The organism is Candidatus Portiera aleyrodidarum (assembly GCF_902713745.1).
GTDB classification, from domain to species: Bacteria; Pseudomonadota; Gammaproteobacteria; order Johnevansiales; family Johnevansiaceae; genus Portiera; species Portiera aleyrodidarum_D.
This window is the reverse complement of sequence record NZ_CACTJB010000002.1, coordinates 1-57,671: the sequence shown is the minus strand read 5'-3', so window position 1 is coordinate 57,671 and position 57,671 is coordinate 1. Positions and strand designations below refer to the sequence as shown.

Annotated in this window: 38 protein-coding genes, 5 tRNA genes and 1 pseudogene; 19 read left to right on the top strand and 25 right to left on the bottom strand. The window is 25.3% G+C overall.

Annotated features, from left to right (window positions below; translation table 11 throughout):
• The first annotated feature begins 1,461 nt into the window (after positions 1 to 1,461).
• The 3 genes from H7S46_RS00880 to H7S46_RS00870 all read left to right on the top strand — a co-directional run bounded on the left by H7S46_RS00880 (position 1,462) and on the right by H7S46_RS00870 (position 6,182).
• The gene (locus H7S46_RS00880; RefSeq protein WP_183042962.1) at positions 1,462 to 1,890 is read left to right on the top strand and encodes a peptidoglycan-binding protein; all 429 of its coding nucleotides are present in this window, start codon (positions 1,462 to 1,464) and stop codon (positions 1,888 to 1,890) included.
• A 7-nt stretch (positions 1,891 to 1,897) separates the two neighbouring features.
• Positions 1,898 to 1,985, top strand: a tRNA-Ser gene (locus H7S46_RS00875).
• A 4,108-nt stretch (positions 1,986 to 6,093) separates the two neighbouring features.
• Positions 6,094 to 6,182: transfer RNA gene (locus tag H7S46_RS00870), tRNA-Ser, on the top strand.
• A 3,532-nt stretch (positions 6,183 to 9,714) separates the two neighbouring features.
• Here the strand turns inward: H7S46_RS00870 and aspS are convergent.
• Positions 9,715 to 11,445, bottom strand: a complete 1,731-nt coding sequence (gene aspS, locus H7S46_RS00865) for an aspartate--tRNA ligase (RefSeq protein ID WP_259645838.1) — start codon at positions 11,443 to 11,445, stop codon at positions 9,715 to 9,717.
• 65 nt (positions 11,446 to 11,510) lie between these two features.
• Between aspS and mgtE the strand changes: the two genes are divergently transcribed.
• Positions 11,511 to 12,857 (top strand): magnesium transporter, encoded by a 1,347-nt coding sequence (mgtE, locus tag H7S46_RS00860; protein WP_183043026.1) that lies wholly within the window; start codon positions 11,511 to 11,513, stop codon positions 12,855 to 12,857.
• A gap of 27 nt (positions 12,858 to 12,884) precedes the next feature.
• Here the strand turns inward: mgtE and cls are convergent, their stop codons facing one another.
• The 9 genes from cls to aroE all read right to left on the bottom strand — a co-directional run bounded on the left by cls (position 12,885) and on the right by aroE (position 20,275).
• Entirely contained in the window at positions 12,885 to 14,279 is a 1,395-nt protein-coding gene (gene cls, locus H7S46_RS00855; protein ID WP_183042961.1) for a cardiolipin synthase, read from the bottom strand.
• 21 nt (positions 14,280 to 14,300) lie between these two features.
• Entirely contained in the window at positions 14,301 to 15,512 is a 1,212-nt protein-coding gene (gene clpX / locus H7S46_RS00850; protein WP_183042960.1) for an ATP-dependent Clp protease ATP-binding subunit ClpX, read from the bottom strand.
• A gap of 30 nt (positions 15,513 to 15,542) precedes the next feature.
• Complete coding sequence (gene clpP / locus H7S46_RS00845; RefSeq protein WP_183042959.1) at positions 15,543 to 16,172, bottom strand: ATP-dependent Clp endopeptidase proteolytic subunit ClpP; 630 nt, start codon at positions 16,170 to 16,172, stop codon at positions 15,543 to 15,545.
• Between the two features lie 10 nt (positions 16,173 to 16,182).
• Positions 16,183 to 16,254 (bottom strand) — tRNA-His (locus tag H7S46_RS00840).
• A gap of 14 nt (positions 16,255 to 16,268) precedes the next feature.
• Positions 16,269 to 16,342: transfer RNA gene (locus tag H7S46_RS00835), tRNA-Arg, on the bottom strand.
• 3 nt (positions 16,343 to 16,345) lie between these two features.
• Positions 16,346 to 16,419: transfer RNA gene (locus tag H7S46_RS00830), tRNA-Pro, on the bottom strand.
• Between the two features lie 10 nt (positions 16,420 to 16,429).
• Positions 16,430 to 17,824 carry a cysteine--tRNA ligase gene (gene cysS, locus H7S46_RS00825; protein ID WP_183042958.1) on the bottom strand — a complete coding sequence of 465 codons (1,395 nt, stop codon included), beginning with the start codon at positions 17,822 to 17,824 and terminating at the stop codon, positions 16,430 to 16,432.
• Between the two features lie 14 nt (positions 17,825 to 17,838).
• The gene (gene glnS, locus H7S46_RS00820) at positions 17,839 to 19,452 is read right to left on the bottom strand and encodes a glutamine--tRNA ligase (RefSeq protein ID WP_183042957.1); all 1,614 of its coding nucleotides are present in this window, start codon (positions 19,450 to 19,452) and stop codon (positions 17,839 to 17,841) included.
• Positions 19,430 to 20,275, bottom strand: coding sequence for a shikimate dehydrogenase (gene aroE, locus H7S46_RS00815; RefSeq protein ID WP_183042956.1), 846 nt, complete (start codon positions 20,273 to 20,275; stop codon positions 19,430 to 19,432). Before aroE ends, glnS begins: the two co-directional genes overlap by 23 nt.
• 24 nt (positions 20,276 to 20,299) lie before the next feature.
• Between aroE and def the strand changes: the two genes are divergently transcribed.
• Positions 20,300 to 20,752: a peptide deformylase gene (gene def / locus H7S46_RS00810; protein WP_183042955.1), complete on the top strand. Its 453-nt coding sequence runs from the start codon at positions 20,300 to 20,302 to the stop codon at positions 20,750 to 20,752.
• A gap of 22 nt (positions 20,753 to 20,774) precedes the next feature.
• Positions 20,775 to 21,773 carry a glucokinase gene (glk, locus tag H7S46_RS00805; protein ID WP_183042954.1) on the top strand — a complete coding sequence of 333 codons (999 nt, stop codon included), beginning with the start codon at positions 20,775 to 20,777 and terminating at the stop codon, positions 21,771 to 21,773.
• Here glk and H7S46_RS00800 read toward each other — a convergent pair.
• Entirely contained in the window at positions 21,733 to 23,121 is a 1,389-nt protein-coding gene (locus H7S46_RS00800) for a glucose-6-phosphate dehydrogenase (RefSeq protein ID WP_183042953.1), read from the bottom strand. The genes glk and H7S46_RS00800 overlap by 41 nt on opposite strands.
• Before the next feature lie 77 nt (positions 23,122 to 23,198).
• On the opposite strand from H7S46_RS00800, the gene H7S46_RS00795 reads away from it, so the two are divergent.
• Positions 23,199 to 24,731 carry a sugar porter family MFS transporter gene (locus tag H7S46_RS00795; protein WP_259645836.1) on the top strand — a complete coding sequence of 511 codons (1,533 nt, stop codon included), beginning with the start codon at positions 23,199 to 23,201 and terminating at the stop codon, positions 24,729 to 24,731.
• A 1-nt stretch (position 24,732) separates the two neighbouring features.
• On the opposite strand, the gene H7S46_RS00790 is transcribed toward H7S46_RS00795, so the two are convergent.
• Positions 24,733 to 25,578, bottom strand: a complete 846-nt coding sequence (locus H7S46_RS00790) for a methylenetetrahydrofolate reductase (protein ID WP_183042952.1) — start codon at positions 25,576 to 25,578, stop codon at positions 24,733 to 24,735.
• Between the two features lie 372 nt (positions 25,579 to 25,950).
• Between H7S46_RS00790 and H7S46_RS00785 the strand changes: the two genes are divergently transcribed.
• From H7S46_RS00785 to mutS, 3 genes are all read left to right on the top strand, one after another.
• The gene (locus H7S46_RS00785; RefSeq protein ID WP_183042951.1) at positions 25,951 to 27,261 is read left to right on the top strand and encodes a cation:dicarboxylate symporter family transporter; all 1,311 of its coding nucleotides are present in this window, start codon (positions 25,951 to 25,953) and stop codon (positions 27,259 to 27,261) included.
• Positions 27,261 to 27,683, top strand: coding sequence for a type II 3-dehydroquinate dehydratase (locus H7S46_RS00780; protein WP_183042950.1), 423 nt, complete (start codon positions 27,261 to 27,263; stop codon positions 27,681 to 27,683). The genes H7S46_RS00785 and H7S46_RS00780 overlap by 1 nt, the downstream gene beginning before the upstream one ends.
• Positions 27,684 to 30,815: 3,132 nt before the next feature.
• The gene (mutS, locus tag H7S46_RS00775) at positions 30,816 to 33,362 is read left to right on the top strand and encodes a DNA mismatch repair protein MutS (protein ID WP_183042949.1); all 2,547 of its coding nucleotides are present in this window, start codon (positions 30,816 to 30,818) and stop codon (positions 33,360 to 33,362) included.
• Here the strand turns inward: mutS and lipA are convergent, their stop codons facing one another.
• From lipA to infC, 6 genes are all read right to left on the bottom strand, one after another.
• Positions 33,363 to 34,226 (bottom strand): lipoyl synthase, encoded by an 864-nt coding sequence (lipA, locus tag H7S46_RS00770; protein WP_259645835.1) that lies wholly within the window; start codon positions 34,224 to 34,226, stop codon positions 33,363 to 33,365.
• A gap of 171 nt (positions 34,227 to 34,397) precedes the next feature.
• Entirely contained in the window at positions 34,398 to 36,860 is a 2,463-nt protein-coding gene (gene pheT, locus H7S46_RS00765) for a phenylalanine--tRNA ligase subunit beta (protein WP_183042948.1), read from the bottom strand.
• Positions 36,861 to 36,877: 17 nt separating this feature from the next.
• Positions 36,878 to 37,864, bottom strand: coding sequence for a phenylalanine--tRNA ligase subunit alpha (gene pheS / locus H7S46_RS00760; RefSeq protein WP_183042947.1), 987 nt, complete (start codon positions 37,862 to 37,864; stop codon positions 36,878 to 36,880).
• 2 nt (positions 37,865 to 37,866) lie between these two features.
• Complete coding sequence (rplT, locus tag H7S46_RS00755; protein WP_183042946.1) at positions 37,867 to 38,220, bottom strand: 50S ribosomal protein L20; 354 nt, start codon at positions 38,218 to 38,220, stop codon at positions 37,867 to 37,869.
• Between the two features lie 28 nt (positions 38,221 to 38,248).
• Positions 38,249 to 38,440, bottom strand: a complete 192-nt coding sequence (rpmI, locus tag H7S46_RS00750; protein WP_183043023.1) for a 50S ribosomal protein L35 — start codon at positions 38,438 to 38,440, stop codon at positions 38,249 to 38,251.
• 18 nt (positions 38,441 to 38,458) lie between these two features.
• Positions 38,459 to 38,983 (bottom strand): translation initiation factor IF-3, encoded by a 525-nt coding sequence (gene infC, locus H7S46_RS00745; protein WP_183043022.1) that lies wholly within the window; start codon positions 38,981 to 38,983, stop codon positions 38,459 to 38,461.
• Between the two features lie 213 nt (positions 38,984 to 39,196).
• On the opposite strand from infC, the gene H7S46_RS01535 reads away from it, so the two are divergent.
• The 4 genes from H7S46_RS01535 (at position 39,197) to H7S46_RS00735 (ending at position 42,316) form a co-directional block, all read left to right on the top strand.
• On the top strand, positions 39,197 to 39,331 hold the full coding sequence (locus tag H7S46_RS01535) for a hypothetical protein (protein WP_259645834.1): 135 nt from the start codon (positions 39,197 to 39,199) through the stop codon (positions 39,329 to 39,331).
• Positions 39,332 to 39,987: 656 nt separating this feature from the next.
• The gene (locus tag H7S46_RS01530; RefSeq protein WP_259645833.1) at positions 39,988 to 40,347 is read left to right on the top strand and encodes a hypothetical protein; all 360 of its coding nucleotides are present in this window, start codon (positions 39,988 to 39,990) and stop codon (positions 40,345 to 40,347) included.
• The gene (locus H7S46_RS01525) at positions 40,338 to 40,490 is read left to right on the top strand and encodes a hypothetical protein (RefSeq protein ID WP_259645832.1); all 153 of its coding nucleotides are present in this window, start codon (positions 40,338 to 40,340) and stop codon (positions 40,488 to 40,490) included. The genes H7S46_RS01530 and H7S46_RS01525 overlap by 10 nt, the downstream gene beginning before the upstream one ends.
• A 155-nt stretch (positions 40,491 to 40,645) precedes the next feature.
• On the top strand, positions 40,646 to 42,316 hold the full coding sequence (locus H7S46_RS00735; RefSeq protein WP_183042945.1) for a proline--tRNA ligase: 1,671 nt from the start codon (positions 40,646 to 40,648) through the stop codon (positions 42,314 to 42,316).
• On the opposite strand, the gene era is transcribed toward H7S46_RS00735, so the two are convergent.
• The 5 genes and pseudogenes from era to H7S46_RS00715 all read right to left on the bottom strand — a co-directional run bounded on the left by era (position 42,313) and on the right by H7S46_RS00715 (position 46,946).
• A complete protein-coding gene (gene era, locus H7S46_RS00730) occupies positions 42,313 to 43,131 on the bottom strand; it encodes a GTPase Era (RefSeq protein WP_183042944.1) in 819 nt (272 codons plus the stop codon). The two genes, H7S46_RS00735 and era, sit on opposite strands and share 4 nt — an antisense overlap.
• 341 nt (positions 43,132 to 43,472) lie before the next feature.
• Positions 43,473 to 43,574 (bottom strand): annotated as a pseudogene (locus tag H7S46_RS01555) (S26 family signal peptidase); the annotation flags it as partial.
• Positions 43,575 to 43,596: 22 nt separating this feature from the next.
• Positions 43,597 to 43,794, bottom strand: coding sequence for a S26 family signal peptidase (locus H7S46_RS01495; RefSeq protein ID WP_259645845.1), 198 nt, complete (start codon positions 43,792 to 43,794; stop codon positions 43,597 to 43,599).
• A gap of 141 nt (positions 43,795 to 43,935) precedes the next feature.
• Positions 43,936 to 45,729: a translation elongation factor 4 gene (lepA, locus tag H7S46_RS00720; protein WP_183042943.1), complete on the bottom strand. Its 1,794-nt coding sequence runs from the start codon at positions 45,727 to 45,729 to the stop codon at positions 43,936 to 43,938.
• Between the two features lie 2 nt (positions 45,730 to 45,731).
• On the bottom strand, positions 45,732 to 46,946 hold the full coding sequence (locus H7S46_RS00715) for an acetylornithine/succinyldiaminopimelate transaminase (protein WP_183042942.1): 1,215 nt from the start codon (positions 46,944 to 46,946) through the stop codon (positions 45,732 to 45,734).
• A gap of 173 nt (positions 46,947 to 47,119) precedes the next feature.
• Between H7S46_RS00715 and H7S46_RS00710 the strand changes: the two genes are divergently transcribed.
• The 3 genes from H7S46_RS00710 to H7S46_RS00700 all read left to right on the top strand — a co-directional run bounded on the left by H7S46_RS00710 (position 47,120) and on the right by H7S46_RS00700 (position 51,995).
• On the top strand, positions 47,120 to 49,852 hold the full coding sequence (locus tag H7S46_RS00710; RefSeq protein ID WP_183042941.1) for a valine--tRNA ligase: 2,733 nt from the start codon (positions 47,120 to 47,122) through the stop codon (positions 49,850 to 49,852).
• 1,811 nt (positions 49,853 to 51,663) lie between these two features.
• Complete coding sequence (locus tag H7S46_RS01520) at positions 51,664 to 51,798, top strand: hypothetical protein (protein ID WP_259645831.1); 135 nt, start codon at positions 51,664 to 51,666, stop codon at positions 51,796 to 51,798.
• Positions 51,799 to 51,800: 2 nt separating this feature from the next.
• Complete coding sequence (locus tag H7S46_RS00700) at positions 51,801 to 51,995, top strand: 4Fe-4S binding protein (protein ID WP_183042940.1); 195 nt, start codon at positions 51,801 to 51,803, stop codon at positions 51,993 to 51,995.
• Here the strand turns inward: H7S46_RS00700 and trpA are convergent.
• The gene (gene trpA / locus H7S46_RS00695; RefSeq protein WP_183042939.1) at positions 51,980 to 52,795 is read right to left on the bottom strand and encodes a tryptophan synthase subunit alpha; all 816 of its coding nucleotides are present in this window, start codon (positions 52,793 to 52,795) and stop codon (positions 51,980 to 51,982) included. The two genes, H7S46_RS00700 and trpA, sit on opposite strands and share 16 nt — an antisense overlap.
• The gene (gene trpB / locus H7S46_RS00690; protein ID WP_183042938.1) at positions 52,796 to 53,977 is read right to left on the bottom strand and encodes a tryptophan synthase subunit beta; all 1,182 of its coding nucleotides are present in this window, start codon (positions 53,975 to 53,977) and stop codon (positions 52,796 to 52,798) included.
• Between the two features lie 70 nt (positions 53,978 to 54,047).
• Here trpB and ybeY point away from each other — a divergent pair, with 70 nt between their 5' ends.
• Both ybeY and leuS read left to right on the top strand, forming a co-directional pair.
• Positions 54,048 to 54,533 (top strand): rRNA maturation RNase YbeY, encoded by a 486-nt coding sequence (gene ybeY, locus H7S46_RS00685; RefSeq protein WP_183042937.1) that lies wholly within the window; start codon positions 54,048 to 54,050, stop codon positions 54,531 to 54,533.
• Positions 54,530 to 57,121 carry a leucine--tRNA ligase gene (gene leuS, locus H7S46_RS00680; protein WP_183042936.1) on the top strand — a complete coding sequence of 864 codons (2,592 nt, stop codon included), beginning with the start codon at positions 54,530 to 54,532 and terminating at the stop codon, positions 57,119 to 57,121. Before ybeY ends, leuS begins: the two co-directional genes overlap by 4 nt.
• Positions 57,122 to 57,671: the final 550 nt, after the last annotated feature.

The window sequence follows — 57,671 nt, the reverse complement described above, 5'->3', positions numbered from 1 at the left end:
CAAAACAAAACAAAACAAAACAAAAAAAAACATTAAATTAATTTAAGTTAGTGTTATGTTTTGTAAGTTTGAGTTTAGTTTGTTTAGTTTTTAATATAAGTTGTGTTAAGTTTAGTTTTTTGTTTAGTTAATGTAAGTTGTTATGTAATGGTTTACAAAGTTGTGTTTTTTTAAGTTGAGTTGTTTTAAGTTAATGTATTTTGTTATGTATTAAGTTAATGGTTTGAAGTGTTTTGTGGTTTGGTGTAATGTTGTGTAATGTAATGTAATGTTGTTATGTAATGTTATGTGTTGTGTAATGTAATGGTGTGTAAGTTATTTTATTTTGTGTTTTATTTTTTTAAGTTGTTTTGTTGTTGAGATAAGTTGTTGTTGTTTTGAAGTGAGGTGATTTGTTCTGTTTTGGATTAGTGTAATTTGTTTTAAGTTAGTAGGTTAATGTAATTTAAGTTGTGTATTTGTGTTATGTGTAGTGTAGTTTGTGTAATGCTTTGTAATGTAATGTAATGTAATGTTTTGTGGTTTATGTTGTTTAAGTTGATTTGTAATGGTTTTAAGTTAAGTTAAGTTAATGTTGATATGAATTGTAATGATTTTATTTTATTTGTTTTAAGTTGTTTTTTATTTGATGTTGAGATGAATTGTAGTTGATGTTGAGATGAATTTCTTTGATATGATTTGAAACGTTCAGTGCTGTGCTGTGCTGTTCTGTTCTGAAGTGTTTTGAAGTGTTGAGATGAGATGAAGTGTTATGTGTTGTGTTCTGTTGTGTTCTTTTATTTGATTTAAATTGTTTTTATTTAATTTGATATGTTTTGAAGTGTTTTGTTCTTTTATTTTATTTGTTCTGTTCTGTTCTGTTCTGTTCTGAAGTGTGTTTTTGAAGTGTTGCTTTAAGTTAAGTTAAGGTTAGGTTAGTGTAGTGTAGTTTGGGTTTGAATTTGTTGTTGAATTGATTGGTTTGTTTTTAATGTTAGTTGTTGTAAAATAATTTATTTTGTTGTTAAGTTGTAATGCTTTGCTTTGTGTTGTTTAAGTTGTGTTGTTATATGTTGTGTTGACTTGACTTGTGTTGTTTAAGTTGTGTTGAAGTGAGATGAAGTGAAGTGTATTAGTGTTGTTATGTTATTTGTTGTAATGTGTTGTGATGTAATGTTTTTGTGTTATTAGTTGTTTGGTTTTTGGATCTTATCTTTTTTGATTGTTTTTTTTTGTACTGTTGTGTATTAAATTGTATTGTACTGGTATGGTTATTACTGTACGTATATTTAACTTAACTTAAACAAAAATTACATAACTAAACCTCAAAAAATAAAACACAAAACATTATGGTCAAAAAAAATAAAGTCATTTCATTTATGTCCGTTTTTTATAGTAAGTTATATTAAAAATTATATGTTTTTAACACATTATAAAGAAATATAACCATCAACGAAAATAATATAAGATGAAAATACACAAATGTTAAAAACAATAATATTATTAGTTTCTTTAATAATTTTAATACAAAAAAATAATAATTTTTTGAATAATACTAAACTTAACAATTTAGTTTTTAATAATAAAATACCTTTTCTTAATAAGGTTTATTTTAATTATGATCTTTATTTTCTAAATAACAAATTTAATAATATGTTAAATCAATACATTATATATATTCGAAATAATCCAAATAAAAAAATACTATTAAAAATTGATACAATAGGTTTAGGAAATATAAAATATAATTTATTTTTAAATAAATATAGACTGAATTTTATTATTACTAATTTCGTATTAAAAGGAATAAATAAAAAGTATATAAAATATATTAGTTGTGTAAAAAAAAATAACTTTTATAATGCACTTAATGATTTAAATAAGAATAAAATTCTTATAACTATAATATAATAATATTGGAGGGGTGGCAGAGTGGTTGATTGCATCGGTTTTGAAAGCCGACAAAAGTTATTTGCTTTTCAAGGGTTCAAATCCCTTTTCCTCCGAACCAACACAAAATCAAACCAAATTAATCTAATACTCTACACTACTTAACGTATCGTTCACCTCAAAGCATCTACCTCGAAACTCAATTTCACAACATCTCATCTCAAAGTAATAAAAAGAAAACAAAAGCACATTACAACAGCACATCGAATCTCATTACTTAATCCAAAACAACTTAAAAAAAAAACACCACACATAACCTCACCTCAATACAAATCAAGTTAGTGTGAGTTGTGTAATTCAAGTTGTGTATTTGTGTAATGTTATGTAATTTAAAACATTACAACTAAACACAAACCAAAAATAAAAAACAAACTCAACAACAAAGTAACTCAAAACATAACATAACATATCAACTTAAAACAAAACAAATAAAAACACTTCAAAACAACAACAACTTAATGTAAACCAAACCATTACAAATTAGTGTAAATTAAAGCAACACATTACACCAAACCACAAAACATAACAACTTAAACCAAACCACATTACAAAAGACTTTAAACCACATTAACACAACACAAAGCAACTTAATACAACATTAAACCAACACATTACAAAACCTTAAAATAACACAAAATAAATTAATTACACTACACATAACTAAAACAACACAACTTAATACAAACCATTACAACATAACTTATATTACATTACATTACACTAACTTAAGTTAATGTTATTTAAGTTGGATTGATTTGAAGTGTTTTACATTACAACATAAACACCTAAAACCCAACACTTAACCCCTCACCTCAAGTAAGAATTAACGTAAATAAAAACTTAACACAACTTATATTAAAATAGAAAACACTTAAAAACAAAACAAATAACAACTTAATGTAAAAACAAAATAACATAACTTACAAAGCAACATAACACAACAACTTACACTACAACACAACACAACACAACAAATAACAACATTAACTAAACCTAACTTAATATTAATACACCTCTAACAACATAACCTTACAACACACTAATAACAACTTGTTTTGAATTGTTTTACACTTAACAACCCTACTTAAACAACACAAAGCAAAGCATTACAACTAAATTTAATACAAAATAACTTACATTAACTAAACACACTTAAAATAATTACACTAACTTAATGTAATGTAATGTAATGTAATTTAATACAATACAAACCAATTTAATTTTTTGTTTTGTTTTGTTTTGTAAACCACACCATTACACTAATAAAATACACTAACTTAAGTTAATACAAAATAGTGTAAATTAAAATAACACATAAAATAAAATAACAAACCATAACATAACATAACATAACACTTCATCTCATCTCACACTCAAAGAAAACTCAAAGCCAAAGCAACACAATACAACAAATAACAACTCAAATACAACTTAAATTAAACAACACTAATACACTTCACTCAAAGCATATCATATCAACACATAACATAACATAACAACACAACATTACACCTACAACTTAATGTAAAACAAAACCATTACATTACAACACTAACTTAAAAAAAATTACACCACATTAAATTACATTACATTAACTTGTTTTAAATTAATTTAAACCACAAAACATTAATCCAACTACAACAACACAACACTAATACACTTCATCTCATCTCATCTCAACACAACAAATAACAACACATAACATAACAACTTATATTAAACAACAACAACTAAATTTATATTAAAACATTACAAAGCATGTAAAAAATAAGTACAATAAAAACAAAACTTAATTTAATACAACTAACTTACACTTAATGTAAACAACTTAACTTAAAAACAGCACAGCACATCAACTCAAGAAGATCCATTACAAAACTTAAAACAACTCAATAAAACACAACAACTTAATTTCAACACACCATAAAAAACAATTCAAAACCATTACAACTAAACTTAATACAACTTACAAAGCATTAAAGCAAAAAACATTACATTAACTTAACACACTTCAACTTACACATAACTAATCCTAAACATATACAACTTAAAAAAACTATAATTAACACAACGTAAAAACATAACACCTCGACTTACACAAACTTAAAGTCAACACATATCAACACAATCAATTCAAAGCTAATCAAATCACCTCACTTCAACACAAAATAACACAACTTAAACAACACATAACATAACATAACAACTTATATTTTATTAATCCAATACAAAACATTACACAAAAAAACAACACCTCAATCAAAAACATACCATTACAAAACAAAAACATAACAACTAAACCAAAACAAAAGAAAAAGACTTCAACACACTTCAACACAACACAACACAAACAAACTCCATTACAAACCAAACCAAACCAAACCAAACCATTACAAACCAACACATAAAATAACAACAACTTACAACACATAACATAACACTTCATCTCATCTCACTTCAACACAACTTAAACAACACAAAGTAAAATCCAAAGCATTACAACTCAACAACAAAATAAAACACCTCACCAACCAAAAAAAAGCACCTCTAACAACTTAAAGCAAAGCATAATACCTCATAACTTAATCCAAAAAATATAAAAAACATTACAACACACTAACACATATACATAACAACTTATATTAAAATCAACTTAAAAAAAAAACATAACACATCAAATAAAAACAAATCAAATCAACAACAAATCAACTACAACATCACATCAATTCAAAACACAAATCAAATCAAATCATATCATCTCATCTCAACACCACCTCAATACAAATAGTACAAAACAAGTCAATACTTATTCCATTACAAAACAACTTACAACACTAAGTTAGTTATGTGTAATGTAATATTGTTTATTTTAATGTTGTGTAATGTTATTTGTTGTGTTGTAGTGTAAGTTGTTATATGTTGTGTTGCTGTGAGTGTGAGATGAGATGAAGTGTATTAGTGTTAATTTAAAACTTACAATTCAAAAACAAAACAAACATTACAACTAAACAACATTTAAAACAACCTTACACAACTTATATTACACTACACAACAACTTAATTAATCCTAAACATAACACATTACATTAACTAAACTTACATTAACCTAAACTAAACTAAAACACATTAAAACAATTTAATTTAATTTAAAACAACCTTACACATAACACATAACAACACAACAAATAACAACACAAAATAACACACTTACAAAGCATAGCAACACAACAACTTACACTACAACACACTTCACTTCAACACAACCCCTAACCTTACAAAGCATAGCAACTTAAACAACATATAACACATTACATAACAACTTATATTATATTAAAGCAACCTTTACATTAATGTAAACAACATTAACTTAACCTTACAACACTTAATTTAATTTTTTGTTTTGTTTTTATTTGTGGTGTAAACCAATTTAAAACATAACATAAACCATTACAAAACAATACATTAAAACAAAACATAACACATTACATTAACTAATTACAAACCATAACACATTAACTTAAAACAAAATACATTACACTACACAAATTAAACAAACTTAAAACAAAACAAAAAAAACTTAACACATAACATACCATAACAACTTACAAAACACTACACAACATTACATTAACTTAACCTAACCTTACCTTACACTAATCCATTACAAAATAACACAACTTAAATTATATTAAACAACAACCACAAACCACATTTAAAAACTTAAAGCACTCAAAGCAAAATAAAATAACTTAAAATAACAACACATAAAAACAATTCAAACTTACACAACAAATAACAACACAACACCTCATTACATTACACAACACTAATAACAACTCAACTTATTAATGTAAACCACACCAATACAATTTAAACCAAAGCAAAACCATATCAAAGCAACAACTTATATTAACTTAAAACAACCACACAACATTACATATCACTGCACTGTATTACATATTATAACAAGACAATAAAATACCCATCAAAATAACTTTAAAACAAATCACAGCAAGACCACACCTTCACATTACTACAAAGCATTTCAGCTCAACTAAACAGTTTATTACAAAGCACAGACTGCACAGGATAAAAAACAAAACTTAAGCAAAATACTCACTCTCAAGTCAACACAGCTTAAGTCAACTCAAAAATAAGAGTTTTGGAAGGCTGGCAGAGTGGTTGATTGCACTTGTCTCGAAAATAAGTAATTTGATTAATAAAATTCGTGGGTTCAAATCCCACGCCTTCCAATAGTTTTTGTGGTTTTTGGTTGTACGTTCGTTTGTTTGCTTGTTTGTTTTGGAATGTTTTTTTTTGATGTGCTGGTTTGTGTTATTTTGTAATGTAATTTAAGGATGGTGCAGGGCTGTGATTTGTTGTTGTCTTGTTGTAGCATAGCAGTACTGTTTGTGCGGTACTAATGTGCTGTGTTGTTATGTGTTGTGGTGCTTTTATTGTTTTTGTTGAGGGGTTATGTGTTGTGGTGCTATGCTTTGTATTGAGGTGTTATGTGGTGTGTTAACTTAAGTTGAAGTCATTTGTGGTGTAATTTAATGTAATGTTTTGTAATGGTTTATTAAGTTGTGTTGTTTTAGTTTAGTGTGTTGTAAGTTGTGGAAGTGTTGAAGTGAAGTGTATTAGTGTTGTAAGTTGTTGTGTTGCTATGCTTTGTAAGTTATGTTATTTTAATATAAGTTAATGTGGTATGTAATGTTTGGTGTAATGAGATGAGATGTAATGTTGTTATATGTTTTGGTTTGTAATGTAATGTAATGAGGTGTTGTGTTGTTATTTGTTGTGTAAGTTTGAGTTTGTTTTTTAAGTTATTTCATTTCAAGTTTTTAAAGTTTGGTATTTTATTTTGTGTAGTGTAAGTTAGGTTAATGTAATCAAAAACATTAAAATCCAATCAATCAATTCATTACAAAAACAATCAAAACAGACCAGACCAGACCAGACCAGACCTAAAAAAAACACATTAAAATAAAATACATTACAAACAAATTACACTACACTAAACTAAAACAACTTAACTTACATTACAAAAAAAAAACAATTTAAAACACTTCAAAACATATCAATTTAATTTAAAACAAACTATTACATTAACTACACTAATCCAAAGCAACACACTTCAACACAACACAACACAACACAAACCAAACCATTACAACTTATTAATACAATAGAACCAACCCATTACAAAACATAACACACTAACTTATTACACTACAACACATAAACATAAACCTAAACTAAAACAAATACACAAACTTAAGTTAATGTAAATTAATACAATACAACATTAACTTACAATACACAACTAAACACTTCCACACCACACACCACAACTAAATTCAACTTATATTAAACAAAATACACTAAATCAAAACATAACAACTTAAAAGACCTCAAAAACACACAACACCAACTTACACTAATGTAATGTAATGTAATTTAATACAATACAATACAAACCAAACCAAACCAATACAATACAATACAATGTAATTTAATTTAATTTAATTTAAACCAATACAATTTAAAACCACATAACATAACAAGTTAAGTTAAGTTAATCCAAAACACTTCAAAACAATTTAATTTAATTTAAAACACTTCATATCAATTTAATCCAAAACAATCAAATCAATTCAAAAACTTACACTTCATTTCAAACCACACAACACCATTACATTACATTACAAATTAATAAAATAAACCAAAACCACATTACATAACATAACACAACACAACAACTAACATTAACTTAATACAACTTACACTACACTACACTACATTATAACTTACAACCATTACACCACAAAGCATTACAAACCACAACTCATTAACCTAAACCTAACTTACACAACAACACTAAACTACACTAACTTGACTTGTTTTTGATTACATTAACTTACAACACACTTACACTTACACAACACAACCCCTTACAAAAAAATTACATTACATTACATTACAAAGCATTACATTAACTTACACCAAACATATCATTACATACCACAACTTTAAACAATCAATTCAAATCAACACAAAAATCGTTTCAAATCAAGTCAAGTCAAAACAAGTCAAGTCAAGTCAAGTCAAATCAAATCAAGAAAAATCAAATAAAATAAAATCAAGTCAAAAAAAGTCAAGTCAAGTCAAATCAAATCAAATCAACACAAATCAAATCAAATCAAATCAAATCAAGTCAAGTCAAGTCAAAAAAAGTCAAAAACATTACAAAAACAATCATTACAAAACACTTCAAATAAAATCAATTCAAACATACCACAAAAAAAACAATTCATAACAAACATTAAACAACTTAATCAAAACCACATAACATAACATAAACCATAACACCACATTAAAATACACCACAAATGACTTCAAAGCATTACATTAACTTACAAAACATAACAACTTATTACAAAAACACTTCAAAAACATTACAAAAACAATTCAAAACAACTTAAAACAAAACAAAACAAAACAAAACAAAACAATTCAAAACAACATAACATAACATAACATAACTTAAAACAATTCAAAACAACTTAAATTAAAACAAAACAACTTAAAACAAAACAAAACACTTCAAAACAACATAAAACAATTTAAAACAATCAATTCAATTCAATTCAACAACAATTCAAACTTAATACAAACTTACACAAATGTAATGTAAAAACCACATAAAAGAACATAACATAACATAACATAACACCACAAGTTAAAACATTACACAACTAAACATACCACAACTAAACTCATCTCATCTCAAAAGAAAAGAACAACACCTTAAAGTAACTCACACTAACTTAAAGCAAAAAACATTAAGTTAATACAATCAAACACCTCCAAACAAACTCCATTACAAACAAAACCAACACAACTTAATCAAAACCACACAACATACCACATAAAATAACATAACATAACATATCATATCATATCATAACATAACACTTCATCTCATCACACTTCAACACATAATAACACAACACAAACCATTACATTACACAACATACCACATAACATAACACAACAACTTGAAATGAAATGAAATAACTTAAAATAACTTAAACCAAACCAACTTAAACCAAACCATTACAAACCATTTAAAACATAACTAAACCATTACAAACAAAACAACTTACAACACAACTAATAACACTTCACTTCATCTCATCTCACTTCAACACATACCATAACATCTCATCTCATCTCATCTCAACACAAACCATTACAAACCAAACAAAACAAAACAAAACAAAACAAAACCAAACCAAACCATTACAAACCATTACACCAAACCACAAACCAACTTAACTTAAACCAACACACTTCATCTCATCTCATCTCAACACAACTTAAGAAAACTTAACCCAACTTAAAAAAACTTAACTTAACTTACATTAACCCAACTTAAAAAACAAACACAACAAAACACTTCAAAACAAAACATATCAAAACACTTCAACACAACAAATAACAACACAACCCAAACAAACTCCATTACAAACCAAACCAAACCAACACCAACACCAACACCCACAACTTACAACACATAACAAACCATTACATTACACAACCCCACAAACAAAACAAAACAAAACAAACTACAACACATATCATAACAACATTACATCTCATCTCATTACACCACAACTCATTAACTTGTTTTAAATTAATTTACACTAAACTAACTCAACAACTAAACCTCAATCCAATAACAAAGCAACTCATCTCAGGAGCAGAAATGATAATATAAATTTATGACGGTTCTCCAGTTAAAGGACAAAACAATTTGTTATTTTTAGGAAACGCAATAACATCTCTTATATTATTAGATTTTGTTAATAACATTACTATACGATCTAAACCTAAAGCTAACCCACCATGATAGGGCACACCATATTTAAACGCTTTTAAAAAAAAACCAAAATTTTTATTAATTTTTGTATAAGTTAATCCTAAAAGTTTTAAAATTATTTTTTGAAGTTTGTCATTTTTAATACGAATTGACCCACCCCCTAATTCAATACCATTAATTATTAAATCAAAAGAATTAGCAAAAGCTTGTGCTGGATTATATATTAAGTCGTCTAATTTAGATTTAGGTGCAGGTGAAGTAAATGGATGATGGTATGATGTTAAAATTCCTAAATCATCACATTTAAACAAAGGAAAATTTATCACCCAAATAGGAGCCCATTGTTTGATATAAAGTTTAAAATCTTTTGCTAATTTTGCTATTAAAACAGAAAAGGAATGGTTTACCGTATTTGTTTTATCTCCACAACAAAAAATTATATCTCCATTTTTTAAATGCAATTTTTTTATAAGGTATTTACAATATTCCTCTGTTATATGTTTAAAAATAGGAGATTTTAAACCATTTACCCCTAAATTTATATTGTAAAATTTTATCCAAATCAACCTTTTTGCACCATATTCTTGAACCAAAGTAATATATCTTTTAATTTGTTTTGCAGATAAAAACACACCACCTTTTAGTTTTATAGCAGCTATTCTATTATTTTTGTTGTTACTTTTGCTCTGTAACCCCGTCAAATGAATTAGATTTTTAGGAAACGCAATATCTTTTATTTTTATAGGTATTCTTAAATCTGGTTTATCTGTTCCATATTTTTTTATAGCCTCTGTATATTCTATTTTTTTAAATTCGGTTGAGAAATTTAAATTAAAAAAATCTTTAAATAATGACTTTATCATATTTTCAATTAGATTTATTATTACTTGTTGATTCATAAAGGAAGTTTCTATATCTATTTGTGTAAATTCTGGTTGTCTATCAGACCGTAAATCTTCATCTCTAAAACATTTAGCAATTTGATAATATCTATCTAAACCTGAAAACATTAAAATTTGTTTATATATTTGAGGGGATTGAGGTAAAGCAAAAAAATTCTTTAGGGTTTTAGTTTTATGACTTTGTATAATAAAAGTACGGGCTCCTTCAATTGTGAGATTACTTAATATAGGTGTTTCAACCTCAATGAATTTATTTAAATGTAAAAAACTTCTAATGTTATGATTAATTTTAGATCGAAGAAGTAACTTATTTATGTATTTTTTACGACGTAAATCAATATAACGGTATTGAAATCTTAATTCTTCTTTAATTTTTTTATTTTCATTTAATTTGAACGGTAAATTTATTGATTTACTTAAAATATTTAAGTCAATTGCAAATATATCAATCATATTTGTTATATAATTTTTTATAGGTCTTAATTTTATTAATCCTATTATTTTTATAATATATTCAGATTTGAGTTTTTTTGCTAACACAAATTTTGTAAAATCAAGTTTTTTGGAATCAATCACTATTTGTATTCTGCCATACATATCTCGTAAATCTATAAATAAGATCCCTCCATGATCACGAATTTTATAAACCCATCCATATAAAATTACATAACAATTTATAAATTTTTGATTGACTTTACCACAATAATTAATACGCATTTTTATTTCCATAACGCTATGTTTTTATTATAATGAGGATATTGACATATATTATACAATTTAAACAAGAGATATTAATGAAAATAAATAATATTTTTCCTAAATTATTTAAAGCTTTATCAAACAAAAATTATAAAAAAATAAAAAGCTTATTAAAATATTGTCGTTCAGCTGACATAGCTGAAATGATCTCACGGAAATCAAATAAAGTCATAATACAAATCTTAAATAGTCAAAGCTCCAAAAGAAAAGCTGATATTTTTTCTTATTTACCAAAAGATAAACAATTTGAAATTACTAAAGAACTTAATAATGAAGAAATAATAAAAATTTTTGTAAAAATGAATTCTGATGATAGTGCTGATGTATTTAATATGTTTGAACCAATACGTAGAGAAAATATTTTACGTAGTATGGCAAATAAAGTTAGAGAAAATATTATTAAACTTTCTAGTTATGAAGATGGAACTGCTGGTGCTATTATGACATCTAATTATGTTGTTATTCCTGAAAATATAAATGCAATGCAAGCATTGAACAAAATTAAACAAACAGCACCTGATGCAGAAACAATATATCAAATTTATGTGTTGGATAAAAATCAAAAATTAACTGGAACATTATCATTACGACAAATTATTTTAGCTAATCCTATTGCTTTAATACAAGATTTAATGATAAAAGATGTAATATATGTTCATACCAATTCAAAACAAGAATATGTAACAAAAATGATTTCACATTATGATTTTTTGGCTATCCCTGTAATTAATTCGGAACATAAATTAGTGGGCATTATAACTTATGATGATGCTATGGATGTTGTAGAAAGAGAAACAACAGATGATTTTCATAAATCAGGAAGTGTAGGTACTTTAGAATATAATATCATTCGTACTAATTTATGGACGTTATATAGTAAACGTATATTTTGGTTAGTTTTATTAATTTTTGGTAATTTGTTTTCTGGAGCTGGCATATCAAAATATGAAGATACTATTTCTTCTAAAATATCTTTAGTTTTTTTCTTGCCTTTATTAATTGGTAGTGGTGGTAATGCTGGATCACAAGCAGCTACTCTTATGATTAGAGGTTTAGGCACAGGAGAAATTAATATTAAAGATTGGGCTAAATTAATGAGTAAAGAATTATTAGTTTCAGGGATTTTAGGTAGTACCATGGCCATTGTGATTTATCCAATTGGGTATATTCGAGGAGGAATCGAAGTAGCATATTCTGTAGCGATTAGTATGATAATCATTGTAATAATAGGCAGTTTACTTGGAATGTCCTTACCTTTTTTTTTAAATCGATTGGGATTTGATCCTGCAGCTGCTAGTGCGCCTTTAGTTTCAACGTTATGTGATTCACTAGGAGTTTTAATTTTTTTTTCCATAGCAACAATAATACTTAACGTCAAATAATTATTTATTTATTTTTATTTTAGTTTATTATTGTAGAGGGGACGCTAAAAAAGCTGTTTTGGAAAGTAATTTATTTATTAAAGAACGACATTTTATTTCATTCAATTTCATTTTTTTACAATATAATAAATCTTGTTTTAACATATAATCAACATCTTTAGCAAAATCATAATCAATTATATATGCTGTTATTTCAAAATTTAATCTAAAAGATCTATTATCTAAGTTTATAGTTCCTACTGATGCTGTATGATTATCTATTAACATAACTTTTTGATGTAAAAAACCTTTAATATATTTATAAATTTTTACTCCAAATTTTATTAATTCAGATAAATAACTAAATGTAGATAAATAAACCAATAAATGATCTGTACGTTCCGGTATAATTATTTTAACATCTACACCTCTTAATGCTGCTAATTTTAATGAATCCATTACACTTTGATCTGGAATAAAATAAGGACTAGTTATCCAAAATTTTTGTTTTGCTATATTTATTGAATTTTGAATTAATAGGCTTGCATTATTTAAATTATAAACAGGACCACTTGGTACAATAATTATATGTTGATTTTTTTTGTTTGATATTATGGGCTTGGGTTTCCAATTTAAATTTTTTATTTTTGTTTCTGTTGTCCAATACCAGTCTTCTAAAAAAATTTCTTGTAAAAATAAAACACTAGGTCCTATTATATGTAAATGTGTATCTCTCCAATATCCTATTTTTTTATTTCTACCTAAATATTCAAGTCCTATATTTAATCCTCCTATCCATGCTTCTTTACCATCTACTATTATTAATTTTCTATGATTACAATAATTTAAAAATAAAATATTTTTCCATCCTTTACAAAAACCAAAATAATAAAATTTTATTCCTGCTTTTTTTAATTCTTTTATAAAAATGCTTGATAAAGTGCGGCTTCCTATCTTATCATAAATAAAAAAAATTTGAACTCCTTTCTTTGCACTATATATTAAAAGTTTTTTAAATTTCTGACCTAGGTTATCATTTTTTATGATAAAAAATTGAAGTAATATATATTTTTTTGCTCTTTTAATACCATCAAACATACTTTTAAATGTAATATACCCATTAATTAATAATTTGACACCATTTGATTTTGTCAAAGGCAGAATTGCTAACTTTTCTACTACTTTTACATTACAATAACAAGTTATATTTAAATAGTGTTTTAATTTTTTTATATGTAAACTATTTGTTTTTCTTATGTATCCACAAAAATTAGGACAAGATAATATCCAAAATATAGGAATTGATAAATAAGGAAACGTTATTAACGATATTAACCAAGCAATAGCACCTTGAGGTGTTCTACTAATCATAAGAGCCGTTAATATAGAAAATAATAATGTTAAAAATAATATTATATTCAAAATGGTTTTAATATAATTCATAAAAAAGATTTCTTTTTATTGTTAAGTTGTTTTATAAAGTAATAAAGGTTGTTGTTTTCCTAAAAGTACCTTTTCATTTATAATAATCTTTATTACATTTTTTGTTGAAGGTAATTTAAACATAGTGTCTAATAATACCTTTTCTATTATAGAACGTAAGCCTCTAGCACCATTTTTTAATATTATAGCTTTCGTAACAATAGCTTTAAGTGCTTTTTTGTCAAAACACAACTCCACACCATCAAGCTTAAATAAGCATGAATATTGTTGTAATAATGAATTTTGGGGATACTTTAAGATTCTTAATAAATCAAATTTATTTAATTCATTTAAAGTAACTACATTTGGAAAGCGACCAATAAATTCGGGGATCAAACCAAACTTTATTAAATCTTCATTATTTACATTTTTTAGAACATCACCTGAGTTCTTTTTTTTTTGTAATTTTGAAGTAAAACCAATACTATTTTTCTCTTTATTATTGATTATTTTTTCTAAACCTAAAAAAGCTCCACCAACAATAAATAAAATATTTTTTGTATTTACTTTTAAAAATTTTTGTTGAGGATGTTTTCTTAAACCTTTAGGTGGTATTAAAGCTATTGTTCCTTCAATTAATTTTAACAATGATTGCTGCACCCCTTCGCCTGAAACATCTCTTGTTATTGAAATATTTTCTGATTTTTTAGATATTTTATCAATTTCATCTATATATACTATGCCCTTTTGGGCTTGATCTATATTATAATTACATTTTTGCAATAAACTTTGAATTATTATTTCTACATCCTCTCCAACATAACCTGCTTCTGTTAAAGATGTTGCATCAGCAATTGTAAAAGGAACCTTAAGCAATAAAGCTAACGTTTCTGCAAATAAGGTTTTTCCGACACCTGTTGGTCCAATTAATAAAATATTGCTTTTTTCAATTTTTATATTATTAATTTTCTTATATTTTAACCGTTTATAATGATTAAAAACAGCTACTGCCAAAACTATTTTGGCTCTTTTTTGACCTATAATATATTTATTTAAAAAATTAAAAATTTTTTTAGGTTTTGGTAAATAAAAATTATAGCCTACATTTATTATTTCTTCCTTTAAAATTTCATTACATAAATATATACATTCATTACAAATATATACTGAATTCCCTGATATTAATTTATTTAATTCTTTTTCATGTTTACAACAAAAAGAACAATATAAAAATTTTACATTATTAAAATTCATAATACATTACCTTAAAACTATTTGAACATTTCAACGATTTGTTATAATATAATCAATTATCCCATAATCTAAAGCTTGTTTAGCGTCCATAAATTTATCCCTATCTGTGTCTATCTTTATTTGTTCTATATTTTGACCTGTTTGTTGAGATAAAATTTTATTAAGTTTTGTTTTTAACGATAAGATTTCTTTTGTATGTATTTCTATATCACTAGCTTGACCTTGAAACTTACCTATTGGTTGATGAATCATAATTCTAGCATTTGGTAAACAAAAACGTTTTCCTTTTTTGCCTCCTGTTAAAATTATTGCTGCCATACTTGCTGCTTGTCCCATGCAAATAGTTGCAACATCAGGTTTTACATATTGCATAGTATCATAAATCGACATACCTGCTGTTACTATACCTCCTGGAGAATTTATATACAAATTAATATCTTTCTTTGGATTCTCATATTCTAAATATAATAATTGCGCTACAATTAAATTAGCTTTGTTATCTTCAATATTACCTACTATAAAAATTATACGTTCTTTTAAAAGACGTGAATAAATATCGTATGACACATCCCCTCTAAACTTATTATCTATTACAATTGGAACTAAATTATCTTTTATAAATTTATAATAGTTCATCATAATTCTGCAATACTCCCTCATCTTTACTTTAGGTGGATGATGGGATTCGAACCCACGACCACTGGATCCACATTCCGGTGCTCTACCTCTGAGCTACACCCACCTTATTACTTCTTATACGTCCAGCAGGAGTTGAACCTGCAACCTACGACTTAGAAGGCCGTTGCTCTTTCCTATTGAGCTATGGACGCATATCGGAGTAGAGGGATTTGAACCCACGACAACCTACACCCAAAGCAGGTGCGCTACCAGACTGCGCTATACTCCGCATTTGAACATCATAATGACGAATACCAAAGATTCCTTTTATAAAAATCCGGAAGAAAAACATCAAAAGTAAATAAAGAAGTTCTTAATTTATCGGATTGTAAAAAAAAATTTTCCTTTTTTGAAATATTACGTATTAAAAATAAAGTTTCAAGTTGTTTTTGTTTTATATTGAAACATATATTTGTTTTTAAAAATTTGGTTGGTACATAATTTAAAAGTCCTAGTAATTTTCCTAAACGTATTAATTCAAAACATAAATCTTGAGCTGGTTTGATTTTACCTAAATCAAAAATATTTTTGATTTTATACATTATTTCAAATAAAATGGAAATTGCTTTTACTGTATTAAAATCATTTTCTAATGCTAAAATAAGTTTATTATAAAACAAATTATTATTTTTTTCTTTTCTTTTTATTGGTGTAATAAAATTGATTGTTTTATAAAAAATTTTTAAGGAATTAAAAGCTATATCTAATTGATTTTTAGTAAAATTGATTGATTTTCTATAATGCGTTAAAAGAAAAAAATATTTAATTACTTCATTATGATATTGATTTAATATACTACGCAATATTATAATATTATTTAAAGATTTAGACATTTTTTTATCATTTATATTTAAATGTCCTGAATGCATCCATATATTAACATGGGGTTTACAAAAAATTAATTCACTTTGAGCTTTTTCATTTTCATGGTGTGGGAAAATTAAGTCTAATCCTCCTCCATGTATATCAAATTTATTACCTAAATATATTTTTGATAACACAGAACATTCAATATGCCATCCTGGTAAACCAACACTCCACGGAGAATCCCAACTATATTTAAACTGTGTTGGTGTTGTTAATTTTTTCCATAAACTAAAATCTAATTTATTTTTTTTATATTTATTATCCTTTTTACTTAAAAATAAATCTAAAAACTTTATGGTTTGATTACTTAACATACCATATATCTTATGTTTATTTATGTTAAAATAAACATTCCCATTAATAATATAGGCAAAATCTTTTTTTATTAATTTCTTTATATAATATATAATACTATTTTTATAGTTACTCACTTTAGGCTCATAATCAGGAGACAATAAACCTAATTGTTTTTCATCTTTACATATTGAATTAATTATTCTTTTTGTTAATTTCTTCATAGATTCTTTATTTTTTATAGATTTTTTTATAATTTTTTTATCTATATCGGTTATATTTCTTACATATTTTATTTTATAGCCTCTACTTTTAAAATATTTATTTATTAAATAAAAAATAAACATATTTCTTCCATGACCCAAATGGCAATAATCATATACAGTAATTCCACAAACATATGTTTTTAATGTATTAAATTTTATAGGAATTAATAAATCTTTAGAATTATTTAAGGTATTAAAAATAAACAATTAATCAAATCACCTTAACTTTTTAAACTTATTATTTTGTTAAATACCAAATTATTTTTATTAAAGTCATATCTATCAGCGCAAAAATAACCAACTCTTTCGAATTGTATTTTGGTTTCAGGTTTTATCTTAGATAATATAGGCTCCCCAATAGATTTATTAAGTTTTAAAGAATTTTTAATTAAAATATTTTTTCTATTGTTTTTTAATAAATTTTTATAATGACGTATTTCAATCTTAACACCGTGTTTCACACTTACCCAATGAATTACTCCTTTTATTTTTTTTCCTTCAATATTTTTATTTTTAGTGTTTAAATAAACAATACCTTGTATTTCTTTTATCTTTTTATTATTTAAATAAATAATTTTATTACATTTTATTATATACGAATGACGTAAACGTACTTTTGCTCCTAACGATAATCTAAAAAATTTTTTGTTTTGACTACTATTAAAATCATTTAAATCTATCCAAATTTCTCTATTAAAAAATAAGCTCCTCGTCCCCATTTCTATAAACGGATGATTTTTAACGTGAATTACTTCTTCATAATCTACAATTAAATTTGTTAATACCAACTTTATTGGATTACTTACACACATTACTCTAATAACTTTATTTTCTAAATCAGAACGTATAACATAATATTGCATATTTATGTCGATAAGATTATTTGATCTTGTTATCCCTGTTAGTTTACATAATTTATTTAAAGACGTAGAGGTATAACCTCTGCGTCTCATTCCAGAAACCGTTGATAATCTAGGATCATCCCATCCAAAAATAATTTTGTTATCTATTAATCCTTTTATTTTTCTTTTAGAAGTTAACGAATATTTTATATTCATTCGAGAAAATTCTATTTGTTTTGGATAATGTGATTTTGTATTAAAGATATTTTTAATAAACCAATAATATAAATGTCGATTATTTTCAAATTCTAATGTACACATTGAATGTGTTATTCTTTCTAATATATCAGATTGACCGTGAGTAAAATCATAAGACGGATATATTTTCCATTTATTTCCAGTTCTGTAATGATAAATATTTATAATACGATACATTATAGGATCTCTTAAAATTATATTCTTAGATTTCATATCAATTTTTGCCCGTAACACTTTATTACCTTCTTTAACAAAACCCTTATACATTTTTTTAAATAAAAAAATGTTATCTTTTATACTACGCATTCTATAAGGACTATTATATCCAAATGATTTAAAATCACCTCTATATTTTTTTATCTCTGTTAAAGATAAATCGTCAACATAAGCCTTACCTTGTTTTATTAAAAATAAAGCCCATTCATATAATTTAGTAAAATAATTAGAAGCATAATAAATAGTTTTAAATTCATAACCTAACCAATGTATATCTTCTAATATAGAAGTAATATATATCTTATTTTCTTTGATAGGATTCGTATCATCTAATCGAAGATAACATTTTCCATGTAAAAATTTTGCTATATTATAATTTACCCAAATTGCTTTTGCATGCCCAATATGTAAACAACCGTTTGGTTCTGGCGAAAACCTAGTTCTAATTTTTTTTTTGTTAAAAGCACTTCGATTTATTATTTCTTTGCTAATATAATCAATAATATTTTTTTTTATCATTATTATTTAACAAATTTCTTAAGGTTTTATGTAAATTTTTTGTTTTAGGGTGTATATTATTTAATAAAAAATATGTTTCAGCAGCTTGTTCAATTAACATACCTAAACCATCATATATTTTAGCTTTATTAAGCTTTGAAAAAAGTAAAAAATTAGTCATTAAATTTGAATACATTAAATCATAAGCTATTGTCTTTTTAAAAATATTTTTGTATAAAGAGATTTTATCTTTTTTTATACTTAAACTTGTACCATTAATTATAACATCAAAAGACTTTTTGTTTTTTAAGGCCTCATACGAACAAAATTTAATTATATTTTTTAAATTAAATCTATTTATTATTTCTTTACATTTTAATAACGTCCTGTTAACTAAATAAATTTTTTTAGGACCTAAATCTAATAATTGTTGAATTATGCTATTTATTGCACCTCCTGCTCCTAATAAAAGAATACGTTTATTTAATAATTTTATTTTTAATCGTTTTAAATCTCTTATTAATCCTACTCCATCTGTTGTATCGCCATATAAATTTGTTTTATTTATTATTAAAGTGTTTACTGCTCCTGCAATTTTTGCTCTATAACACACTTTATTTGCTAGTTTAATTGCATAATGTTTATAGGGAACTGTAACATTTAATCCTATACCCCCACATTTAACCAAGTTTATCCATTCTTTTTTTAACATTTTTTTATTTTTAATGTTTAAAGCTTTATAATATAAAGAAATATTATTTTTTTTATAAAAATAATTGTGTATTATAGGTGACAAAGAATGGTTGATTGGTTTACCAAAAACACAAATAATTTTTTTTTTCATTATTTAAATAACCTATCAAAGTATATGAAAATTTTAAAATACCCAGATAAACGTCTTAATATTATAGCAAAACCAATTAAAAATATAAATAATAAAATAAAAGCTTTAATTTTTAAGATGATTAATACCATGTATTCACATCAAGGTATAGGCTTATCAGCTACACAAATCAATAAACATATCAGGATTTTTGTTATGGACATTAGCAAAACTTATAATCAACCATTAATTATAATTAATCCAAAATATAGCTATGTAAGTACAAAATATAAAAAAGTTAAAGAGGGCTGTTTGTCGATTCCTAATTACTTTGAATTTATTTATAGATCTATTAATTGCATAATAAATGCAATAGATTTAAATGGTAATAAGTTTATTATTAATGCGTATGGATTAATTGCACAATGTATACAGCATGAAATTGATCATTTAAATGGTAAATTATTAACAGATAACTTAACAAAAAAACATAAATAAAGGAAATGAAAGGATAACAAATATGAATCAACAATTTGCATTAGTTGGTGATATTGGCGGAACTAATGTTCGCTTGGCTTTAGCTTTAGTATCATCAAATCAATTTAAGCTATATAAAATAAAAATATTTAAATGCATTAATTATTTAAGTGTTTTTGAAGTTATAAAAAAATATATTACTTTAGTTGGTTGTGAGTTTCCTAAATATGCTTGTTTAGCTTTTGCCTGTCCTATTACTTCTAATTTCATAAAAATGACAAATAATTCGTGGAAAATAAAAAAATATGAATTAAAACATAAAATGAAATTACAAAAATTAAAAATAATTAACGATTTTACTGCGATAGCTTTAGGGTTACCTCATATTCAAACAAAAGATTTATATAAAATTGGCTATGGAAAAACTAATAATAATAGCAATAAGATTTTAATAGGCCCTGGCACTGGATTAGGAATTTCAGGTTTAATTAATAAAAAAAATTTTTGGCTGCCAATTTCTGGTGAAGGAGGCCATATCAGTTTTGCACCACTTAATCATTTTGAACTATATATTTTAAAATGGTTAAAAAAAACCTATAATCGTGTTTCTATTGAACGTATACTTTGTGGACAAGGAATAGTTGATTTATACCAGGCACACGCTAATTATTATTTCAACTATTATAAAAATATTTTAACAACCCCTGATGCAATTACAAAAGCAGCTTTAAAGAAAAAAGATCCTTTGGCATATAAAACCATTATGATGTTTTGTAAAATCTTAGGTAATGTGACTGGAGATATGGCTTTAACTTTAGGTGCTAAAGGAGGAGTATATTTATGTGGAGGAATTTTACCTAGAATTATAAATATTTTAGAACAAAGTGACTTTCGTATTTCTTTTTACAATAAAGGAAGAATGAGTTTTTATAATAAAGAAATCTCTACTTGGTTGGTTAAGTCTAAATGGATAGGATTATTAGGAGCAGCTGATGCTTTATTTAACAACAATATGTGCCAGGGGTCAGGCCAGGAAGTGTAAGACCCCATGTAAAAGATTTATAATAAGATATAGGAATGTTTTTTTGTTTCCATAAATAAATAAGTTTATCTATCCATCTCCAAGAGTAATCAATTTCTTCTTTACTAACAAATAAATCTTGTTTTCCTTTAAAAACCTCTAAAATTAAAAATTCATATGAATCTAAGTAGTTTTTATTAGTTAAAAATAAAGACATTTGATTTAACTTGAAGGCATTAAAAGTTATTTCTTCTTTTGGTTGTAAATTAACTATCAATTTATTATTTAAGTCATAATTAAATATATTTTTAGTAAAATGTATTTTAATTTGGGATAATTTTTTTTTTAATCGTTTGCCCGAAATCAAAATAAAAGGAATACCATACCAATGAAAATTATTTATTGTTGTTTTTATTATTATAAATGTTTCAGTCGATGAATTTTTATTTGAATTGTTTTCCTCAAGATATCCATTAAAAATTTTGTTATTCAATTTAGTTGAAATGTATTGCCCAAAATTTATATCTACTGTTAAAAAACTATTGTTTAAATCTTTTAAGAATTTTATTTTTTCTTTTTTTATATTTTTATAATCAAATGGGTTGTTTTTGGGAATACATATCGTAACCATTGACAAAATTTGTATTAAATGATTTTGTACCATATCTCTTAATTGCCCTGTTTTGTCAAAATAGCCCCACCTATCTTCTATACCTATTTTTTCAGCTAAAATTATTTTAATATGTGTTATGTATTTTTTAGTCCATAAATTATAAAAAATAGGATTTAAGAATCTTAAATTTAATAAATTTTTTACTTGTCTTTTACCTAAATAATGATCTATACGAAAAATACAAGTCTCAAAAAAAACATTGTTTATATAATTATTTATATTTATTGAACTTTTAAAATTATAACCAATTGGTTTTTCTAATATGATTTTATCATTTATTTCTATGCATTTATTTAAATTAAGATATTTACAAATAACTTTAAATAAGTTGCTAGATACTGCAAAATAAAATATTAATGGTAAGTTTTTTCTTATTTTTTTTAAAATTTTATAATGTGTTATTTGGGTAAAATCCATATTAAAAAAATATAAACATTTTATAAATTTAATGATTGTCACTAATTCTTTTTTATTATAAATATATTTAGTTTTTATTAATCTTTTATATATTTTATATCTAAATGTATTTATCTTTACAACTTTCCGTGCTAAACATAATATATTTATTTTGTTATTTATTAATTTATTTTTATATAATGTAAATAATGAATTATATAATTTTCTTAAAGCTAAATCTCCTAAAGCACCAAATAATACAAAAGTTAATTTTGTTATTTTTTTTTCAATTAATTTCATTAAAATCATCTCCTAAAAAAATAAATATAATTATAATATAATAATAAAAAATAATAAAGATTAAGGAGAATAGTTATATGTTAAAGTTTTTCCCACAAAAATTTAAAAACACAAAAAACCAAACAAACATACAACCAACCTTTAGCCAAACCAAAAAACAAACCCAAACCCCTAAACAACACAGTAACACCAATCAAACTACTACCAAAACAAAACCAAATCAACAAAACAAAAAACGAAAAACTAAAATAGTACCTTTAGTATGGACAAGTTGTAGTATAATTGCTTTAGTAGGAATTTTATTTGGTATGGACGTAGGTGTTATCTCCGGTGTTTTACCTTTTATAACCAAAGAATTTAATTTATCTACTTCTATGACTGGATGGATTGTAGGATCAATGATGGGAGGAGCTTCTGTTGGCGTTTTAGCTACTTGTATTATTTCACAAAACTTAGGTAGAAAAAAATCATTATTAGTTAGTTCAATCTTTTTTTGTTTTGGTGCAATATTAGCTGTTTTTGCAACATCTACGATAATATTAATTATAGCTCGTATAATCATTGGATTTTCCGTAGGATCTGCATCTTTTACAGCACCTTTATATTTAGCTGAAATTACTCCCAAAAGTATTAGAGGTATGACAATATCATTATATCAATTTATGGTTACATTTGGAATACTTTTAGCTTTTATATCAAACCTTATTTTTAGTTATTTTCAAAGTTGGAGATGTATGTTTGGAATATTAATTGTTCCTTCAATAATTTTATTTTGTGGCATTTTAATAATTCCTGATAGTCCTAGATGGTTAGCTTCTAAAAATAAAAAAAATGAAGCCATCAAAATCTTAAAAAAATTACGATCATCAAATTTTGAAGTTAATAAAGAAATAAAAGAAATTTTAAATAGTTTAGGAACTAAAAATCAAAGTATTGGATGGAATTTATTCAAAAAAAATATTAATTTTCGTAGATCTGTAATTTTAGGGATTATTTTACAAATTATACAGCAATTTACAGGTATGAACGTTATGATGTATTTTTCTCCTAAAATCTTTGAAATTGCTGGTTTTATAGGAACTAAAAATCAATTGCTAAGTACTTTGCTAGTAGGTTTAGTAAATGTTTTATCAACAATAATCGCTATTATATTAGTTGACAAATTAGGTAGAAAACCTATTTTATACATGGGGTTCACTATTATGGCGATAGGAATGTCCATTTTAAGTTTAGTTTTATATTTAGGCACATTACATGTTATACAATATTTATCTATTATTTCGTTGTTAATCTTTGTTTCTGGTTTTGCTATGTCAGCTGGCCCTATAATCTGGATAATATGTGCAGAAATTCAACCGTTGTATGGACGAGACTTTGGGATAAGCTGTTCAACGATAGCAAATTGGTTAGCTAATATGTTGCTGGGAACGTTCTTTTTAACTTTACTTAGTAAATTAGGTGGACCACTAACTTTTAGTTTATTAGCGTTAGCTAATATATCTTTTATTATATTTACAATATTTGTAATACCCGAAACAAAAGGCATTTCTTTGGAAAAAATAGAAAAAAATCTAATGAATGGAAAATCATTACGTAATTTAGGAAAATAAATTATGTGATTAATTCATTTAAAATATTTAAAGTGGGTTCTATTTTATTTAATGTATAAAAATGCAAACCCTGTGCTCCTCCTTTAATTAAAATTTCACATAAATTAATAACAATTTCTTTACCTATATTTTCTATATCATTGTCAGTTTTACAAGATTCTAATTTTTTATAGATCCATTTAGGAATGTTAGCACCACATTTTTTTGAAAACTTTATTAAGTTTTTTACATTTATTATAGGCATGATTCCTGGTATTATAGGCTGTTCAACACCATATTTAATAATTTTCTCTAAAAAATAAAAATATGAGTCTGGGTCATAAAAATATTGTGTAATTGCCTTATTTGCTCCAAATAAAAATTTTTTAATAATAAAACAAACTTCTTTGTCAAAATTTATAGTATTAGGGTGCATTTCTGGATAAGCTGATACTATTAATGCAAACTTTTTATAAAATTTTTTATTTATTAACGTTAGTAAATCAAGGGAATTAATAAAATTATTTGTTATTGTTTTTATGTTATCAGTTTTATTTATATCGCCTCTTAATGCTAAAATTGTTTTTATTCCTATATTTTTATACATTTTTATTAGTTGTATTATTTCATTCTTCGAATTTGAAATACAAGCTAAATGTGGTACACATTCTATGTTATTTTTTTTTATAGTTTTTATCACTTCCAAAGTATTTTTTTTATTTGACCCTCCAGCTCCAAAAGTAATTGAACAAAAAGTTATATTTATTTTTTTATATAACGTTTTAACTAAATTTAGTAATTCTTTTATTTTATCATTTGTGTTAGGTGGAAAAAATTCGAAACTAATTTCTAATTCATTTTTATTCATGTTTTTGTTTTTCTTTTTGTTTTTGTTTTTCATTTTCTTAATTATTTTATTATATTTGATTTTTCTTTATTTTAAAACAAAATATATTTACCATTGCGCTTTTTTGTTGTGATAGGTACAAAAACAAAAATCAAATAATATAAAAAAACAAAGCAAAAACTTAATTTATGATGTTTTTTAATGTATAATATTACTTACATAAGTTGGTAAAAAACAAAAAACAAAAAACAAAAAAGAAAAAGAATAAAAAAAAACAAAAACAACCATTTCAAAAAAAACAAAACAAATAACTTAAAACAAAAACAAAACCAAACCATTACAACTTAATGTAAACCAAACCAAATAAAATAAATAACATTAGTAAATAACAAAATGAAAATAATTCAATCTAAAAATTTAGCTTTAAATATAATCATAGGTTTGTTTTTAGGAATTCTTACAGGACTAATATTGCATCAAAATAATTTTATAAAATTATGGGTTGTTTTAAATTTTTTACAACCCATGGGAAAAATTTTTATTAGGTTAATAAAAATGATAGTAATTCCCATTATAATTTCTTCATTAATAATTGGTATATCTGGAATTGATGATACAAAAAATTTAAGTAGAATTGGACTTAAAACAGTGTTATATTTCGAACTTGTTACAACTTTAGCAATAATTGTAGGATTAATAGCAGCTAATATATTTAAACCTGGGGTTGGAATTAATATGTCTAAATTAAGTAATAATGTTGATGTAGAACAATATAAAAATTTTACAAACAATATTCATAATAATGAACACACAAATATATTAAATATAATAGTTGATTTAATACCCTCAAATATATTTAAAACTTTTGTAAATGGAAATATCTTATCTATTATATTTTTTTCTGTAATTTTTAGCCTAGGTTTATCAGGTCTTCCTTTCCAAAACAAAAAAAATTTAATAAATATAATTAAAACTATATCAGAAACTATGTTTAATATTACTAACATTATTATGCGGTATTCACCTATCGGGGTTTATTCTTTAATATCTATTACTGTTGCAAATTTTGGATTTTTATCATTAATACCTTTAATAAAATTAGTAGTTTTAGTATATTTAACAATAATATTTTTTATATTTATAATATTAGGTAGTATAGCTTGGTACTTTGGTTTTAATATAATATATTTATTACGTATTCTTAAAAATGAATTATTATTAGCATTTACTACGTCTAGTTCAGAAGCAGTGTTATTGAATTTAATGGCTAAAATGGAAAATTATGGTGCTCCAAAAAATATTTGTAATTTTGTAATTCCCACTGGTTATTCATTTAATTTAGATGGTTCTACGTTATATCAAAGTATAGCTGCTTTGTTTATAGCACAACTTTATGGAATAAATTTAACTTTATTTACACAAATTACTTTAATCTTAACTTTGATGATTACATCAAAAGGTATTGCAGGAATACCAGGGGTATCGTTTGTGGTTTTACTCGCAACTTTAGGTAGTATAGGGATCCCGATAGAAGGCATAGCTTTTATATCAGGGGTAGATCGAATCTTAGATATGGCAAGAACTGTATTAAATGTAATTGGTAATGCTTTAGCTGTTCTAATAATTTCAAAATGGGAAAATCAATATGATACAAAAAAAGCTTTTAATTATTTGGAAAGTAAAAAATATAAGAAGGTAAAATAATGAAAATATTTTTAATAAATGGACCAAATTTAAATTTTTTAGGTCAAAGACAAACAAATATATATGGGTTTAATACTTTAACTGATATTGAAACCTTTTTAATAAAAAAAGCAAAAAACTTAAAAGTTAAATTAGAATGTTATCATTCTAATTATGAAGGGCATATAATAGATATTATTCACAGGGCTTATAATAATTGCAATTCTATTATTATCAATGCGGGTGCATATAGTCATACATCAATCACAATATTAGATGCATTAAATATTTTTAATGGCACAATAATAGAAGTACATATTTCAAATATTTATAATCGTGAAACTTTTCGTCATAAATCTTTTATTTCTAAACGAGCTAATGCAGTAATTTCTGGATTGGGAGTTTATGGTTATATTTCAGCATTAAATTATTTAATCAAGTGATAATTACATACACCTAACTCTACTCCATATAACATAACAACGCAACGTAAAAAAATATACTCAACAACTAAACCTCAATCGTTTCAAATCAAATCAAATCAAACCAAAAATACAAAGCACTCAACACAAAGCATATCAAAGCAAAAGTAAAGCATAACACCTCAATACAAATTAAAGCAAAGAACAAGACAAAGACCTCAAATAACTTACACTAAACTAATTTAATCCAAAGCACAACACATTAAATTTAAACAACACATTACACAACAACAAAGCAGATCATTTGCATCCTCAACTCAAAAAACTAAAAGCAAATAACAGCACAGCATAACTCAATTTCATTAAACTAAAAGCAACTCAAAGTCAAAGTCAATACAACTAAACTTAAAGCATCTCTAAACTAAGCTAAGCTCATCTCATCTCAACAACAAAGTAAAGTAACTCAAAATATAACACCTCAACAACTTATATGACATTAATCCAAAACATAAACACCTCAATACAATCAAAAACATATACAACTTAAAAGACTTCAATCCAAACAACTTATATTTTATTAATTTAATGTAATGTTTTGTAAACCAAACTAACACAATCCATAACAAAAACATTACACCTCAATTAAAACATTACACAAACTAACACATTACAAATCAACTTAAAATAACACAACTAAACTTACAAAACAAACATAACACACCATTACATTACACAACATTAACTTAATGTAAAAACAATTCAAAACAAAACAATCAATTCAAACCCAAAATAAATTAATACAAACTTACAAAGCAACTTATTACACTACACTAAAACAAAATAAATTAATACATAACAACTTACAAAGCAACACAACACACTTCATCTCATCTCATCTCAACACACTACACATAACTAATACAACTTAGTTTGTTTTAAATTAATTTAAAGCAACACAAAATAAATTAAACAACACACTTCAAACATAAACCAAAAAACCCCACAAACTAACACATTACAACAACATTAACCTACACTAACTTACATGACAAAGCATTACACTAAACTAATCCAACACAACTAATAACACCACATAACATTACAACACAACATAACATAACATAACATAACTTAACTTAACTTATATTTAATTTAAAAACAATCAAATCAAAAACATTACAAAAGAAAAGACTTCAAACTAAACCATTACAAAAACATAACACCAAAAACAAAACAATTTAATGTAAAAAAAACCACAAAAACAAAAACAACACTTAAAAAAAAACTAAACCATTAAACTAAACCACAAAAACTTACAATTCAAACATACCACAACACATAACATAACATAACATAACATAACACAACAACTAAACACAACACAACACAACACAACTAGTCTAATCTAAACTTACAAAACATTAACCTAACTTAACACAACTTAACTTAACTTAACCTAACTTACATTAACCTAACCTAAACTAAAACTCCTCAACATAACATAAAACACTTCAAAAACAAAAACAAATTAAAACAACATAACATAAAACAATTTAAAACAACTTAAAACAATTTAATTTAAAACACCACAAAACAACATTACATTAATACATTACACTAATACATAACAACTTACACCTAAACTAAAACAACTTAAGTTTTAAGTTAAGTGTAATGTAAACCACAACAATCAAAACACACTACACTAATCCATTACACATAACAACTTTAAAAACTTACAATTCAAAACAAAAACAAAAACAACAACAACTTAAAAAAATAAAACACAAATAAAAACAAATCGTTTCAAATCAAATAAAAGAACATAACACTTCACTTCACTTCAGAACACAATTTAACACAACAGAACACTTCAAATAAAATAACATAACAGAACAGAACAAAACAAATAAAATAACACATAACAACACACTTCAAAACAATTTAAATCATTTCAAAACACTTCAAAACAACTTAAAACAAAACAAAACAACTTAAAACAACACAACAAATCACAACACAACAACTTACAACACACTTCAAAACAACACAACACAACACATAAAAAAACATAACATAACATAACACTTCATCTCATCTCACTTCAACACAATTTAAAACAACACAACTTAACTTAACTTAAAACAACATTAAAACAAATAAAATAAAATAAAAACACTTCAAAACAAATTAAATTAAACAATCAAAACAAACACATAAAATAAAAGAACACTTCACTTCAAAACACTTCAGAACAGAACAGAACAGAACAGAACAGAACATAACATAACATAACATACCATAACAACTTAATCAAAACCATACCATAACATAACATAACACTTCAGAACAGAACATCTCAAAAGAACACTAAACTAAAAGCATATCAACACATAACATTACATAACAACTTATATTAAACAACACACTTCAAAAACAAAACATATCAAGTCAAAAAAAGTCAAAACAACATAACTTAAAACAAAACAAAACAAAACAAAACAAAACAACACAACAACTTACACTACAACACAACAAATCACAACACAACATTACAAAACCTACACATAACAAATTCAACACAACTTAATACAAAATAAATTATATTAAACAACACACTTCAAAAACAAAACATATCAACACAACTTAAAACAAAACAAAACAAAACAAAACAAAACAACACAACAAATCACAACACAACAACTTACAACACATAACATAACATAACATAACAACATTAACCTAACTCACACTTAATGTAAAAACATAACAATTCAAACTTACACAACACAACACAACACAACATTACATTACATTACAAAGCATTACATTAACTTACACCACATTAAATTAACTTGAAATAACTTAACACAAAGCAACTTAAAGCACACATAACTCAAAGAAAAGAAAAGAAAAGAAAACTCAACCTCACACTTCACTTCATCTCATCTCATCTCATCTCACACTCAAACTCAAACTCAAACTCAAAGCCAAAGCCAAAGCCAAAGCAACACACTTCAACACATAATAACACAACAAATCACAACACAACATTACACAACCTTACAACAACTTGTTTTAAATTAATTTAAATTAATCCAGCACAACAAATAACAACAACAACTTAAACCACCACAACTTAAAAACAAAATTATGAAAACTAATATTTATAATACAACACCAATAATTACACAATATTTAAAAATCAAAAATAAATATAAAAATATTTTATTATTATATCGTTTAGGTGATTTTTATGAATTTCTTTTTGAAGATGCACACCAAGCATCTTCTTTATTGAACATACGATTAACTAGCAAAGGAAAATATAATAATAAACCTATTCCTATGGCTGGTATACCTTTTCATAGTATAAACACATATTTAAAACGCATTATAACATCCGGAATTTCTGTTGCTATTTGTGAACAAATACATAATAAAAAAACAACTAATACCAAATTAATAGAAAGAAAAGTAATTCGGGTAATAACACCTGGAACTATATATGAAGAAAATTTATTAGATGAAAATAAAGATAATTTAATTTTATCAATTATATATAACAATACTAAATGGGGTGTTTCGTGGTTAGAATTCACTACAGGGGCTTTTGGCGTTTTAGAAGTTAATAACACACAAAATTTAAGAATAGAATTAGAAAGATTAAATCCTGTGGAATTATTAATTCCTCGTTCAAATAAAAAATTACCTACACTTCCCATAAAAAAATCAATAATAAAACATATAAATGATGACTTTTTTAATTATAACAATGCTTATAATATATTGTATAACAAATTAAACATAAAAAATATAGATACTAAACTTCATAATGGTATATCAGCGGCTGGTGCTATAATTCATTATATAAATCAGAATAAAATTTATAATTTATCACATATTAATCATTTAATTTTTGAACAAAAAAAATATAAGTTAAATATAGATCTTACTACTAAAAAACATTTAGAACTTGATATAAATGTAAATGGTAAAAAAGATAATACATTATTTAGTGTGTTAAACACTACAATGACGAATATGGGAAGTAGATTATTAAAAAAATGGATAAATAACCCTATTACAAATTATAAATTAATTAAATTAAGACAAAATGCCATTCATATTATCATAAAAAATGAGTTAATATATCTTTTACAAAACCATATAAAAAAAATTGGTGATTTAGAACGTATTTTCACTAGAATATCTTTAAAAAAAGCAAAACCCATAGATATAATCAAATTAAAAAATGCTTTAAAGGTTTTTCCTAAACTTAAAAATATTTTAAATAGAATTTTAAAAAAAAATAATCAAATAAAATCTCTACTTAATAATATATATCAAAATGTTTTTATATTTCCCAATATAGCTTTACTTTTACATGATGCTTTAATTGACACCGCTCCTAATACTATTAAAGATGGATATGTCATCAAATCTCAGTTTAATCTCAAATTAGATACACTGCGTGAAGTATATAATAATTCTGAAAAGTATATAAAAAATTTTGAAAATAAAGAAAAACTTCGTACAGGCATTCATAAATTAAAGATTAATTTTAATAAACTCAATGGATTTTTTATAGAATTACCTAAAAATAAACAACATATTTACAAAATACCTAAAGACTATATAAAAAATAAAACCTTAAAACATTCAGAAAGATTTTTTTCTAAAGAATTAAAATATTTTGAACAAATCTTACTTGAATCTAAAGAAAACTCAATAGAATATGAAAAAAAAATTTATAACAAAATAATTAATATTCTAAGTAAAAATATTACTTTATTATTAAAAACAGCCAAATCAATAGCAGCATTGGATGTAATTACAACTCTTGCTGAAAGAGCTCAATCTCTGAATTTTTGTAAACCAATAATAAATAAAAACAAAATAGGTATAAAAATCATAGAAGGTCGACATCCTATTATAGAATCTGTAGCTGTAGTAAATAAGCATCAATTCATACCTAATAATTTATATTTAACTAATAATAACAATATAAACATTATTACCGGCCCTAATATGGGCGGTAAATCTACTTTCATTAGACAATCTGCAATAATAGTCTTATTAACATACATAGGGAGTTATGTACCTGCTAAATATGCTGAAATCGGGCCAATTGACAAAATATTTACCAGAATTGGATGTTATGATGATTTAAGTGCAGGTAAATCTACTTTTATGATTGAAATGCAAGAAACTGCTAATATATTAAACACCGCAACATTTAAAAGTTTAGTATTGTTGGATGAAATAGGAAGAGGTACTAACCCAACGGAAGGTATATCTATCGCTTGGTCATGTTTAGAGAAATTAATACAAATCAAAGCTTTAACTTTATTTTCTACTCATTATTTTAGTTTAACTAAAATAGAAAAAAAATTTAAACAAATAAAAAATATCCATTTTAATGCCTTAATCAAACATAATAAAATAACTTATTCTTATAAAATTAATCAAGGCGCCACAAACAATAGTTATAGTTTAACTGTGGCTAGTTTGGCAAATATCCCAAATTTTATTATAAAAAAATCAACACAAATTACCACGATATTTAAAAAACATAAAACAAATCATACCAAAATATATAAGTTAATAAATTATATTAAAACCTTTAAATTTAAAAAATTAACCATTTATCTAAAAATTTTCAAAGCTTTAATCAACAAAATAAAACATATAACTTAATTATATTTTTTTACCATAATTTTGATTTTTTGCTTTATAACTAGATCTTATTAAAGGACCTGAAGCAATATAATTAAAACCTAAAATATAACATATTTTGGCATAAAAATAAAAAGTTTTTGGATGAACCCATCTTTTTATTGGTAAATGAAATTTAGATGGTGAAATGTATTGTCCTATAGTTATAATATCTACTTTATTTTTTTTCATATCTTTAATAACATTTATAATTTGTTTATCATTTTCACCTATTCCTACCATTAAACCTGATTTAGTTTTTACTTTTGGACAATATTTTTTAAATTGTTTTAATAAATTAAGTGAATAAAAATAATTTCCACCGGGTTTAACTTTAAAATATAAATTGTGTATAGTTTCTATATTATGATTTAATACATTAGGTTTATTTTTTATTAATATCGTAATCGCAATATCACTTTTTCCTCTAAAATCAGGAACCAACACTTCTATTTTAATATGATTATATAATCGTTGTATTACACCAATGCATTTTGAAAAATGATTAGCACCGCCATCATATAAATCATCGCGATTTACTGAAGTAATAACTATGTACTTTATTTTTAATTTAATTATTATTTTGATTATATCAAACGGTTCATAATAATTTATAATTTTGGTTTTACCAAAAAATACATCACAAAAAGGACATTTTCTAGTGCATTTATTACCTAGAATCATAATAGTTGCAGTGCGTTCATTAAAACATTTTATTATATTAGGGCAAGATGATTCTTCACAAACTGTATGTAAACCATTTTTCCTTAATTTATTTTTTATATTTTTGATTTCATTATATAGAGGAATACGTATTTTTATCCAAGTAGGTTTTTTTTGTATCATAATCTCTTACTCTTTACTTTCTTACCTATTTTAAAAAACCTTTTTCAAAGCACATCCACTCCCTTCCCTAGCTCCTCATTACTTATCTCCACTACAGCATACGCTTATTACATTACTGATACATTACACCACATTATATTATAGCATTAGTTATAATTTCATAACATCTATTCAATTTCTAAAAACAATGTCATATCGTTGTTTTAAATCAATTAATATATTTTTTAATAAATCTTCAATTTCTTTCTCAAAAAGAGTTCTATAAGGATGTTGCCACGTCAATCTTAATGCAATACTATTATATCCTTTATAAAAATCAGCAATAACATCAAATAATATTAGTTCTATTAAATATTTTCCAGCTTTACTACGAAGATTATTTATTATTTTAGAGACCGATAAATCTTTTGGTATTAAAATTGCTAAATCACGAGTGCTTTGAGGAAAGCGTGATACATTATTAAATTTAGGTATTTTACCTTTAAGTAAAGATGCTAAATCCAATTCAAAAATAAAAGTTTCAAATGGAATGCCAAGATAATAAGAAATCGGAGGATTGAGCATTCCAATCCATCCTACCTTTTTATTTTTACGTAATATCTTTGCACTTTGACCTGAGTGCAATGCAGGATGATGTGCAGGTTTAAATTTCCAGTTTTTAAAATCCCCACCTAATCTTATTAAAACTTCTATATCTCCTTTTATATCATAAAATTCTGTTTTATAATGATTTAAATTCCAACCGCCTTTAAATCGGTTACCAAGAAATATACCTCCTAATTTTTTTACTTGCTTGACTTTTTCTACATTTTTACCAACAAATACTAAGCCAAATTCAAATAAAGCTATTCGTCTTTGTTGTCTATTTAAATTGTAAAGAAGTGCTTTAATTAAGCCTGGCCATAAACTAGACCTCATTACAGAAAATTCTTTTGAAATAGGGTTATTAATTATAGGTGTGTATATATTAGGTTGTAAATATTTATGTATTTTAGGTGATATAAAGCTGTAAGTAATTACTTCTTGATAACCACGAAAAATTAATTGTGAATATATTTGATTTTTAGTAATATTTGATTCCCTATAAAAAGATGGTGTTACTTGTATTTTTGTATTACAACTAGCTAAATTATTATAACCATGAATGCGTGCTAACTCCTCTATTAAATCTTCTTTTTTAGATATATCAAAACGCCAACTTGGCGGTTTAACATGCCAAAAGTTAAATTTAATATTTTTTTTTATTATTTCAAAACCTAACCTATTTAAAATATTCTCTATTTTATTTTTTTTTACTTGTTTTCCAAGTAAATTTGTAATATGTAAAAAATTTAAATAAATTATACGTTTATTTGGTAAATATGATTTAACGACTAAATTACTTAATTTACTGCTGCTTTTAGTTACAGATCCAGATCCATCAATACCAATTAACAAGTTAGTAATACGTTCTAAAGCAACCAGAAGCATTTTACTATCTACACCACGTTCAAAACGATATGAAAAATCTGTATATAGCCCATAATAACTTGCTTTTCCCGCTATAATTGAAGGAGTAAAAAAAGCAGACAATAATAAAATATTTTTAGTGTTATTGTTAAATTTAGTGCGTTTACTATCTATTATTCCTGCAATATTTAAAGGACCTATTTCATCTGCAATTATTAATGTGTCTTCTTTAAGTTTAATATTTTTACCATTATATAGTTTTATATTTTCGTATTTTTTTGCCATACGAATTGTTAAAGTACCTTTAATATTATTTAAATCATAACAATTAATAGGTTGTCCAAGTTCTAACATAACATAATTAATAAGATCAATAATAAAGTCTACTGAAGAAATACCGCCCATCTGTAGTCTTTCATATATCCACCAAGGAGTTGGTGTGTTAAGGTTTATAGTTTCAGATTCAATCACTCTACTATATAATTTAGGACAATATTTTGGCACCGAATTCTTAATTGAATATGAAATCTTTTTCTTCTGCTTCTGCTTCTGCTTTTGCTTTTGCTTTTGATTTTTTGTGTTTTTATTTTTTAATGTTTCTGCATTTATAATATGTTTCTCCGTTAAATTCTTATATGCACTTAACTCTCTTGCTATACCTCTTATACTTAAACAATCACTACGATTAGGTAAACCTTCTATGTCAATGACATTTTTAAATTTTTCTATATCAAATCCAATTGGGGCATCTGTTGGAAATAATATAATATCTTTTTTTTTATTATGTTTTTTTGTTTTTTGTGGTGTGTGATTTATACCTATCAAATTGAATTCTGAATAGTTACAAAATATTCCCCAAGATTCAATACCATAAAAATCTTTATTTAAAATTTTTACATTTTTAGATAATAATGTACCTATTTTAGCGACCGCTATTTTTTTACCAACAGCAACTTTTGCTGTACATATTATTTGCCAAAATTGTTTACCATCCTCAACAATACATACTTTAACTTTATGTTTAAACTTAACAAATTTTTTAACACAAGATATAACGACCCCCTTAACTTCTTTATAAGCTAGACATGATGATTTAAAACCAAGCATAGTTATTTGTTCTGCAATAATATTAGACTCATTTTCTAATGAAATCCATTGTCGTATCCATTGTTCAGAAATTTTCATAAACTTTACTTAAAGAATTAACGCCAAGTTCTTAAATCATTATTAAATAAAGTCCTTAAATCTTTAATTCCGTAACGTAGCATAGTTAGTCTTTCAGCTCCTATTCCAAAAGCAAAACCCTTAAATTTAGGATTAATGTTTAAACGTTTTAATATATTATGCTGAATCATACCACATCCTATAACTTCCAACCAATCCCTAGAATAGTTTATACGAACATCTATTTCTGCAGAAGGTTCTGTAAAAGGAAAATATGAAGGTCTAAATCTTACTTCTATTTTTTGTCCTTCAAAAAAAACTTTGATAAAAATCTCAATAGCCCCTTTAAGATCAGAAAAACTAACTACCTCGTCAACCAATAATCCTTCGACTTGATGAAACATAGGGCTATGATTTAAATCTGAATCACAACGATAAACTTTTCCTGAACTAAATATTTTTAAAGGAGGATTTTGTTTTTCAATGCTTCTTATCATTATAGAAGATGTGTGACTACGTAACATATAATTTTCGTTAAAGTAAAAAGTATCATGCATTGCTCTAGCCGGATGCTTTCTGGGCATATTTAATGCTTCAAAATTATGGAACTCATCTTCTATTTCGGGGCCATAAATAGAAGTAAACCCAAGGTTTTTAAATATGTTTTTTATTCTCTTTAAAGATCGTGTTATAGGGTGAAAATTTCCTATATTTTCACTTCCTTTACCTGGAAGTGTAACATCAATCTTTTCTTTTGCTATTTTATTATTTATTGTTTCTTTATATAACTTAGCATTATGAACTTTCAACCTTTTATATAAAGTTTTTTTAGTTTTATTAATTGCTTCTCCAATAATTGGTTTATCAAATGGGTTTAATTTTATAATCTGTTTTAATGGTAATGTTAATTTACCTTTCTTACCAAAATATCTTGTACGTACTTCATTAAGTTGATTAATATTTTTAGCAGTTTTAATAGCAAAATTTGCTTCTTCTACTAATTTAATGATAATATAATAATGCATTTTTATTCCATGTTTTTGTTTTTCTTAATTATTTTATAAAAATAATTTGTTTTTCTTATCGCAAATTCAGCAAGTATTTTTCGATTAATATTAATTTTATTTGTTTTGATTAAATATATTAAATTACTATAATTAATACCATAACTTCTTGCTGCAGCATTGAGCCGCATAATCCATAAAGTTCTAAATTGCCGTTTGCGTTGCCGCCTATCTCTAAAAGCATATTGTTTTGCTTTTATTATAGCTTGTTTTGCGACACGGTATACTCTAGACCTAGCTCCATAATAACCTTTAGCCTGCTTAATAATTTTTTTATGATGTTTATGGGAAAAAACCCCTCGTTTTATGCGGGACATTATTTAATTATTCTCCAAACTTGTTGTGTTACGCTGGTAACATACTTTTTATTTTTTTTATATTATAAGCATTAACAATACATAATTTACGAAGTTTGCGTTTCCGTTTTGAAGATTTTTTTGTTAGAATATGACTACGAAAACATTGACGATATTTAAAATTTTTATAATTTTTACGAAAACGTTTAGAAGCCCCACTATGATTTTTTAATTTATACATTTTCATTTAAAACAAAACCTATTTATTTTTTTTGGGTGTAAGAATCATTATCATTTGTTTACCTTCCAGTTTGGGTTTAGATTCTACAATTATTAAATCTTTTAAATCTATTAAAATACGTTCCATTAATTTTCTTCCTAATTCTTTATGTGAAATTTCTCGTCCTCTAAAATGCAATGTCACTTTACTACGGTCTCCATTTAGAAGAAAACGTATTAAACTTTTAATTTTTACTTGATAATCACTTTCAGATGTTACCGGTCTAAATTTTACTTCTTTTATTTGAATTTTTTTTTTCTTTTGTGCAGATTTTTGTTTTTTTTGTTCAAAAATAAATTTTCCATAATCCATAATTTTACATACTATTGATTCAGAATTATTATAAATTTGTACTAAATCTAAACCATATTTTTCCGCTTTAGTTAAAGCTTCATTAATTGTTACAACACCTAATTGTTTACCTTCTTTACTAATTAACCGGACTTTGTTAGCACGTATATTTTCATTTATAGGGGCTTCTTTTAATCGATTTGTTTTAATTATTTTAATCTCCGTACTTTTTATTTATTTTTTATATTTAAATTATAACAAAGTTTGTTATAAAAGATATATTAACTGATATTTTTATTATTGGATTTGATTTCTATTAAAAACATACCTAAATTAGAAAAAAGATTTATATATAGAGCTTGGCATTAATTAAACCTTATTGGAATTCTGAGGAGTGGGGATTAATACTTTCTATTTTAAGTGTTATTGTCAGTATATGGTTTAATAATTGGAATAAGAATTTTTATAACGCACTTAAAAAGTATGATAATAAAGAAAAGAATTTTGGTATTTAATTTTATTTATGATTCTTTTATCTATTTACAGGTATTATTGCACTAATTTATTAACAATAAGATGGTTAACGAATTTATGGTTAACATCTAAGCATTTTTATAAGTACGAAATAATTTATTACGATAATCCTGAGAAACTCATTGTTGAAGATATTGCTAACTTAACTAGTACTACTTTACATTTATCAATTGTTTACTTACTTCAGGAATTACACTGCTGGGTTTTATAAGCATTTTATGCAATGGATCAAAATTATAATAATTAAACAGGGATGTTACATGGGTTGTATTCTATGGTCAGTTTTTATCTCATCTTATTGGACAAAAATTAATACAACTTAACTTTATACAACAATTATTAGAAGCTAATATGCGATATGATTAGAATTAGAAAACGAAAACAATAAAAGTATTACTTAAAAAAAAAGTAATTTTGTGAATAAGGAAAAAACAAAAACAAGATTTAAAAATATTTTCTCACTTGACTTGTTTTAAATAATTGTTTTAAACAAAAACGTTTTTGTTTAATAAGTTTTAATTCTGGATTTAACCAACTTGCAATTGTTTTTACTATGCTAACTGCAGTATCTCAAAGTTATTTTAAATATAGTATGCCTTAATACAAATATCAAATGCTTTTAGTCAAGTACAAGGAGCGTTAAGTTGGTTTAATAATAGTTATTGTGAAGTGAATTTTATTATTTGAAATCTGTAGTTGATAGATTGACTAGACTTATAATAGCACGGAATACGTTACAAACAACTTTTTCAAATATTAAACGTAAACTTATATTATCTGAAAATACAGATGTTTATGTAAAAACTGCTAAAATTAATTTACCCAAAGGAAAAATTGTTGTTATTTCAAATTTCATTATAATAAAAGGAGAACATACATTAATAACAGCATCACAAGGTGTATCTGGTGTTTGGGGTTGGTGGCAAGGAAAAACTTCTACTTTATTTTTAAGAGAAAAACCTTATTTACCAAATGATACTTTGCGACAAGTTATAGCATATCAAACAATGTTAAATATTATTCTCAAACAACTATGGAATTAATCTTAAATTTTTGTAAAATGGATACATTAATTAATGAACTTGATTGTGTCTGTAATTGGACCCAAAGATTTTCGGAAGGAGAGCAACAACTAATTTCTTTTGCAAGAGCTTTAATTAGTAAACCAAAATGGACTTTTTTTTGATAAAGCAAGTTCCTTTTTAGATATAGAATTTGAACAATATCTTTATAAGTTATTGATCAATTATTTGCCCAATACTACTTTAGTTAGTATTTCATCTAAAAGTAGTGTTGATAATTTTTATGTACGGATTGTAGATTTAAGAACTTTAAATAAATATGCGAGCTAGTAATTTATTGATTTTAACCTTTAAAGAATTTACATCTAAAGCTAAGATTCTTAGTAATAAATTAATGTTACGTTCAGGTATGATTAGAAGTTTAGCAAAAGGTATTTATACGTGGTTGCCAATAGGCAATATGATTTTAAAAAAATTTAAAAATATATTACAGAATGAAATGGAACTAATTGGTGCTAATGAAGTACGTATGTCATCTTTACAACCTATAGAGTTATGGAAAGAATCTAAAAGGTACAAACAATATGGCTCAGAATTATTAAGATTTAAAGATCGTAACAAAAGAGAATTATGCTTGGGACCCACTAATGAAGAAGTTATTACTGATTTAATCCGCAGTGAAATTCATTCTTATAAGAACTTACCATTAAAATTATATCAAATTACAACTAAATTTCGTGATGAACTTAGACCTAGGTTTGGGGTAATTAGGGCGCGTGAATTTATTATGAAAGATGCTTATTCCTTTCATGTTACTAATGCATGCTTGGATAATACTTATAAAAATATGTATGATGCTTATACTCGGATTTTAAAACGTTGTAATGTTGATTTTCGTTCAGTAATTGCAGAAAATGGTACAATAGGTGGAATTTGTTCTCATGAATTTCATATTTTAGCAGCTTCAGGAGAAGATAAGTTAGTTTTATCTAATAATTATGCTGCAAATAATGAAATAGCTGAAGCTTTATCAAAAAATAAGAAAAATTATATAAAAAAATCATATTTAACATTAATTGATATAAAAAAAAATGAAAAGTTTTATATTAAACAAAAACTTAAAATATTAATTGTAAATGGTAAAAAAACTACATTAATAGCTTTAATATTAAGTAATAATCATAAAATAAATAAAATAAAAGTTGAGAAGCAAAGAGACATTTCTAAACCTTTAAAGATATTAAATAATGAAAAAATATCAAACAAAATAGGAGAACACATAAATTTTATAGGACCTATTGGTTTAAATTTACCTATTTTAGTAGACAAAAGTGTATCTTTACTTTGCGACTTTACAGCAGGTGCTAATCAAACTAATAAAGTCTATGTTGGTTTAAATTGGAATAGTGATTTACCTTTACCAAAAATTGCTGACCTTCGAAACGTTGTGTCTGGAGAAACAGCTCCAGACGGTATTGGATATTTAATAATACAACGAAGTATTGAAGTTGGACATATTTTTAAATTGGGAACAAAATACTCTACCTTAATGAATACAAACTTTATGAATTCAATCGGTAAAAAAAAACTATGTTTAATGGGATGTTATGGTATTGGCTTAACAAGAATAATCGCTGCTACAATTGAAAATAATAATGATAAATATGGTATTATTTGGCCTGAAAACTTAGCGCCTTTTGAAATTGTGTTAATTCCAATTAATTCACATAAATCTAAAGAAGTAATTGCTTATTCAGAAAAGTTTTATAATTTTTTTCTTAAAGCTCATTTTGATGTATTATTAGATGATAGAGGAATTAGATTAGGATATAAACTCACAGAATGGGAACTTATAGGTATACCACATAGAGTTTTTATAAGTGATCGTAATAAAAAAAAAATAGAATATAATAATCGTAAAAATAAAAAATCTATCTTTATGAATTCAAATGATATAATAAACTTTTTTACTTCAAAAGAATATACTTAATGTTTTTTTACTTTAACCCAAATTTTTAATCTAATGTTTTTATGAAATATATTTTCTATTGCAATTCGTGATTCTATGCAAATTTTTTTAACAATTCCTAACAGAATATGTTTTTGACTATTACGTTCCACAATTATTAACGCATTTATATCAATCGTTTGATTTGTATTGATTATTTTTTCTAATGTAACATCTACTAAATAAGGAAGTTCAGAATGTAATTTATTTATTAGGTTTTCTCTGATTAATTCAGCTATTAAAATACGTTTATTTTGATCAGTTTTCAACTTTGCAGGGAAATAATGATTATTCTTAGGTAAATGAGAAATTATAATAGATTCAAGCTCTTTAATTCCTATACCTACTTTTGCTGAAATAGGTATTATTTTAGCACATTGAAGTTTATTATATAATTTTGTTAACCAAGGTAACAAGCTTGTTTTATTTTTTATCCAATCAATTTTGTTAATAACAAGTATGATTGATATATTATTTTTTTTAATATGTTTAAATAATATTTGTTCTTCAAAATACCAATACATACGATCTATAACAAAAATAACGCAATCTGCGTTTTTAATAGCATTTATCCAAATTTGATTATATTTTTTATAATCTTTTTTTATTATCCCTGGTGTATCTAAATAAATTATTTGAATGTTACCTGTTGTTTTAACACCTATTATTTGTTTTCGAGTGGTTAATCTATGTTTTGAAGTGATAGAAATTTTATGTCCTAAAATTCGATTAATCAAAGTTGATTTACCTACATTTGACCTTCCTACTAAAGATACTAACCCACAAATATTATTCATTTTATTTATGCCTATTTATTTATCATACATGTTTATTTTATAAGTCTTATTGAATTTAAATTTAGGAAATAGCCCACTCAAAACCGCAAGAGCACGTCCTACAATATAGTATTGCGGAATAAACACCCCACTATCATTAGAATGATCACGATTATCTCCCAAAACGAACACGAAATAATAATAGTCTGGAACAAAGATTTTTTTTAGATGAAGTTAGGATATGGATCATTATATAATTGATGTTTATTACTGACTATATTTTAGAACAAAATTTATGGGTCGGTTACTGTATTGCCTCTGATGTTTTTTATAAATATTTCAGGTATTTCGTGGCTATTAATTTAAATACGTTTATTATGATAAATAATCAAATCTCCAGGGATGCCTATCACACGTTTAATAAAGTCTAATGTTGGGTTAAGGGGATACTTAAACACAATTACATCCCCCCTTTTATTTTAGGTTTTACTTTACTATATTTAATTTTTTTATATTAATCAGCGGAAAACGTAAACCATAAGTAAATTTATTAACTAATACAAAATCACCTGAAATAATCGTTGGACACATTGAGCTTGAAGCAATTTGAAACGGTTCAAAAATAAATAAACGAACAAATACAACTAATAAAAAAACAAAAAATAGGAAATAAAGATCTAATATACCAGGTTTTCTGTTGTTGACGATATATATATTTTAAGAATTACTCCTCTTATAATCATTGCAGCATTAAAAGCAAAAACCATTAATTTAATATGGAATATCCAATCAATAATTAATTACCTATTTCAAAGGTATTTTGGTTTAGTTTAACAAAGAACATAATATATTTTTATTAAGCACTATATTTCCATTTTTTTTCATAAGTTTTTTTCCTTCTTTTTGTTTTTCTATTAATTTTTTTTTTCGAGTTATATCCCCACCATAACATTTTGCAGTAACATTCTTTCTTAGTGCTTTAATTTTTGATTTGGCTATTATTTTTTTATAAGCAACTGCATTAATTTTTATATCAAACAATTGTTTAGATAATAAATTTTTTATTTTATCTACAAAACTTTGACCTTTTTTATATGCTTTATCAAAAGGAACAATCCTAGTTAAAGCTTCGATACGATTGTTGTTTATTAAAATATCGAGACGAACCAGTTTATATTTTTTATAACGAGAAACTTCATAATCTAATGATGCATAACCTTTAGAAACTGATTTAAGCCTATTAAAAAAATTTGTTATTACTTCAGACATTGGTAATTCGTAAATTAATTTAATATAATTTTTAATTAAAACCATATCAATTTGTTTTCCCCTATTTTTAATACATTCTTTAATAACTTTGCCTACAAATTCTTTAGGAACTATAATTCTAGCAAGTACTATGGGTTCATATATTTTAAATAATTTATAATTTTCTGGCATTTTAGAGGGATCATAAATATATTCTATTTTACCATTTTTGAATTTAATCTTATATTTTACTGTTGGTATTGTTGTTATTAATTTTATACCATATTCCCGCTCTATCCGTTCTTTAATAATCTCTAAATGTAATTTACCAAGAAAACCAATGCGGAAACCACAACCATAATAATTCGAATTTTCTGGTGTATAATTTAAAGAAGCATCATTTAATGATAATTTTTCTATTACGTTACTTAACTGTTTAAAATCTTTTATATTTTCTGGATACACACCATAAAAGATTTTTGAATTTATTTTTTTAAAACCTTTTAAAACTTGAACATTATTAGCCTTTTTTGCATGTGTAATTGTATCCCCACTTGGTGCCCCTTGAATATCTTTAATACCAGCAACAATGAACCCAACTTCACCAGCACTTAATTTACATGCTAAACAACGATTTGGGGTAAAAAAACCTAATGCTTTAATATACCAACTTCGTCCTGTTGATTTAATCATAATTTTATCACCCTTTTTTATAGTTCCATCAAAGATTCTAATTAAAGATATTACCCCAAGATATTTTGTAAACCAAGAATCAATAATTAATGCTTTAAACACATTAAAGGGATTACCATATGGTGAAGGTATATATTTTATTAAGTTTTCTATTAGAATTTTAATTCCTAAACCAACTTTAGATGATATACAACAAACACTAGTTTTTATATTAAAGGTTTTTTTTATGTTTTCAATTGTATTTTTAGGATTAGATTGAGGTAAATCTATTTTGTTTACAACTGGAATAATTTTTAAACCACGTTTTAAAGCTGTATAAAAATTAGTTAAAGATTGAGCTTCTATACCTTGTGACGAATCAATAATTAATAATGCGCCTTCACAGGCATATAAAGAGCGTGAAACTTCATATATAAAATCAACATGTCCTGGAGTATCTATTAAGTTAATCATATATTTATTTCCTTTTTTATTATTATATAATAATCTTACGGTTTGGGATTTAATTGTAATACCTCTTTTTCGTTCAATATCCAAAGAATCTAAAACTTGATCTTTAAAATCTCTTTTATATAAACCGCCACAAAATTGAATAAATCTATCAGCTAATGTAGACTTACCATGATTAATATGTGCTATAATGGCAAAATTTCGAATATATTTTGTATTGATTAACATAATTAATTCTTTTTTTTTAAAACTTTTATTGTTTTGTAAAATCTTTTCATACCTTCTTCAATATCTTCATTAGAAATTATTAAAGAAGGAGCTAACCTTAATACATTATTACCTGCATTTAATAACATTAAACCATTTTCAAAAGCTAATTTTAAAATATCTCTACCTCTGTTAATATAATTTTTATTTAATTTTATACCTAAAAGTAAACCAATTCCTCGTATTTCTTGAAATATGTCAAATTCTAAATTAATTCTTTTAATATGATTTTTAAATAAATCATGTTTTGTTTTAACTCCATTTAATACTTCCTTATTTGAAATAACATCAAAAGCTATGTTACCTACAGCACATGCTAATGGATTTCCACCGTATGTAGAACCATGTACACCTAAACTAAATACTTTACCTATTTTATTAGTTGTCAGCATAGCAGCTAAAGGAAAGCCACAACCTATAGATTTAGCTAAAGTAACAATGTCTGGTTTAATATTATAATGCATATAAGAAAATAGTTTGCCTATTCGACCCATTCCACATTGAACTTCATCGAATATAAGTAATGCGTTATATTTTTTACATAAATAACATAAGTTTTCTAAAAACGAATGTTTTGCTACATTTATACCACCTTCACCTTGTATTGGTTCTATAATAACAGCACAAGTATAATTATTTATTAATTGACGAACACTATTTATGTTATTAAACTCAGCATGTATTATCCCAATAGGAGAAGGGCCAAAACCTTTAGAATATTTATTTTTACCACCTACATTTACAGTAAAAAAAGTGCGCCCATGAAAAGATTTTTTAAAAGAAATAATTATATTTTTTTGTGATCCAAAAAACTTATAAGCATAGCGTCTTGCTAATTTTAAAGCTGCTTCATTAGCTTCTGCACCACTCGAACAAAAGAAAACTTTTTCAGCAAAAGTTGTTTTTACTAATTTTTTTGCTAAACATAAAGCAGGTTCATTAGTATAAAGATTCGATAAATGCCATATTTTTTCAGCTTGTTCTTTTAATGCTGTAATTAATGCAGGATTACAATGGCCTAAAGCATTAACGGCTATGCCACCGGCAAAATCAATATAATCCCTACCATCTTGTACCCAAATCTTGCTACCATACCCTTTAACTGGTATTTTATTTTGAGGGGAATAAATTGGTACCATATATTTATAAAAATCTTTAAAATTTGGACTAATATTCATAGTATTCTTTCTCTATTGGAGTTAAATAAATTTATGATAAAATAATAAACTAAGAAAATTAAATAATAAGGTAATTATATGTACATTACAAGTTTTTGTAACAATTCATTCCTAAACTTAAATCAAACCGATAGATGTAGTAATTAATTGCATATGGATTTATAAAATATAATATGAAATATAATGCAAATCAAATTGAAACGTATTGGCAGAAAAAATGGGAAATAAATAAAAAATTTTTGAGTAATTTATCAAGTGTACCGTTTTCCATTATGATTCCTCCTCCTAATGTTAATGGCAAATTGCATATTGGTCATGCTTTTGAGTATACGTTAATAGATTCAATAATACGCTATAAATATATGCAAGGGTATATCACATTATTACAATTTGGTACGGATCATGCTGGCATTGCCATACAACTTCTAATGGATAATAAGCTTTCCAATAATAAAATATCTCGTAGTACTTTAGGTAGAAAATTATTTCTTAAAAACACATTAAGATGGTGTAAGAACACTATACCTACAATTATTTTACAAATGAAACGTATAGGCATTAGTGTTGATTGGAAAAACGAACGTTTTACTATGGATTATGGTTTTTATCAAGCTGTTCAAGAGGCTTTTATTAATTTTTATAAAGAAGGGTTAATTTATAGAGGAAAACGATTAATTAATTGGGATCCAAAATTCTTTACAGCTTTATCTGATATAGAAGTAGAAAATATTAATTCAAAGGGTATGATGTGGTATGTTCGTTATCCTTTATTCAATCATATTGAGGATGAAGAGTTTTGTAAAGGACAAGGACCGTATAAAAATTTTTTAATAATTGCTACAACACGACCTGAGACGATTCTGGCAGACACTTGTATTGCTGTAAATCCTTACGATAAGCGTTATAAAAAATTAATAGGTAAATGTGTTATATCACCATTATTTGGTCGTATATTACCAATTATATCAGATGAATTTGTTGATAAACATTTTGGTACAGGTTGCGTAAAAATAACCCCAGCACACAACTTTATTGATTATAAAATTGGGAAACGCAATAATAGTCTTTTAATAAATATATTTACTACTGATTTTAAAATTCTAAAAAAAGCAGAAATATGTAAGTTTAAATCAGGCAAAATTTTACATTTTAATTTTCTTAAATTACCTAAGACATATGTTGGTATGTCTATTAAAATATTGCGTCTGAAAATAGTTAAAGATTTATTTAAAAATAAGTTTTTAGTAAAACAAATAGATAATTATATGTTAATGTTACCGTGTGGAGATCGATCAGGTGCAGTTATTGAGCCTTTACTTACTGATCAATGGTTTGTTTCTATTAAAAACTTAGCTAAATTCGCTATAAATGCAGTAAAAAATGGTAATATAAAATTTATACCCAAAAATTATGAAAAAATATATATAAATTGGATGTATAATATTAAGGATTGGTGTATTTCTAGGCAGTTATGGTGGGGGCATCGAATACCTGCTTGGTTTGATGAAAACAATAATATTTTTGTTGGTCGTAACGAGGATGAAATAAGAAATAAATATTCTCTTCCATTACAAACTAAATTACATCAAGATAAGGACGTTTTAGACACTTGGTTTAGCTCAGGTTTATGGATATTTACAACTATAGGGTGGCCTCAACAAAATAGGAAGTTTTTTAATTTATTTCATCCCTCTAGTATTTTAATTACTGGCTTTGACATTATCCCATTTTGGGTGTCTCGTTTAATAATGATGACACTTAATTTTATTAATGAAATACCTTTTAAAAACATCTTTATTCATGGTTTAATTAGAGATATAAAAGGACAAAAAATGTCAAAGTCTAAAGGTAATGTAATAGATCCTATTGAAGTGATAGATGGTATAGCTTTTTTTGGTGCAGATGCTTTAAGATATTCATTATTATCGATTTCTTTACCTGGCAAAGACATAAAATTTGATTTAGGAAGGTTAAAATGTTATAGGAATTTTTGTAATAAGTTATGGAATGCAACAAAATATGTTATATCTAAAGCTTCAATTTTTTATAAGAATGAATATAGCATTTTTTTTATTTGGGAGAATTTAAATTCTATTAATAAATTTATTATTTCAAGGTTACAAAAAACTAAAAACCAACTTTTAAATTATTTAGACGAATATCGTTTGGATTTGGCATCTCAAATTATTTATGAATTTGTATGGTATGAATTTTGTGATTGGTATTTAGAATTTTCTAAACTAATTTTAAATAGTAAATTTATATTACATAAATTTGGTACAATCAATACATTATTATATGTGTTAAAAGAAATTTTATTATTATTACATCCTTTAATTCCTTATATTACTGAAGAACTTTGGAAAAATATAATGTTAGTGTTATATAAAAATAAAAAAACAATAATTCTTAACCAATCTTGGCCTAATATAGAAAAAAATAAAATTGATAAAGATGCTATATTTGATGTAGAATTTCTAAAAAACCTTATTATAAACATACGTTATATGCGTACGTCATTGAATGTTAATAATTTTAAATTTATAAAAGTTTATTGTTCAAAAGTTAAACTTTTTTATAAAGACTTATTAAACAACTATAATAATTATATATGTAATTTAGCTAATATTAAAATATTAAATTATTTTGAACCAAATATTCCTTGTTTATCAAAAACCATTACAAATATTATGGTAATACATATTCCCATAATAAAATATTATGAGTTTACATTTTTTATCGAAGAATTGAAAAAACAAAAAATTTTAATTAAACTTTTAGAAGCTCAATTTAAAACTAATAATTTATATTTAACTAAAAAAAAAGCGCATCAATTTGTAATAACAAAAAATAAAATAAAACTCAAAAAAGCAAAAGATTTCATAAAATTTGTTAGTAAAACATAACAACACATACAAACCAATCCAAAACTTAACACCTAAATCAAAAACAAACAAAGACCTCAAATCCAAACCATTAAAACTTAAATTAAACAATTTAAACCACAACAATCCATTACAAAATACACTAACTCAATTCAATCAAAAACACTTACATTAAAAACAAAACAAACAATTCAAATTCAAACTTAATACAAACTTAACTTGAAATAACACAACTTTAAAAACTTACAAAACTTACATTAACTTACACACCATTACATTAACTTAATGTAAACCAATACAACATTACATTTTACACTAACTTATATTAAAATAAATTAAAGCACTCAAAGCAAAACACATTAAATTAAACCACACACTTCAAATCAACTAAACTAAACTAACTTAAACAACCATTACAACATAACTCAATACAAATCAACACATAACATAACATAACATAACAAAGCACCTCAACTTACTTAATACAAAGCAAAATTTTAATGTAATGTAAATTAAAACAAGTTAATGTAAGTTTAGTTGTAATAGTGTAATGTAATCCAATACAAACAAACACATTACAAAACACACTACACAAAACAACAACTCAACTTAAGTTAAGTTAGTGTAATTTAATGTAATGCTTTGTAATGTAATGTAATGTGGTGTAATGTAATGTAATTTAATTTATATTAATGTAATTGTTGTGGTGTTGTGTTTTAAATTAAATTGTTTTAAGTTGTTTTAAATTGTTTTATGTTATGTTGTTTTAATTTGTTTTGTTTTTGAAGTGTTTTGTAAACCACACCATTACAAAACAGACCAATCAAATCAATTCAAAAAACATTACAACACCCAAACAATTTAAACATTACAACTTAATGTGGTGTTGTGTAATGTAATGTAATTTAATTTAATTTATATTAATTTAATCCAATACAATTTAATTGTTTTTTTGTAATGTAAACCAAACTAAACTAACACAATTTAAATTAATTTAATGTAATTTTTTGTTTTGTTTTGTTTTGTTTTGTAAACCAAAAAAACTTAACACAATTTAACACAAAACATACCATTACAAAAGACTTCAAATCATTTCAAAACACATTAAACCACCTCAACTACAACAACAAATAAAATAAAACAATTTAAAACCACATTTAAAAACTTAACTTAAAACAAAATACAATAACTTACACAAACCACATTAACTCAAGTCAACAACAACTTAACCCCTAACACAACTAAACCTCAAATAAAAGAACAGAACAAATCAAAATAAAATAACTCAAAAACACCACAACTCCTCAAAACATAACAACATAACATAACATAACATAAAACAAAACAAAACAAAAGACCTCAAAACAACATAACACAACATATTACAAAACTATACACACTTAAGATAAACTTAATTTTAAAAGATTAACTAATGTCTCTAATAAATAAAAAACTACGTCCCTTTAAAGCTACTGCTTTTTATAATAGAAAGTTTGTAAAAAATATGATAAAAATCTAAAAGGCAAGTGGTGTGGTCATTTTTTCTTCTGCTGATTTTAGTTTATTATGTCCTACTGATACATTAATAATTATCTGATAATTTAAAACGTTTTAAATATAGGTGTTGAAATAATATATAGTTTTTCGACTTACACACACTTCACACATAAAGAATGGCATTATATTTAGTGTTTCAAAGATAAATTTTACAATGATTGTGACACTTTCATCTCGTAATTTTAACGTTCTTATCGAATAAACATGTTTATCTTAACTTTTGTAATTGATATTGAAGGTATAATAAAACTATCTGAATACAACGATAATGGATTTTGAAGAAACGCAACTCCAAAGAATTAATAATAAAAATTAAAGCTGCACAATATATATCCAACTGTTCTGATGTTTGTCCTGCAATTTGTAATAAAGCGGCAAACCTTAAACCTAATTTAGTAGGTAAACTTTAGGTATGTCTTTGATTATAACCACTGATTGTATAAGTTGTGGTATATGCGAACATAGTTGTCCAAATCATGCTATTTTTCCAGGTGAAGACATTTATGTAATTAATACTGATTTATGTAATGAATGTAGTGGTTTTTTTACACATCCACAATGCCTACAAGTTTGTCCTGTCGCTTGCATAACTCAAATTAATGCTTGAGCTAAACTACTAGTTAATTTTAATACGTTACTAATTGCTTTTTGGGGATTATAAAAAAAAAATTCGATTTGTTCCAATAAAGCAGATCCTACTACAACTGCATCGCTTATTTTTGAAAGTTTTTTAACGATTTGTATATTTCTAACACCAAATCCCACAGCAATAGGCAAGCTTGTAAATTTAAAATTACGTATTAACTTAATAGATTTTTCTACTTCGGAAAGTTTTGGAGTAACACCTCCTGTTAAACCATTTATTGAAATATAATAAATGTATCCAGAAGATTTATTTAAAATAAAAGGTATTCTTTTTGCATTAGTATTAGGGGTGATTATCCGTATTAAATCAATTCCTAGTTTGCTGGCGGGAACACAAACTTCTTCTGCATGTTCTGGTGGTAAATCAACTATTATCAACCCATCTACCTGAGTCGCATTAGCATCTTTAATAAATTTTTTTATTCCATAGTTATAAATGGGATTATAATATCCCATCAATATTATAGGGGTTTTATTATCAATTAAACGAAATCTTTTTACCATATCAAACGTTTTTTTTTGATTGTGACCACATTTTAATGAACGTTGAGTTGATTTCTGAATTATTTCCCCGTCAGCTATTGGATCTGTAAAAGGCATTCCCAATTCTATTATATCTGCGCCTGCTTTAGGTAAGTTATTTATTAGTTCTAAAGATTTTTCGTAATTTATATCTCCTGCTGTTACAAATGTTACCAAAGCGGCTCGTTTCTTCTTTTGTAAGAGTTTAAAACAAGTTTTTATACGTTTATTAATTAGCATTTAACTATGCTCCCGTATTATTGAAATATCCTTATCGCCTCTACCACTCAGATTTACTATTATAATATTTTCATTTGACAGTCTGTTAGCTATTTTATTTACATAAGCTAAGGCATGAGCCGATTCCAGAGCTGGAATTATACCCTCTAAATAGCAACATTTTTTAAATGCATCTATTGCTTCTTTGTTCGTAACTGACACGTAATCAATACGCTTACATTTATAATAATAAGAATGTTCTGGACCTATACCAGGATAATCCATTCCTGCTGAAATTGAGTGGGCATCTTTAATCTGACCATCTTTATTTTGTAAAATATAAGTTCTATTACCATGAATAACTCCAGGTACCCCTCCATTTAGGCTAGCTGCATGTTTACCTGTTTCAATACCCTTTCCACCTGCTTCTACTCCGACCATACGTACCTTATTATCATTTATCATTGGATAAAATAACCCCATCGCATTAGACCCTCCCCCTATACATGCTATTAATATATCAGGAAGTTTGCCTTCAATTTTAATAATTTGTTCACGTACTTCATAACCAATTATAGATTGAAAATCACGAACCATAACAGGATATGGATGTGGTCCAGCAACTGTACCTATAATATAAAATGTATTTTCTATATTATTTACCCAATCTCTTAATGCTTCATTCATAGCATCCTTTAAAGTGCCCTTACCTGAAGTTACCGGCACTACCTTAGCACCCAATAAATTCATTCGATAAACGTTGGGTTTTTGCCTTTTAACATCAGTATTTCCCATATAAATTACACATTTCATACCAAATCTTGCAGCTACAGTAGCTGTGGCAACTCCATGCATACCAGCGCCAGTTTCTGCAATAATACGAGTTTTACCTAAACGTTTAGCTAATAATATTTGACCAATACAATTATTTATTTTGTGAGCTCCTGTATGGTTTAAATCTTCTCTTTTAAAATATATTCTAGCTCCACCTAAATATTGAGTAAATCTATCTGCCAAATACAAGGGGCTTGATCTGCCTATATATTTTTTTTGATAATAAAACAATTCATTATTAAATGCTTTATCTAATTTAGCGGATTGGTAAGTTTTTTCAAGCTCTAATATGAGAGGTACTAATGTTTCTGACACAAAACGACCACCAAAATCACCAAATAAGCCTTTATAATTCGGTATAATACTCATTATTAATCCTTAAATTTTTAATTAATAAGTTATATTTTATTATTTTTTATATTATTTACTAGCACATTACATGCCAATTAAAAAAGTTTCATTAACTATACAATTTCAGTATGAAATTAATAATATAATTAAATTAATTATTCCGAATGAATCTTTGATTTATTCTTGGATTTATTTAATAATTAAACAACATTATAAAGATGTTATATCTAAATATGTTACCATTACTATACGTTTTGTTGAATACAAAGAAATTTATATGTTAAATAGCTATTTTCGTAGTCGATATGATTTTACAAATATACTTTCTTTTCCATATGAAAACCCTCCTACTCCTAAAATAAAAATAACTTTATTGGGTGAATTGGTAATAACCCCCATTTTAATTTTATATGAAGCTTTAAAAAAAAATAAAGCTTTTATTGCTCACTTTGCTCATATATTAATTCATGGCTGTTTACATTTATTAGGGCATAGTCATAATAATTATTTTGATGCTGACAAAATGGATAATCTTGAACATTCAATATTAAACCAAGTAAACTTACATTTATGATCAAACCTTTTGATTACATAGATATTGAACGAGAAGCCCAAAAATTTTGGGCAGATAATAAATCTTTTGAAACAGTAGTAGATAAAGATAATAAGGAAAAATTTTATTGTTTATGTATGTTTCCATACCCTAGCGGACATCTACATATAGGTCATGTACGTAATTATACAATAGGAGATGTAATCTCTCGTTCACAACGTATGTTAGGTAAAAATGTCTTAAACCCAATTGGGTGGGATGCTTTTGGTATGCCAGCAGAGAATGCTGCAAAAAAAAATATTAGTTCTCCTAATCAATGGACACATTCAAATATTGAATATATGCGGAAACAACTAAAATTGTTAGGGTTTTCTTATAATTGGGATAGAGAAATAACAACATGTAATTTAGATTATTATCGTTGGGAGCAATGGTTTTTTATTAATTTGATAAAACACGGTCTGATATATAAAACGAATGCTAATGTTAATTGGGACCCGATAGATAAAACAATTTTAGCCAATGAGCAAGTAATAAATGGAATTGGGTGGCGGTCTGGTGCCAAAGTAGAACGTAGAAATGTTCCCATATGGTTTTTTAAAATCACTGATTATGCCTCAGAACTTTTGAAAGGTTTAGAAAATCTTGAATGGCCAGAGTCTGTTAAAAAAATGCAAATCAATTGGATTAGTAAAACTAAAGGAATAGTATTTTTTTTTAAAGTTATGGCAGCGGTACCTAAGTTTTTATCGTATTTAAAAGTGTTTACAACATGTCCAGACACAGTATTAGGAGTTACTTTTATAATATTAGCACCTGATCATCCTTTAATCGAAATAGCGTCACAATATAATAAAAACTTAAATCAATTTTGTACTACTTTACGTAAAGGTTATCCCTTAGACTTCTTAAATAAAGAAAAAATTGGATTATTTTCTGTAGGCTATAAAGTATTACACCCCTTAACTAATGAATATTTGCCTTTATTTGTTTCTATTTATAGTTTTTTTTTATTGGAATGTGACACAATGGCAATTATGGGTATTCCCGCACACAATCAAAGAGATATGGACTTTGCAAATTCTTACGGTTTACCAATTAAAACTGTAATAATTGACCAAAATGTTAATATACCTGATATTTCCAAAAAAGCATATGCTGAATATAGATTCATTAAAAATTCAGGCATTTTTAATAAGTTAAATTCAACTGAAGCAAAAGCTTCTATCAAAAAATATATAACAAAAATAAAGTTTGGATTTATTACAAAACATTTTAAATTACGTGATTGGTGTATTTCTAGGCAAAGATATTGGGGCGTTCCTATTCCTGTTAAATATGGACCAAATGGACAAACTATTCCTCTAACAGATAAAGAATTACCTGTTTATTTACCTAATAATGTAAGTTTTAATAGTAAGTTTAATTTAAAAAAATTAGCATCTTTTTACGTTTTAGGAAATGGTTGGTCGCGAGATACGGAAACTTTTGATACTTTTATAGAATCATCTTGGTATTACGCACGGTTTTGTTGTAATGATAATCAACAAGCATTTCTTGATGCAAGGGTAAATTATTGGTTGCCAGTTGACATGTATATAGGAGGGATTGAACATGCTATTCTGCATTTATTATATGCTAGGTTTTTTCATAAATTACTTAGGGATTTTGGCTTAGTTGAATGTGATGAACCTTTCAAAAAATTACTTACTCAAGGTATGGTAGTAACCCCTACATATTATAGAGAAATACATGGTAAAAAAGAATGGTTTAACCCTTTAGATGTTAATTTAATAAAAGATAAAAATACAGGTATTGTTATAGCACGTTTAACTAAAGATGGTGGTGCTGTTATACGAAGCGGTTTTGAAAAAATGTCCAAGTCAAAAAACAATGGTATTGATCCTAAAATTTTAATTGATAAATATGGTGCTGATACTTTGCGTTTATTCATTATGTTTTCTGCACCTACTGAACATTCACTTATTTGGTCAGAATCTGGAATTATCGGTGCTCATCGTTTTATTAAGCGATTATGGTACATAGTTCAGAAACATATGTCTAAGTATTTTTCAAAAAATACTCAAATAAACATATCATCATTACGACCCGAACAATTTGTTTTATATCGCCAAACCCAGAAAATAATAAAAAAGGCTACTTACGATATGTTATTAAGGCATACATTTAATACTGTGATAGCTAAAGTAATGGAATTAACTAACTTAGTATCACGTTGTACAGACAATAGTCAGCAATGCTTGGCTGTAAAAAGGGAAGCATTGAAATCTATTCTTCTAATTTTAGCCCCTATTGTCCCACACACCACACATATTTTATGGTACAAAATGGGCTACTCATGCGCTGTTATTGATGCAAAATGGCCAAATTTTAATGAACAATGCATAATATTAGGAAAATTAATTAAAGTTTTAGTGCAAATAAATGGAAAATTACGTAAAGTATTAATTTTACCTATTAATTATTTTAAAAAAAATATTATGAATGCTATTTTATCCTCTAAACCTATGAAGTTTTATTTTATAGGCAAAACCATTAATAAAATCATTTTAGTACCATCAAAATTATTTAATATAGTAGTTAATTAAAAGATTTTTACCTGCTTTAACTTTAATAATATTTAATTAATATTCTCTTTATCTAGTATTAAATATGATCCAGTGTTTTTAGTGTTAATTATATTTAGTTATATTAATTCTGTACTGTCATTTTTTTTCGGCAAAGCTTATCTAAGTAAACTTATATTAAATAATATACATACACCTCTCATTCACCTCAATACAAATTAAAGCAAATCACAAGACAAAGACCTCAAATAACTTACACTAAACTAACTTAATCCAAAGCACAACATTACAGCACCACAAAACACTTCAACACATTACAACTCAACAAAGCAACTCATTACACAAATCCAAAAAATAAAAAAAACAATACAAAATCACTAACTCAATACATAACAACTTATATTACATTTTTTAAACACACCACAACTCAATAACTTGTTTTTGATTACATTAACTTAACTTACAAAGCACACCACAACTTTAAACAATTTAAACATTACAAAAAACTAAACATACCACAACTTTAAACACACTAACTCAACAACTAAACCTCAAATCAAAAACAACTTAA

Excerpts from the sequence above, each read along its gene's own strand:
- def (WP_183042955.1), top strand. The coding sequence starts at position 20,300 with ATGAAAATTTTAAAATACCCAGATAAACGTCTTAATATTATAGCAAAA.
- mutS (WP_183042949.1), top strand. The coding sequence starts at position 30,816 with ATGAAAACTAATATTTATAATACAACACCAATAATTACACAATATTTA.
- H7S46_RS00710 (WP_183042941.1), top strand. The coding sequence starts at position 47,120 with ATGAAATATAATGCAAATCAAATTGAAACGTATTGGCAGAAAAAATGG.
- H7S46_RS00780 (WP_183042950.1), top strand. The coding sequence starts at position 27,261 with ATGAAAATATTTTTAATAAATGGACCAAATTTAAATTTTTTAGGTCAA.
- lepA (WP_183042943.1), bottom strand. The coding sequence starts at position 45,729 with ATGTTAATCAATACAAAATATATTCGAAATTTTGCCATTATAGCACAT.
- aspS (WP_259645838.1), bottom strand. The coding sequence starts at position 11,445 with ATGGAAATAAAAATGCGTATTAATTATTGTGGTAAAGTCAATCAAAAA.
- H7S46_RS00790 (WP_183042952.1), bottom strand. The coding sequence starts at position 25,578 with ATGAATAAAAATGAATTAGAAATTAGTTTCGAATTTTTTCCACCTAAC.
- pheT (WP_183042948.1), bottom strand. The coding sequence starts at position 36,860 with ATGAAAATTTCTGAACAATGGATACGACAATGGATTTCATTAGAAAAT.
- glk (WP_183042954.1), top strand. The coding sequence starts at position 20,775 with ATGAATCAACAATTTGCATTAGTTGGTGATATTGGCGGAACTAATGTT.
- pheS (WP_183042947.1), bottom strand. The coding sequence starts at position 37,864 with ATGCATTATTATATTATCATTAAATTAGTAGAAGAAGCAAATTTTGCT.
- rpmI (WP_183043023.1), bottom strand. The coding sequence starts at position 38,440 with ATGTATAAATTAAAAAATCATAGTGGGGCTTCTAAACGTTTTCGTAAA.
- H7S46_RS00785 (WP_183042951.1), top strand. The coding sequence starts at position 25,951 with ATGAAAATAATTCAATCTAAAAATTTAGCTTTAAATATAATCATAGGT.
- lipA (WP_259645835.1), bottom strand. The coding sequence starts at position 34,226 with ATGATACAAAAAAAACCTACTTGGATAAAAATACGTATTCCTCTATAT.
- H7S46_RS00880 (WP_183042962.1), top strand. The coding sequence starts at position 1,462 with ATGTTAAAAACAATAATATTATTAGTTTCTTTAATAATTTTAATACAA.
- trpB (WP_183042938.1), bottom strand. The coding sequence starts at position 53,977 with ATGAGTATTATACCGAATTATAAAGGCTTATTTGGTGATTTTGGTGGT.
- H7S46_RS00735 (WP_183042945.1), top strand. The coding sequence starts at position 40,646 with ATGCGAGCTAGTAATTTATTGATTTTAACCTTTAAAGAATTTACATCT.
- H7S46_RS00715 (WP_183042942.1), bottom strand. The coding sequence starts at position 46,946 with ATGAATATTAGTCCAAATTTTAAAGATTTTTATAAATATATGGTACCA.
- cls (WP_183042961.1), bottom strand. The coding sequence starts at position 14,279 with ATGAATTATATTAAAACCATTTTGAATATAATATTATTTTTAACATTA.
- H7S46_RS00700 (WP_183042940.1), top strand. The coding sequence starts at position 51,801 with ATGTCTTTGATTATAACCACTGATTGTATAAGTTGTGGTATATGCGAA.
- H7S46_RS01525 (WP_259645832.1), top strand. The coding sequence starts at position 40,338 with ATGGAATTAATCTTAAATTTTTGTAAAATGGATACATTAATTAATGAA.
- rplT (WP_183042946.1), bottom strand. The coding sequence starts at position 38,220 with ATGTCCCGCATAAAACGAGGGGTTTTTTCCCATAAACATCATAAAAAA.
- aroE (WP_183042956.1), bottom strand. The coding sequence starts at position 20,275 with ATGAAAAAAAAAATTATTTGTGTTTTTGGTAAACCAATCAACCATTCT.
- clpP (WP_183042959.1), bottom strand. The coding sequence starts at position 16,172 with ATGAGGGAGTATTGCAGAATTATGATGAACTATTATAAATTTATAAAA.
- leuS (WP_183042936.1), top strand. The coding sequence starts at position 54,530 with ATGATCAAACCTTTTGATTACATAGATATTGAACGAGAAGCCCAAAAA.
- era (WP_183042944.1), bottom strand. The coding sequence starts at position 43,131 with ATGAATAATATTTGTGGGTTAGTATCTTTAGTAGGAAGGTCAAATGTA.
- H7S46_RS00800 (WP_183042953.1), bottom strand. The coding sequence starts at position 23,121 with ATGAAATTAATTGAAAAAAAAATAACAAAATTAACTTTTGTATTATTT.
- glnS (WP_183042957.1), bottom strand. The coding sequence starts at position 19,452 with ATGATAAAAAAAAATATTATTGATTATATTAGCAAAGAAATAATAAAT.
- mgtE (WP_183043026.1), top strand. The coding sequence starts at position 11,511 with ATGAAAATAAATAATATTTTTCCTAAATTATTTAAAGCTTTATCAAAC.
- clpX (WP_183042960.1), bottom strand. The coding sequence starts at position 15,512 with ATGAATTTTAATAATGTAAAATTTTTATATTGTTCTTTTTGTTGTAAA.
- ybeY (WP_183042937.1), top strand. The coding sequence starts at position 54,048 with ATGCCAATTAAAAAAGTTTCATTAACTATACAATTTCAGTATGAAATT.
- H7S46_RS00795 (WP_259645836.1), top strand. The coding sequence starts at position 23,199 with ATGTTAAAGTTTTTCCCACAAAAATTTAAAAACACAAAAAACCAAACA.
- trpA (WP_183042939.1), bottom strand. The coding sequence starts at position 52,795 with ATGCTAATTAATAAACGTATAAAAACTTGTTTTAAACTCTTACAAAAG.